Source organism: Hyphomonas sp., assembly GCF_046313975.1.
In the GTDB taxonomy this organism is placed as follows: domain Bacteria; phylum Pseudomonadota; class Alphaproteobacteria; order Caulobacterales; family Hyphomonadaceae; genus Hyphomonas.
The window spans coordinates 1-45,382 of the sequence record NZ_JBKBXB010000026.1 but is presented as its reverse complement, the minus strand read 5'-3'; the positions used below and the strand labels follow the sequence as shown (position 1 = coordinate 45,382).

Sequence of the window (45,382 nt, the reverse complement as noted above, 5' to 3'; positions counted from 1 at the left end):
AGGAAGCTCATCAGTTCGAGGTCCAACGGCAGTGTGACGCTCTCACCGTCACTTTCGAATGTCTCGGTGAGACTGAGCTCTGCGACGCGGGCCTCGATGGCATCGAGAGACCTCCAACTGCGCCCCTCGGGGAACGTGTAGTCGTTGCCGCCGCCGTTTCCGCGGTTCGAGACGTACGCCTCAAACACGCCATCGACGTAGAGGTCTGCCGTGAAGCACGGTGTCTCCCTGCTGAGCCGCTCGTGGCGGGCAATGTTCCTGAACTCGATCTTCATGCTGTGCTCCTGTGCTGGCAAAGCCAGCGTGTCGGGGCGAAGCCAGTGCGGGGCTGACGGGATCTGTTTGATCCCGCCGATCTGACGGAGAATTCCACGGGTACGATGCCGCCCGAATCGGGCCATGGACATCCTTCGCTGCTCGATGCAGAAAAGAACAATACGGGAACGGAGGTCTCAGTTGGCGGCGCGCGGATCCATGAAATCGGTCGAGCTCTTCGTCGGCGCCGGCGGATTGGGCATTGCCTCCGAGCGCGCCGGCTTCAGGCCGGCGCTGGTGCTCGACTGGGACAAGTGGGCCTGCGACACCCTTCGCGAGAACAAGCGGCGCGGACTGAAGGAGTTCGCGGACTGGAAGATCGTCGAGGGCGACGTCCGCGAGTTCGACTTCGGCAAGGTAAGGGGTTCGGTAGACCTCGTGACCGGCGGGCCGCCGTGTCAGCCGTTCTCGCTGGGCGGCCGGCACCGAGCCTTCCTCGACGAGCGGGACATGTTCCCGCAGGCCGTCAGGGCCGTGCGAGAGCTGCGGCCGAAGTCGTTCGTGTTCGAGAACGTGAAGGGGCTGACGCGCACGTCGTTCGCCAGCTACCTGGAGTACGTGCGACTGCAGCTTCGCCACCCCGAGGTGACCGCGCGGCACGACGAACCGTGGCTCGACCACCTTAGCCGGCTGGAGAGGTACGAGACCTCGGGACGGCACGACGGGCTGCACTACAACCTCGTGATGCGTGTCCTGAACGCCGCCAACTACGGCGTCCCGCAGAGGCGCGAACGCGTCTTCATCGTCGGCTTCCGCAGCGACCTCGAGTTCGACTGGCACTTCCCGGCCGAGACCCACTCGCAGGACGCGCTGCTCTGGAGCCAGTGGAGGTCGAACGAGTACTGGGACCAGCACAGGGTCACGCCGAAGAAGAGGCCGGACGGCGGTGCGGGGCGGGAGCGCGCGCTCAGACTAGCGGAGCCTCCCCGGATGGAGCCGTGGGTGACGGTGCGCGACGCCATTTCCGACCTGCCGGACCCCGAGCGCCACCCGCTGCTCGCAGCCGACCATCACGACCACCGGTTCATCCCCGGCGCCCGGACCTACGTCGGTCACACCGGCAGCCCGCTCGACGAGCCGGCGAAGACGCTCAAGGCGGGGGTACACGGAGTACCGGGCGGCGAGAACATGCTGCGACGGCCCGACGGGTCGGTGCGCTACTTCACGGTGCGTGAGAGCGCGCGTCTCCAGACGTTCCCGGACGAGATGGTATTCCACGGCTCCTGGTCGGAGACGATGCGGCAGCTCGGCAACGCGGTGCCTACGCGGATGGCCGAGGCCGTACTGACGAGCGTCAGGGAGCGCCTCAGACGAAGCGCATGACGCGGTCGTGCATCCGTTGAACCTGAGGATCCTTTATCGGCTCAGACAATTCAGCGATCCTCTTCGAGATCAGCTCTGTCGCAACGCTCTCGCGTTCCGTCCCGGACGGTCTTCCACCGCGCCCAGGGTGCAGGGCGTCCCATATGCCGACATCACCGTCGATTCGGTTTTTCCCGACTACATTTGATACAAAACTGGTTCCGTTCCATGCAGGCCTGAAGAGTCGGATCATCACGGATTCAGCCAAGGTGATGTAGGCGTCGTTCAGGACCAGGAACCGGCACCGGAAGTCATCGAGCTCCAGGTTGCTCGCCTGATTGATCGACTTCGCGTGGTTGTGTATCCGATCGTAAAGTTTCTTCCCAGCTCCTCCGGCGGGGCTGAAGCCCTGTTTCGCGTTCTGAGCAACCGCCTTTCCGATGTAGAGCGGAAACTTGTGTCGCCCTTGATCGATGCGGACGAGGTCGGCATAGGCCGGATGCGACCCGGTGTAGTACAGCGCGTAGACGCCCGCGCCTGCAAACACCTCCGGCGGCATGCGCCATACCGGCTGCTCCAGCAGCTCGACGGCGAGGGTGACGCCGATGTTCTCGACCGCCAACGGATCGAACTCTAGGGAAGGGGACTTCTGTGCCATCCTCGATAGATCGCAGAAGTCTTGGTGGGAGTCTCGCCAAAAAATGCGCGGGTGGTCAAAGGCCCAGATGATCCCTGAGCACCCGGTATCTTAGCGCTATAGCAGAAGCGTCGTTGGATGACTGGGCGAGCTCGTCGTACTCGATGAGGGAGAAGTCTATTTCCCTTTCCTCCCTCTCGAAGCGACCCCTGTTTTCGGCCCGACGTTCCTCGAATTCTACAAGCGCCCTGCGAGATGCTTTGTCTGCAACACCGTCCCGCATCAGCATCGAGAACAGCACGTAGTAGACTACCACCATGCCGCTCGACTTGAGGAGCTCGTCCTTGTCCACAAACACGCGATTCAGGTGGTCCATGACCGAGGAAGACATTGCCACTACGTCGTTGAGTAGCGGGCGCTCAGCCTCACCGATGTTCTGAACGAAGTAATCCAACGTGGCACGTTTCGTGTCTACTATTCGGATATCGGCCTTATGCCTGCTCGCAACTTCAAAGCTCCATTCCTGATAAAGCATCTTTGTCGCAAGGTCGAAGTGCCGATAGCGGGACGACGAAACCCTGACCTTGTTTTTGAAGAACGCGTGGCTTGCAAGGGCTCGTATCGTTGTCGGCGACGGCCCCCCGAACGCGTTCCGCTTTTCGGCCGAGTTGAGCGGGACCGCCTCGTTTAAGCGGGAGAACATGTCCTCGATGAAGTCGAGATCTTCGGCGGTGACCACTTGGATCGCCAAGCTGCGTGACTGAAACTTGATAAGTAGTCTCGGGTGGTCCTTTTGCAGTTCGTCGAAAGTCTTGCCTGCGGCCTGTATTTTATCATCCCACATTAGCTGGAAGTCATCGGAGAGGGGAAACCGCCCGTCCACAAACTCTAGGATCGCCTCCACCCGTTGACGGCCATCAATGATCGAGTAGCGATACTGTTCGTGGGCGTGCTTTCCCGAAAGCTGATGGAAGTACATCTTGGGAACGTCGTACCCGTTCAGAAGCGAGTCGATGAACAGCTGCTTCTTCTTAATGTTCCAGATGCCACCCGGGCGTTGGTAATCGGGCGCCCTGTCGATTCGATCTCGCATGTCCACCAGTGCCAGCACGTTGGCGTCTATCATTGTGCTGATCGTGAATTCAGTCATCAGATTGCTCCCCGTGCCTGTTCGGCGACATTTGCCAGCTCGGGAAAGAGCGACAGCTTGTTGATGTTCAGCATGGCCAATTCCGTGCGGATCCGAGCTTTTGCGGCTGCCGGTACGATGTAGCGCCATGCAAAGCTACCGCCCGCAATGGCGTCGAGTGGCTCAAGCTTCTTATGAAAGATTGTAAATACTCCCTGCTGCATTTGAATGCGAGCTGAGTTTCGGACGGCGAGTACAGCGAGCGTCGGCAACACAAGGCCAGATTGTTTAGCCACTTCAGAAGACAGATACAAATCGAGTTCAGAGTCGATTCCTAAGCCGGGAATGTCAGTGACATGGCTCTTTTCCCAATTTTGTATTTGGTTCAGTTCGATGGGCTCAATTGCCCAGAGCGCTCCATCAACATCAACGTTTTCTTCCCAGACTGCGAAGTACAGACCCACCAGCGCGCTTTCCGTCCAGTCCAGCAAGCGTGTCGGAAGGCCATGGTGCTGCATCAAGAACAGCCATTCCCATTCGTCAGTTGGCATCAGCCCGACGTGCGGCAATGCGTTCTGTCGGAAGCGCTTGATAAGGGTTCTTTCAACTTGGATTCCACCGGACCGGGAGAGGGATGGCTGCAACCGCCAAGCGGAATCAGCCTGACCGCGAAACCACACCGGGGTGGGCTCTGTAAGGTCGGCCCTGAGGGCGTCGATCAGATCCGCAATCGATCCAATCTCTCTGTCAGGTCGTTTCAACTGCTTATCCCCGCTCGAAATTTCCCCGGTCCAGTCGATGCCGCGCCGACTCAGTCACCCCCGGCAATGCTAGATTGATCCGCTGCGAACATCAAATTGTTCAAGGTGGCTTCTCGGGTGACACTGGTCAGACCGTCTGGTATTCCGGCCCGGCGGAAGGTCGGAACATGGCCTGACGATGGCCTGGAGCGGTCACGTCGGGTCGAGCGAGGGCCGCAACGCGCTGATTTAATTGGTAAGATCCCGTAGCTCAGCAGGATAGAGCGACAGATTCCTAATCTGTAGGCCGTGCGTTCGAATCGCGCCGGGGTCACCACTTCTCTCTATTGCGGTGACAGCGTTCCGGCGCGGATGTCGTAGATGATGGCGTGGTCGGCGGCTGTCAGGGCGGCGCTTTGGGCTTCATCAATGCGGATGCGCGAGGCGAGGGCAGTGCCGGGGCGGACGGGGTTCATGAAGATTCGTTCGCAGAAACGGGCGCCGGGACGCGCGGCGGCTAGGATGCCGCGCCAGCAGGCATCATAGGCTTCGCCGCTGCAATAGGAGCCGAAGTCTGACAGGGAGAAGGCATCGAACGGGGCGAGGCCGGATGCACCAAGGTCTGCAAGGCCCGCTTCGGCGATCCTTATCCTGTCCAGCCGTATGCGGATGGTTTCGAAATTCTGCGGCTGCAGGTGGAGGGGCAGTGCGCCGCCGGCAGTGTGGCGGCCGCGGAAGATCAGCGTGGCGAAATCAGACTCGCGGAAGAAGAAGCTTTCGGCCGCGCGGCGGAAGAGGCCGGTGAGGCGGGCCTCGCTTGCGGCCGGATCGGGGAGGAAGGCGCCGCCGGGTTCGCCGATGATGCGGGTCCAGAACCAGCGGCGTGAAAGCAGGCGCACGGCGCTGTGCCAGACGGCGTCGTCAAAATGGTCCCGCCAGATGCGGCCCTGGTCTTCGAGCGTGGGAGCGCCGAAAAGCGCATCAATGCGCCGCCCACGGATCATCTGCGTTCCGGCAGCGCCGAGCCGCAGAACGCGCTCCCACCGCCCGGAATGCCAGATTCCTGCGGCGATGGCGCGGCGACGCGTTTGCCAGAAGGCGTGCGAGGCGGGCGGCAGGAGAGCTTCGACCTTGCTGTGGAGATGCAGGCGCTGCGGCGTCTGCGTGATGCCGAGCCAGGCGAGGAGGCCTTCATGGTCCAGCGCGCGGAAGGCCGCGATCTTCAGGCGCAGGAGTTCGTTCTGCGCCGGGTTGATGTCGATGGCGGTGATGCGGGCGGGATTGCCTAGCAAGAGATCGAGCGGACGGGCGCCACTGGCCGTGAGGCAAAGGACATGATCCGCCGGCTGAATTTTCAGCGCGGCAAGCTCGGTGGCGCCATCCTCGTTGGCGGAAGTAAAGTTCAGGGTGGTGGAGAAGTCCGCCATCCGCGTTACACCCTGAGCCGGACAGGAGCGGACGGCACGGCGGGCGAGCGGCCGGAAAGGATGGCATCGATGCCGGGGCGCATCAGGTCCTGTGGAGTGTAGACGATGGGCGCATTGCCGTGGCAGCCGCGATTGGCGCTGATCAGTTCGAGAATGGCGCGGTCTTCCGAGAAGATGCGCAGGAAGAACACGCGCAGCATCGCCAGCTTGAGGAGGGCGGCGGGGCCCTTGCCGGGAACGGAGATGGCCCCGGCGATATAGGTTTCGGTTTCCGAGCGCGGCGTCAGGGAAAACCGGGCGCAGAAGACAGGGCGGGATTGATCCGTGTACAGGACTTCGGCAATGCCCGGCGCAGTGAAGCGGTCCCGGATCGTGTAGCGATGGGCGCCGATCAGGCGGGCGCCCCAACCCCCGGGCGCAGCGCCGGGCGGATAGGTCGCCGCAATCCATCCCGGGCCGGAGGCGGTGTGCGCCTCCACGGGCCGGCGATCAGCAGCACGGCGCAGGTAGCCTTGATGCACAACGCTCGTATGCGTGGTGTCGAGAATGTTCTCGGCGATATCCGCGAGGCGCGCGCGGACGTCGCCGTCGACGAACGCGGTGGTGTGCGGACCGGAGAGCGCGGGCGCCGGCGGAGCGAACGGGCCTGCATCCTCGCCGAGCGGGGTATGGAGGTATCCGTCGGCCGCGGCGCATGGCCAGGCCGCACCGGTGCGGGCCGCCACAAGGCAGGGTGTACCATCCGGGGCGCGCCATGCGGTGAGAGGAATGCCCGCGAGCACCACGGATCTTTTCCGGCGCGCGAGGCGGCTCAGCCGAAGGATAGGATACCAGCCGGGGAGAAATGAGCCGGTCATGCGCAGACCGTCCGCTCCCGGATGACCCGCCGGAGCTTTCCACCTTCGGGAAGCGGCAAAGGTTCGGCAGCGGTTGAAATGTCAGCCGGTACGCCAAACCCGTCGAAAAGGCGGGTGAGCGCCGCATGAGCAGCAGGAAGCGCGCCCGCCTGGCCCGGCGGAAGCAGCAGGCGGAGCGATGCGGCGCCCGTCTGCACAAGGCGGAAATCCGTGATGTCACGGTTCGCGCCAAGGATGGCATTGCGCAGGATATCCGGTGTGACGGTGATGGCCGCGCCATCCGCTCGCCTGAGGCGGAAAGAATCATCCGCCCGTCCTGCAATCTCCGAAACGGCTTGCAAAGGCGAGCCGCAGGGACAGGTTGTATGCGACAAACGAAGGAGGTCATTCATCCGGTAGCGGATCATTAGCTGCGAGCGGCGCGTGAAATCTGTCACCAATGGCTTGGCAAGGCCGCCTTCCGGCTCCCATTCAAACGCCACGCAATCTTCGCAGAGATGCAGCGTGCCATGATCGCACGCGACGCCAAACAGGCCTTCCGTCGCCATGTAGATTTCACGAACAGTGAGGCCGAAGCGCGCCTCGATTTCAGCGCGGTCCAGCGGGTCAAGCACTTCGGCGCCGGAGAAGACTTTCGCCAGCGAGAGCGGAAGATCGGCGCGGGCGAGTGCGACCAGCGCATGCGGCGGTGCGACAAGGACGTTCGGACGGAAGGCCGCCACATCCGCAAGCTGGGTCTCCAGCCCTTCAGTCAGGTCGAAGAACCTGAGCGCGAGCCGGCCGGATTCGTTGGCGGCGTCATAGAGGCGGCTCGAGCGCGGCAGCATGACGGCAACTCGGTAGCGGCGGGCGAGGAGATCCGGCAGCGCCTTGGCGAGGAGGGTGCCGAGCCAGAGATAGCGCTCCGCATCGCTGACGAGGTAGAGGCCGCGATTGCCGCTGGTGCCGGTGCTGGCGCCGACACTGAAACGGTTGATGCGTCCGGTGGCGGCGAGCGCCTGCCACGCGTCATCTGCGCTGATGCCAGCGATGTTGTATCGCTGGAAGCCTGCCATCAGGGCGGCCTTGTCCATCATCGGAAAGTCCGTGAGCGGATGGCCGGACAGGTTCGCAAACGCCTCGGCACGGGGCGCCTCTGAGGTGAGGAAGCGTGTCAGGCGCCGGGATTGCCAGGCGAGCAGCGCCGAGCGCGTGTTGAGGCGTGCAGCCCGGGCTTTCGTGCGCCAGTAGGCAGAGAGGGTGAGCGCGAGGGCGAGCGGCGCGGTCATCCCGCATGCTCCGGATCATGGCAGAGGACGACGCGCCCACCCGCAGCCGCGAAGGCGTTGAGGCGTGCGGCGGTTTCGGCCTCGGCCTGAGCGTTATCGAGAATCCAGCGCGCCGGCGGGCCGGGCGGACGCCCCTCTCGAATGGCGCGCGCGAGCCAGGCGGCATCGCCGGCATAGAAGACAGGCGGGTCCATCTGAGGGAACAGAAAGCCGGTATGCCCCCGCATGTGGCCGGGCAGGGGGATGGCGAGCACGCTGCCATCGCCGAACACATCCCGCGCCGGGCCGAGGCCGAAGGGCGCGTCGGTGGCCGGAAGGGCGCCGAGCGGCGTCAGGCGCTGCCGGAAATCCGGTGGTAGAAGCTCCCGGAACACGCCGTGCCTCGTACGGGCGAAGGCGGATGCGCCGAGAAAATGATCTGCTGCCGTCGCATCGGCGATGATCCGGGCGGCAGGATAGTCGCGCAGGGCGGAGACATGATCCGCATGCAGATGGGTGAGGAGAATGGTGCGCGCATCGGGACAGGCGTCTGGCAGCGCGTCAGGCGTCAGGCGCGGACGCAGGATGGCGGAATAGATGGAGAGCGGAAACGAGCGGCGCCCCGCCGTGACGCGCCGCGAGTATCCGGTGTCGATGAGGCAGGGGCCTTCAACCGGGTGAGAGAAGCGGGCATATCGCACGGCTAGGCGGATCACCCGCCAGAGTCCGCCCTTCAAGACCAGGGCTTCCGGAACCGAGACGCCGGCGCTGTCGGGAAAGGTGAGCCCGGTGATCATGTCCCGTCTCCGAAGGTCCGCGCGAGGCCTTCGCCGAAGGATATCTGCGGCGTCCAGCCGAGATGCGCGCGGGCGGCGGAGAGGTCGAGCGTCTGGGTGAAGGCAAAGAGGCCGGCGCTGTAGGCGGTGATCCGGGGTTCGGGCCGGGCGGGGTGAAGACACGCGGCCAGTTCCAGGGTGCGGGCGGCGGCAAGGAGCGCAACCTCAGGAATGCTCCGCCAGCGGACGGATGCGCCGGCGCGGGCTGCGGCGGCTTCGGCAATCCGGCGAATGGGGAGCGGTTCGCCGCCGGAGATGTTGAAGATGCGGCTCGCAGGGGCGGGCGGCGCGGCAAGTGCGGCAAGGATCGCGGCGGCGACATCGTCCACATGCGTCAGGTCCGTCTCTGCGGCGCCATCACGGACAAGCGGCAGGGGGCCGCTGCGCGCCGCGCGCAGCAGCCGGGGCAGCAGCGCTGTGTCACCGGCGCCGTAAATGCCTCGCGGGCGCAGGATGACGGGGTCGAGATCGGAAGCGGTGAGCGCGAGCTGCTCGGCCTCGCGCTTGGTGGCGGCATAGGCGTTGACGGGCGCGGGCAGCGCCGCGTCTTCGCGCACGCGCGGCTGGTCGCGGAAGCGGAAATAGAGGCTGGGTGTCGAGATGTGCACTAAGCGCCGCGCGCCGATGCTCCGGGCAAGGACGACCGCGCTCTGCGTGCCGGTGACATTTGCAGCACGGAAGTCGCCAGTCCGGCCCCAGGCCGAGGACAGGGCGGCAGAGTGCACCAGCGCATCTGCCTCAAGGCCGTCCGCAGGCGGCGCGCCAAGGGAGAGATCACAAGGCAGAACCCTTGCGCCAAGTTTTTCCAGGGCGGCAAGCTTTTCCCGGTCGCGGCCCATTGCGATCACCGGTTGGCCGAGCGCCAGCAGGCGGCGCGCAAGCACGCCGCCGAGAAATCCCGTGGCGCCGGTGATGGCGATGGCGGCCAAGCGCTCAGGTCTCCAGGATCGCCCCGCCGAGCGAGACGCCGGCAGATGTGCCAATCAGCAGGACGCGCATGCCGGGCGCGATGCGGCCCTCTGCGCGGGCAAGGTTCAGCGCGACGGGCAACGAAGCGGCGACCTGGTTGCCAAGCGTCCGTACACGGTCGAAGACGCGTTCGGTGCTGAACCCCCCGCGGCGGATGATGTGGGAGAGCGCATGCGGGCTCGCCTGATGCGGCACAACGAGATCGATATCGCCGCGCGTCAGGCCGGACTGGCTAAGGAGCCGGTCGAGGAAGCCTGGCAGGGCAGCTGCCGTGACACGGTAGAGCGCCTTACCGTCCATCCGGAACCAGGCATTTCGCGCGAAGGCGGCAGGGTCCGCATGGAAGTCGATGCCCGTGCCGCCCGCGGCCAGCGTGCAGGCCTCATAACCCTCCGCGAAGGTTTCCATGTGGAAGCCGCCGAAGCGCATTCCGTTGCCGAATTGCAGGGGCGCAGCGCTGACGACGAAGGCCGCCGCGCCGTCTCCGAACAGGCCCGCCGTTTCCGGCGCGTCGGCCCAGGGCAGGGCGCGGGAGGCGATCTCGGACGTGACGACAAGCACATGCCGGGCGCGGCCGGCAGCAATCTGCAAGGCCGCGAGATCCAGCGCGACAAGCGCGCTGAGACAGGTGGCGTTGACATCATAGGCGGCGAAGCGGAGCGCGTTGCCGCCCAGTTCGCGCTTGATCAGGGGCGCCGTGCCGGGAATGGGCTGGCGGCCTACGGAGGCGCCGAATAGCAGGAGGCCGATATCGGCGAGGGTTAGTCCGGCATCTTTGAGCGCAGCCCGCGCGGCGGCGGCGGCCATGCGCTCCTGTGTATCCTCGGGCGCCGCGACCGGGCGGCGGGCAACGCCGCAGGCGCGCTCCAGCCAGCCCTCGGGCTTGCCGAGCCGCCGGTCGATCTCCACAGAAGACACCTCGCGAGAGGGCAGGCCCAGTCCCATGCCCGACAGGACCGGGGCAGTGGCCGGCAGGCACGACCTTGTTTGGCGCTCAATGTGAGTGAACATTTACCTATTATACTGCGCTTTGAGAATACTGGCAAGCTGGCCTGCAACGCATAGGCACAGCCAGGCGCTTCGGGGAAACGGGGTCAGTTGAGGGCGATCATCAGCCGGCTGAGGCCGACAAAGCCGAGCGTCGGCCTGTCGCGGGTCGCGGGGGCCGTAAGGCGCAGGGCCGGATAGTGGCGCGCGAGCAGGTTGAGCGTGACCTCGATTTCGAGCCGGGCAAGCGGCGCGCCGGGACAGGCATGCACGCCGCCGCCGAAGGCGACGTGATCGCGCCGTCCGCGCCGTATGCGGAATGCGTGCGGGTCATCAAAGGTTTCGGGATCGCGGTTGGCGCCGATCAGGGAGAGAACCACCGCCGCGCCGTGCTTGACCGGGCAGCCGAGAATTTCGCGGTCCTCCGGAACATAGCGTGCAGCGATGGCAACCGGCGGGCCGAAGCGCAGGAATTCTTCCGGCGCGATGGCAGAGAGAGACGGGTCTGACTTCAGTGCCGCCCATTCCTCCGGATGCTCCAGCAGGGCGAGGAGGCCGTTTCCGAAAACATCGGCTGTGGTGAGGTTGCCGGCGAGCAGGAGGAGGAGCAGGAGCGTCGAGATTTCATTATCGATAAGCTTTCCGCCAGCATCGGCTTCGCCGTGAACAATGCCGGAGAGAAGATCGTCCGTAGGCTGATTTCGGCGGGCCTCGATGGCCCTTGCAAAATAGTCTTCGAGTCCCGCAAAAGCCGCTTTCTGGTGGGCGTCCTGGTCCGGCGTGCGCAGCGGATTGAACACGAAGATCAGGTCTTCCGACCATTGGCGGAACTGCGCCATGTCCTCATCCGGCAGGCCGAGCATACGGGCGATGACATAGATCGGGAAGGGCGCGGCATATTCCGCGATGAAGTCGAATTCCGGCTTTTCGGCGAGCCGGGCGAGCATTTCCGCCGCGAGCGCCTCGATTTCTGCACGCTTCGCCTGGATGGAGCGCGGGGTGAACGCACGCGACATGACGCTGCGCACCCTGCGGTGCTGGGCGCCGTCGAGGTAGAGCAGGTTTCCGTGCGGGCCATCGATCATCACGGAGGCTGGCGCAAAGGCGCGGGCGAGGGAGCCGGGCGGCGTGGAGCGCGGGTCGCGCTGGTAAGTGGCGTCCGAGAGGATGGCGCGGACATCGTCCATCCGCGTGAGGTAGAGCCCTGTGGGCGCGTCGGGAAAATGCGCATGCCGGTGGATGTGGCGCGGGGCCTCCTGACGCAGGCGGTCGAGGACGGGATGCGGATCCCGCAGGAAATCGGGGTTCAGCTCGGTCAGCTCGAAGCCATTCGGCAGCGGCCGGCTTTCGGTTTCAGTTTTCAACCCGGACACAGGCGCTCCCCAGAAACACGCAAGAGTTGTATTTCAGGATTTCTCGCGCGAGGCAACAGGTTCAGGCGGATTGACACGCGCCGCGAACCGAAATACTTTGCATTTCAAAGTGCTTTCAGGAGCTTCAAATGACCCGCGCCGAATCCCTCTCCAGCGACCTCGCCTATCTGCGTGACCTTGCCGAGGCCGGCGAGAATGCCCCGCTGCTGGGCGGACCCTTCCTGGCGATGTGGGGCGGCCTCGTCAGCATTGCCTATACCGGCCATTTCATCATCTCGCAGGGCATGTTCGGGCTCGATCCGTCCGCCTACTGGATGATGTGGGCGGCCTTTGGCGTCATCGGCGGCGGCGGGCAGTATCTTCTGGTGAAAGGGCAGTCCGGAAAGCCGGGCCGGGCCTCGGCCGGCAACCGGGTGCAGGGCGTGCTCTGGACGACCGCAGGCCTGTTCATGTTCGTGTATTTTACCGGCGTGATCGCGCGCCTTGCTTTCACCGGCGAAGGCATCGAGGGGTTCTACTGGTCTGTGCCGATGGTGCTCGGCATTTATGGCATCGGCCAGTTTGTCACCGGCACGATCTCGGGACAGGCGGCGCTCAAATTTGCCGGCATCGCGGCGTTTGCCGGTGTGCTTGCCGCGGTATTCCTGACGGGTACGGAGTATATCTGGCTGGTCGGGGCGGCGTCCGCCTTCGTCGCCGTCTGCATTCCGGGCCTGATGATGATGCGGGCCGAACCGGCGGAAACGATCTGAGCCGGAAAGGCGTGGGCGCGATGAGCGAAGACAATCCTTTCGATCACAACGACATCGATGATGTCATCCATGGCCGCTTGCGGCTGGGTGTGATGGCCTATCTCTCGGCCGTCAGTCCGGCGGTGTTTGGCGAGCTGCGCGACAAGGTCGGCGCGACTGATGGCAATCTCTCGACCCATCTGAAAAAGCTGGAAGAGGCAGGCTATGTCCGGCAGGAGAAACTCTTCGTCGGCAAGAAGCCGCAGACGCGCGTGCATCTGACCGACAAGGGCCGCAAGGCCTGGCTCGCCTGGATCCAGCGGATGGAAGCGATCATGAGAGCGGCGGAGTAGGCCTCCGCCGCCCCCGCGATCAGTAGAGCAGACGTGCTGCGAGGAAGGCGAAGAAGAAGCCGATTGCGTAGAGCGCAACGCTCAGTCCCCAGACGATCCAGCTGACCTTCCGGGCGCGGGCGCAGGCATCCGCCTGTGCCTTGTCTGCCGGGCAGGGCAGGCTGCGGGCATGCCATTGCCAGAGGCCGGAGACGATCAGCAGCGCCCCGGCAATGCCGAACACGGCGGCCTTGTGCTTGCCGAGCCAGACAATCTGCGGCACTGCCTCGATCAGCCCCGCCATCACCGCGCCGGCGCCGAGGCTGACCAGCAGCGCAGGCAAGGCGCAGCAGATCAGAGTGCCGGTCGAGGTGAACAGCGACAGGAAGGCGGGTAATGTGCTGGGCGGGCGGATGTCATCCGTGTCCGTCATTTCGCGACGGTCCGGTCGATGGAGACAAGGGCGTATCCGGATTTGCGGATCAGCTTTTCCAGTGCCGCGTCGTCCATTGATTTGCCCGGCTTGAGATCAACGCGCACCTTGCCATTGGCGAGATCGACATGGACCTTCTGCACCGCCTCTTCCTTGCCGAAAATCTTGCGGACGGATTCGGCGCAGAAATCGCAGACGAGGCCGTTGACATTCAGCATGATGATTTCGCCGGGGGCGGGTTCGGCTGCGTGGGCGGTGTTGATGGATGACATGTGGATCACCGGTGAGAGCGCCAGGAAAGAGGCGAGGGCGAGTGTTTTCAGGGTAGTCATATGAGAAGTCCTTTTGAAAAGTATATCAGAAACGCCAGGTCCAGTTGAGCAGGAATTCTTCCTCCTCAATCGTGTAACCGGCTTCGAAGAGCAGAGGGCCTTTGAAGAAACGCAGCAGCGGTGTCACCTTCACCGGTTCCTCCGCCTCCGGAGTGTTTTCGACCTGCACCATCATCCATGTGTGCAGGGCGCCTTCTTCTCCGAGGTAGGGGGCGATGCCCGCGCGCGCGGCATGGCTGACGGTCTGGTCTCCGGCGAAGTCGCGGCCGCGCACGTCATAGGAGAAGAACACGCGCCGGGTTTCCCAGTCGGCGGAGAGGCCGGCAAATCCTCCGGCCTCTGCGTCCCGGCTGCCAAACGGATCGGCCATGCCGGCGCCCAGCTTGAGGTAGAGGTTGCCTTGACTCTGCGGGGCGTTCCACCGCTTCAGGAGGCGGTTGTATTGCAGCCCCATGAAACGGACATCCATGTCCTGATTATCCTCGATGTAGAGGCCAATCGAATCCGAAGCGGTTGGCGAATAATGGACATGCAGCGAAGAATACATCGCGTTGTTGTCCTGCATGATGGTCCAGCCTCCGGGATAGGAGACGGGCCGGGCGCTGGCAGGCGCCGCGAGCGCTGCCAGGGCGAGCCCTGCAGCAAGGTATCGGGTGGGCATAAGCCACTCCTCAATTAGCGTTGATCCGTAGAATGATGAACGGATCAGGCCTTCGGGGGTGGCGGTTCGGGAATCAGATTGCGCGACGGGGCGCTTATGTCGGCTGGCAATGCAGCCATCAGGGCGAAGCGCGGCGCGGCGGCTTCCGGCGCTTCTGCGGCGGGCACGCCGGCCAGAACGGCCGGGCAGCAGCAGCTGGCATCCCGGTCTGGTGCGTCCGGCATTTCCGGAGCCGCATCGTCCGTGGGCGGAGCCATCATGTCGCAATGGGCATGAGCGTCTGCAGGGGCCGCAGTTTCAGCAACTGCGGCTTCGCGCATGTCACACGGCCCTGCATGCGCAGACAGCCCGCCGACGGCGATGAGCCAGAGGCCAAGGCAGAGGAGAAGGGCGCGTTTCAGCATGCTGGGGTCAAGATGCCCGCCCGCACGGGCCGGGTCAATTCACGTTCTACTGAGCCGTCCAGCCGCCATCGATGGGAAGCTCGGCCCCGTTGATGGAATCTGCGGCCGGGCTGCACAGGAAGGCGGCAAAGCCGGCGATCTGATCTACCGTGACGAACTCCTTGGTTGGCTGGGCGGCGAGAAGCACGTCATTCTTCACCTGTTCCTCGGTCATGCCCCGCGCCTTGGCGGTATCCGCGATCTGGCCTTCCACGAGCGGGGTGAAGACATAGCCCGGGCAGATGAGGTTGCAGCGCACGCCGTGGATGGCGCCTTCCAGCGCGGTCGTCTTGGTCAGGCCCGAGAGGCCGTGCTTGGCGGCGACATAGGCGGACTTGAACGGCGAGGCGACGCGCGCATGGGCCGAGCCCATGTTGAGGATGCGGCCCCATTTCCGCGATTTCATGTAGGGCAGGGCCAGACGTGTCGTATGGAAGGCGGATGACAGGTTCAGGGCGAGGATCAGGTCCCATTTGGCGACCGGGAAGTCCTCGATGGGGGACACGAATTGCGTGCCGGCATTGTTGACGAGGATATCGATGCCGCCAAACGTGCTCGCCGCCTCGGACATCATCTGTTCGATGGCCTCCGGCCGGGTCAGGTCGGCGCCCGAAAAGGCGATCTTTACTTTATGATCCCTTTCGAGACTGGCACGAAGCGTGTCGATTTCCTTCGCGTCACCGAAACCGTTGAGCATCACATTGGCGCCTTCGGCCGCGAGGCGGGTGGCAATGGCCTTCCCGATCCCGCTGGTCGATCCGGTAACGAGGGCGGATTTTCCCTTCAGCATGTGCGTGTCTCCCTGAGGCGCGGTTGCCAGTGGGTAGGGATGGCGGCGCCCTCTGGCAAGGCAGGTCTGACGTTTCGCCGCAAAAGCAGGGAAGTCCAGCCACATGCCTATCGGAGCTGAAATAAGTGCCTTCGACGCCGCGTTTCCGCGCTTCCTGATGTCGACAGGGGCGGCGGGCCTGATGCTGCTGGCGGCCTCGACCGTCTATGTCCTGCTGACGCCCTGGAAGGAGCTGGCCCTCGTCCGGGCCGGCAACACCTCGGCCGGTGTGGCGCTGGCCGGCGCCATCGGCGGGCTTGCCATCCCGATTGCCTCGACGCTGGCCTCGTCGATGACGATTGAAGGCCTGCTGATCTGGGGCGCCATCGCACTCCTGATGCAGCTGATTGCCTACCGGCTGGTGGACCTTTTGTTGCGCGATATCCCCGGACGGCTGGCGAAGGACGAGATGGGGGCGGCGATCCTGCTGGCAGGAACAAAGCTGTCGGCGGCGATGATCCTTGCAGCTGGCCTCTGGGACCCGGTGCTGCAGCGGCTATAAGAGCCTGTCATGCGCTCGTTCGATATCCTGATCTATATTTCCGCGCTGGCCCTGATGGTGCTGGTGCTGTTCGCGCTGGCGCCCGATGCGGATGTGCCGGCACCGGCGCCGCCCTCTGATTTCGCCGAGGAAATGGGGCCGCTGCTGCCAGACCCCTCGCCGCTGGACGAGATGGTTCTGGTCCAGGTCGGCGAGCCTCAGAACGGCGTCGGCACGGCCTTCGCCGTTAACGAGAAGGGCGACTGGCTGACAGCCCGGCATGTGGTGGAAGGCTGCTCGAAGGTGACGCTGGAAGTAGCACCAGGCAATTTCGTGCCGGTGGCGCGCATCAGCGTCGATGACGGGCATGACCTCGCCCTGCTTTCCACGGGACGCAGCCCGTTCCCGGTATCGCTTTCGCTTGATGCGCCGATGCGGGTCGGCACGGAGGGCTATGCCGTCGGCTTCCCGCAAGGCAAGCCGGGCGAGCTGGCGACCCGCCTTGTCTCCCGCTCCCGCCTCGTCACGCGGGGGGCGCGCGAAGGCGAGGCGCCGATCCTCGCCTGGGCGGAAGTGGGACGGACAGATGGCCTGACCGGCACGCTGGGCGGTATTTCCGGTGGCCCGATGTTTGATGCCAATGGCGCCGTGCGCGGCGTGATCGTGGCCGAGAGCCCGCGCCGCGGACGGATCTATACGACCGCGCCGCAATCGATGGATGCCTTCCTCACCAAGCTCGGCGTGGAACGTCAGGCCGGCCCGGCGGACAGGTTCGAGATGTCGGGCTATGGCGCGCCTTCCGATAATGCGCGGCGCAGGCTACAGGTCGTGAAAGTCACCTGCGAGGTAGCCTCATGACCGATTTCGCCGCCCGGCTGACCGAGGGTGTGCGCAGGCACGGGCCGCTCTGTGTCGGGATGGATCCGCATGCCGGCAAGGTGCCGGCCCTGTTCGGCGGCGATACGGCGCGCGGCCTTGAGGCCTGGGGCCGGGCTCTCATCGAGGTGGCGGCCGGCAAGGTTGCGGTGGTGAAGCCCCAATCCGGATTTTTCGAGCGTCACGGCCCGGAGGGCATGGCGGCGCTTGCGGCGATCACGCGTGCGGCGCGCGCGGCGGGGCTGATCGTGCTGATGGATGCCAAGCGGGGCGATATCGGTTCCACGGCTGAAGGCTATGCGGACGCGTTCCTGTCGGCGGGCGCGCCGTTCGAATCCGATGCAGTCACCCTCAACCCCTATATGGGACTTGATACGCTGGAGCCTTTTGCGGTGCGCGCCGCGGCCCTCGGCAAGGGCATTGTCGTGCTCGTGCGCACGTCCAATCCCGGGGCGGCGGATTTCCAGATGCTCGATGTGGGCGGCAAGCCGCTCTACATCCGCATTGCCGAGAGCCTGCGGCCCTTATCCGAGCGGCTGATGAGCGATTGCGGCTGGTCGAACCTGATGATGGTCGTTGGCGCCACCGCGCCGGAAGAGGCGCGGCAGGTGCGGGCAGCGGCGCCGAAGGCCCTGTTCCTGGTGCCGGGCTATGGCGCGCAGAATGGCCGGCCGGAAGATGCGATGACGGGCCTTGTGCGCAAGGGCGCCAACGTGGAAGGCGGCGTGATCAGCGCGTCCCGGTCGATCAATTTCCCGGCGTCTGCGGCAGGCGCAGCAACGATTGATGCCTGGCAGGCTGCCATTGCGGCTGCAATCGACTCGGCGCGATCCGAACTCGCGGACGCGGTTGCGGCCTGAAGCGCTCCCGCCGCGTCACGCCTCGACTTTGCAGGCGGACCCGTTAGTCTGCACCGACCAAGGACCTTGCCGCCTCGACGGCCGGGCCAGGATCGGGAGGCACATTGTGAACATCAGGAACTGGCGCAGCTGGGCAGCCCCGGCGATTCTTGCAGGCTCGGCCCTGCTGCTGAGCGGGTGCGGCGAGCGCGACGTGCGCACCGCCAAGCCGGAAGGGTTCGCGGCGGTGGATACCGCGCGGATCTCCACCGCCAGCGCGGGCGAAGAATGGCTCACCTATGGCGGCACCTATGACGAGCAGCGCCACTCGAAACTCGACAGCATCAACACCTCGAATGTCAGCCAGCTGGGCGTTGCCTGGACCTATGACCTCGCCACCAATCGCGGCGTGGAATCGACGCCGATCGTGGTCGATGGGGTGATGTATGTCACCTCCGCCTGGTCGGTGGTCTATGCGCTCGACGCGAAGACCGGCGCGGAGAAGTGGGTCTATGATCCGGGCGTTGACAGGGCGGTGGGCGTCAAGGCCTGCTGCGATGTCGTCAACCGCGGGGTCGCCGTCTATGACGGCAAGGTCTTCGTCGGTGTCATCGACGGACGGCTCGAGGCGCTGAATGCCGAGACGGGGCAGGTGGTCTGGAGCAAGGTCACGGTCGACCAGTCGCGGCCCTACACGATCACCGGCGCGCCGCGTGTCGTCGATGGCAAGGTGCTGATCGGCAATGGCGGCGCCGAACTGGGCGTACGCGGATACCTCTCGGCTTACGATACCAGCTCGGGCGATCTCGTCTGGCGCTTCTACACGGTGCCGAACCCCACCAAGCAGCCGGACGGGGCAGCGTCTGACGACGCCTTCGTGCAGGTCGGCAATGTCACCTGGGGCGATACCGGTGCCTGGACGACCGATGGCGGCGGCGGCACGGTATGGGATTCGATCGTCTATGACGAAGTGAACAAGCAGATCATCTTCGGCGTCGGCAACGGGTCGCCCTGGAACCGCACGTTCCGGGATCCGGCGGGCGGCGACAACCTGTTCCTCTCCTCCATCGTCGCGGTGGATGCAGCAACCGGCGCCTACAAGTGGCATTACCAGACGACGCCCGGCGATAACTGGGACTATACCGCCACGCAGACCATCATCCTCGCCGACCTGCCGCTCGGCGAAGGCGGCGCGCCGCGCCGCGTGGCGATGCAGGCTCCTAAGAACGGCTTCTTCTATGTCGTCGATGCGGCGACCGGGCAGCTGATCTCCGGTGATGCCTTCGTGCCGATGAACTGGGCGACGGGCATTGATGCCAATGGCCGCCCGATCGAGAACCCGGCGGCGCGGTATTCGAAGGCCCCCTTCGAACAGACGCCCGGCCCGCTCGGTGCACACAACTGGCAACCGATGGCCTTCAGCCCGGATACCGGCCTCGCCTATATCCCGGCGCAGGAAATTCCGCAGGCCTATGCCGAAGATCCACGCTTCGCCTCCCGCCCGGTCGGCTGGAATACGGGTATCGACTTCTCCGCCGGCGTGCCCCCGATTGCGCCGCCGGAAGTCGCGAAGATGCTGCGCTCGACTTTGAAGGGCCGGTTGATCGCGTGGGACCCGGTTGCGCGCGCGCCGAAATGGACGGTCGAGCATGACAATGCCTGGAATGGCGGCGTGCTTTCCACGGCGGGCGGTCTCGTCTTCCAGGGCAAGCTCAACGGAGACTTCGCGGCGTATAATGCGGCGACCGGCGAGAAGCTCTGGAGCCATCCGCTGAAATCCGGCGGCGCATCCGGTCCCGGCACCTACATGATCGACGGCGAGCAATACGTCACAATCACGACCGGCTGGGGCTCTGCCTTTGCGCTGGCGGCCGGCTTCGGCTTCGACGAGAAAGTCTCGCCTTCGGTCGGCAAGGTGGTCACCTTCAAGCTCGGCGCCACCGGCGAGATCGCAGACACGGGCCTGACACCGGTCGAGAAGACCCCGAAGGCGGCAGCGTTCGGCAGCCTCGCGGTGATCTCGGAAGGTGGCGTGCATTATGCCCGCAACTGCGCGGTCTGCCACGGACCGCTCGCGATCTCGTCCGGCGTGCTGCCGGACCTGCGCTGGTCGGCGATCACCGGCAACGCGGAGGCCTGGAAGGGTGTCGTGCTGGACGGTAACCTCGCCGCCAATGGCATGGTGTCCTTCGCCGATTACCTGACGCCGGACGAAGCCGAAGCGATCCGTTCCTATGTGCTCGCTCAAGCCCATGCTGGGGCAAAGGCCGAAGGCGGGAACTGATTTCCGGCTTGAATGCTGCAAGGGACCGGAGCGTTCGGGCTTCGGTCCTTTCATTTCCGGGTGAGCGGTGCAATCGCGCTGGCATCCGGACGGCGCGGGTTGTATCGTTGCCTCATGCACATCCTTCTCGGCCTCCTCGGTATTCTGATCGCCATCGGCGTCTGGGTCTGGCGCCTGCAGATGGCGAAGCGCGGGCTGGATGTGGCGGTGGATGTCGCCAAGACGGTTGCGAACGCGCCGCGCCGCTTCGCCTTCAAGTACAAGATGGGGAAGGGCGGGCTCGACCTTATCGATGATCCGCGCGAAGCCGCCTCGATCATGCTCGTGCTCGTTGCGCTCGGCCGCGACGGCCAGCTGTCCGACCGGCAGATGCAGGTGATCGAGCACGAGATTGCCGAACATTTCCGCGTCACGGCCCGCGATGCGGAAGAACTTGCGGCACATGCCTCCTGGGTCACCCGGACCTGTCCGCCGCCGGAAGAGGCGATGCGGGTGCTGAGCCGCAAGATCGTCAATGCGCCGCAGCTGGGCCCCAAGGAGATCGTCGATCTCGACGCCATGCTGGTCGCGGTTTCGGAAGCCGAAGAGCTGCCGACCCGGGCGCAGCTTGTGCTCCTGCAGGTCTACCGCGATCTCGCCGGCCTCAAGACCTGAGCTTGCGCGCACCCGGGCGCTGGTCTAGGCGAAGGCCCCATGACCTATGCTTCGCGCGTCTGGAACGACACCTGGATGAACTTCTCCGTGCTGCGGCACGGCGCCTTTGACGGCTTCCTGGTCACGTCGAAGAATTCCGGCACCCATTGGGTGAAGTACATGTTCGCCGTCGCGCTGGCGGACACTTACGGTATTCCGCGGCCGGAGTATTTTTCCGAGAATGCCGTGCGGCCCTATATCGGCTGGCCGAAGGATGATCCGGTCTATCCGCAGCTGCCGCGGCTCGCCTTCAGCCATACGATTCCGCACGCGCTTGCCGACTGGGGCTGGGCGCGAAGCCTGGCGGGACTTCCGCCCTATGCGCTGTGCGTGCGTCATCCGATGGCGATCCTCGCCTCCCACCATGCCAAATGGGAATACGATATCCAGGTCGACTGGCTGGAATACCTGCGCGGCGATCCGGAGGGCAAACGCTACCGCTGCGATCTCTACTGGCTGGCGCGGTTCTGGAACCGCTGGGGCGAAGTGGAGCGGCGCTTTCCGCAGTCGATCCTGCGGGTGCAGTATGAGCAGACGCGGGCCGACCCGCGCGGCACGCTGGAAGCGATCGCGCGCCACTGGGGCATCACGCTGAAACCGGAGGCGATCGAGGCGGCGCTCATTGAGGGCACCAAGGAGGCGATGGCCAGGAAGGTCGATCCCGAAGCCGAGCCTAACGTGCTTCAGAACCGGCAGGCTTCGCTGGAGGAGCTGTTCTCCGGAGAGGCGATGGAGATTTATTCGCAGCGGGTAAATGAGCTTTTCCGCTACGATCTCGGCTACGACTTCTTCATGCCGCCTAAGCCTTAAGATACCCGCTGGAGCGACCGTCCGGTCCGTACTTGATCCACCAGGGCTCTGCCTTTGCCTCTTCCTCGAGTTTCAGGAACAACGGGTCTTCCAGCACGGCAGCAGCATAGTCGGCGGCTGCGCCGGTGAGCGGCAGGCCGTAGGTGCGGAAGCGGGTGACGACCGGTGTGTAGAAGGCGTCGGCCGCAGACCAGGCGCCGAACAGGAAGGGGCCGCCCTTGCCGTATTTTGCGCGCAGGCCGGACCACATCGATTGCAGGCGCGTGATATCGGCTTCGAGGGCGGGGGTCATGTCCGGCGCGGGGTGGCGGGCGCGGATGTCCATCGAGCAGGCGTTGCGGATCGCGGCGAAACCGGCATGCATCTCGCTGGAGACGGCGCGGGCAATCGCGCGGGCCTCGGCGTCCTGCGGCCAGACGGCGCCGGGCTCTGCCCATTCGGCGATGAACTCGGCGATGGCGAGGCTTTCCCAGATTTCGAGACCGTCCCAGATCAGCAGGGGCACCTTGGCGGTGGGGCTGAGGGATTTGAGCTTCGCGGTGGTCTCCGGGAAGTCGAGCGGGACGATGATCTCTTCCACCGGCAGGCCGACCTTGCGGGCGACCAGGAGCGGGCGGATCGACCAGCTGGAATAGTTGAGATTGCCGGATACGAACTGTCTCATTGGGGCTTGCCTTCGCCGATGGCCCAGCGGGTTTCGTTGATGGTCACGCGGCCGAAGACGCCGGCTTTGGAATAGGGGTCCTCGGCGTTGAGAGCCTTGGCGGCCTCAAGGCTGGCGGCTTCGAGAAGGAAGACCGAGCCAACCATCGCGCCGGTCTCGCTGAGGAGGGGGCCGGCCATGCGCAGGGCCGGGCCGATGCCGGCGGCCCATTCCAGGTGCGCCGGGCGGGCGGCAGCGCGGCGCGCGGCGCCGTCGGTTTCGTTGTCGAGGCAGTGAAGGCAATAGAGTGGCATCGGCGTATCCCGTCAAATCATGACTGCCTATGGCACGGCCGCGGGGGCCCGGAAAAGGGCGGTGACGCTAGGTAAATAGCCGGGACCCAAGTGTACAATGAATACTATATTGATTATTCAGCCGTCTGGTGTATTCTGGGTGGATGAACTCGAATCCGACTGATGACACCCGCCTGATGATCCTCCACGCGGCCGTGGAGCGCATCCTTCACTATGGCTATTCGAAAACGACGATGGCGGAGATTGCCCGCGACTGCAACATGTCGGCGGGCAACATCTACCGCTTCTTCGCCTCCAAGCTCGATATTGCCGAGGCGATGGCGCACAAGTTCAACGAAGAGGCCTATACGACCTTTGCTGGCATCGTCGCCCGCAAGGATACGGCGGCCAACCGGCTGCGCGCCTATTTTCACTATCATCTTGCCCGGACTTATTCGGCGATCGAGGACGAGGCGAAGATCCTGGAAGTGGCAGAAGTGCTCAGCAAGGAGCGCCCGCTTTACATGAACGACCAGCTGGCCCGCGAACGGGTCTATATGGTCCAGATCTTCAGGGACGGGGTCGCGTCCGGCGAGTTCCGGCCGCTCGATAAGCCGGAAGAGATCGCCGAGATGTGGCAGTCGGCGCTGATGAAGTTCCGTTTCCCGCAACTGTTCTCGAAGCTGACCCTTCCGAAGCTGCAGCGGGAGCTGGACGGGGTCATGGACCTTCTGCTCGCCGGCCTGTCGCCGGGTGCGGTCCAGCCTGAGCCCTGGGAGGGCATTCCGCCCCCTTTGGATGAGGTCTGCCCGGTCACGGGCGAGCCGCTGCATCCTGTCAGCGCAGCTATAAAGGCTGATTAGTGAATAAAATCGATTTTGTTCATTGATTAGCGCTCAGTGGGGTGCTATATAGGGGTCATGGAGGGCAGCGGTTGCCTTCCAGCCAGTCAAAGAGACCCCGCCATGACCACCTCTTCGCGCACCGAAGCCCGCCAGTCGCTCTACGCCTTCCTTGCCGCCATTCCGGCAGCCGCCCTGGTCGCCTGGGCAACCTTCGGCCTCACCACTTTCGTCGCCTGAACATGACGCGCCCTGCCGCAGCGCGGCAGTCGCTCCATTCCCGCCCGATGCGCGCCGCCCCTGCCGCGCTGCGGGATACAACCGGGACCTGAGGTTTTCCCTTTCCCCTCAGGTCCCGGATTTTTTACCCGGAACAATCAGATCTCAGGCTTTCGCGCCCTTGTGACCGCCGCCATAGACCGGCGCGGCGAGGGCAGCGGCCTCATCCAGCGGCCAGCGCGGGCGGGAGCCTGAGGCGAGGCCATCCTCTTCCCCGACCATCCCGGCTGCGAGCCGCTCGGCACCTGCGAGCGCGATCATCGCGGCATTGTCCGTACAGTGACGAAGCGGCGGCGCGATGAGGCGGGCGCCGTGGGTGGCCGCTGCGGTTTCGAGCGCGGCGCGGATCGCCTTGTTGGCGGCAACGCCGCCGGCGACTACGATACGCTTCTCTTCCGCACCCGGATCAAACGCGGCGAGGGCGCGCGCGGATTTCTCAGACAGCACATCGCAGATGGCGGCCTGGAAGCTGGCGCAGATGTCGGCTTTTGCGGCGTCTGACTGCGCGCCTTCGGCGGCGCGGGCGACGGCGGATTTGAGGCCGGCGAAACTCATTTCGAGGCCGGGGCGATTGAGCAGTGGGCGCGGAAAGTCATGCGCCTTCGGATTGCCTTGAAGCGCGAGGCGCTCGACCGCCGGGCCGCCGGGAAAGCCGAGGCCCATGAGTTTTGCCACCTTGTCAAAGGCTTCGCCGACGGCATCGTCGATGGTGGAGCCGAGGCGTTTGTAGTCGCCGAGGCCGCGGACTTCCAGGAACTGGCAATGCCCGCCGGAGACGAGCAGCAGAAGGTACGGGAACGGACAATCCGCGGCGAGGCGCGGGGAGAGGGCGTGGCCTTCGAGGTGGTTCACCGGGATGAAGGGGATGCCGGCCGCCTGCGCCACCGCCTTGCCGGTCATCAGGCCGACGAGGACGCCGCCGATCAGGCCGGGGCCGGCGGTGGCGGCAACGCCGTCGAGACCGGCATAGGAAATCCCGGCATCTGCCATCGCTTTCGCCACCGTCAGGTCGGCGAGTTCGGCATGCGCGCGCGCGGCAATCTCCGGCACGACGCCGCGATAGGGGGCGTGCTCTTCGAGCTGTGTGCGGATGATGTCCGACAGGAGGCTTGCCTGGCCATCCTCAAGGCGCAGCACGGCGGCGGCGGTCTCGTCGCAGGAGGTTTCGATGCCGAGGATTGTGAGGGGGCGGGTCATGGGGGGCATGTAGCGGCTGGGGGGGAGAGTGGGAAGGGGTGGTGACATTTTACCCAGCGCCTTTGGCCCGGGAGGCGGGTGCCTTCCGGGTGCGGAGGTTTGGTTCCGGGCGGGTCAGGACGTGTTCAGGCGCTTGGCGCGCTGGCGGGTGACGGCGAGGTTGAGGCGCTGGAGCGTGTCGCGGTTCTCGTCGGTGATAATGTCCGAGGCGAGGCCGGGGATGTCTTCGAGGGAGAGGACGGGCGCCGCAGGTGCGAGCCGGGCGGCGAGGCGCTGCAGGCGGCGCGCGGCGCAGACGGGATCGGCGAAGGCAGCCTGAAGCGCGGCGAAACGGCGCTGGAGATTTGCTTCGTGGGCGGAGGGATCGGCGGGCGAGCGCGGCGTCTGGGTTTCGCTTTGGGGTTTTGTGGGGGCGTCGATGTTTCGGGCACGCGGCAGCGGTTCGGTGAGGCGGAAGACGGGCGGGCGCGAGGGGGTGCGGGTGGGGCTTCCCCCTCCGCCCCTTTGGGTCACCTCTCCCGCGCTGCGGGGGAGGAGGGCGCGAGGCGAAATGGGCAGCGGGGCGATGCTGCCGGCGATCAGGTGGATGAGACGGCGCAGGGCCGCCTCGGCGGGCAGCAGGAAGGCACGGGCGAGGTAGGTGAGGATATTCCGTGGACGGACGAATCCGGGATCGAGCATGACCGCCAGCGCCTCGATGAGTCCGCCAATCATGGCCTGGGTCTCGGCGACGAGATTTGTCTGCGGGGGCGCGGTCTGGTCCATGCGCAAAGCATGACACAGGTTTGGAGGTGTTGCGTAAGTTCCTGTGGAATTCTTATTGAGGCTTGATTCGGAGGGGAATTTTTCTCAGCGGGTGTTGCATAAGTCCGCGAGTGGGGCTCCCCCCTCCGCCCCTTCGGGGCACCTCCCCCGCAAGCGGGGGAGGAGGGTGCAGCGTCAGTCCCCATCCATTCGCAGCGCCGCCACAAACGCTTCCTGCGGGATTTCGACTTTGCCGAACTGGCGCATGCGGGCCTTGCCGGCTTTCTGCTTGTCGAGGAGTTTGCGTTTGCGGGTGGCGTCGCCGCCATAGCATTTGGCGGTGACGTCTTTCCTCATGGCAGAGATGGTTTCGCGCGCGACGACGCGGCCACCGATGGCGGCCTGGATCGGGATCTTGAACATCTGGCGCGGGATGAGGTCTTTCAGGCGCTCGCACATCTGGCGGCCGCGGCCTTCGGCGCGGTCGCGGTGGACGAGCATGGCGAGGGCGTCGACAGGTTCCTCGTTGACGAGGATCTGCAGCTTGACGAGGTTTTCGGCGCGGTGGCCGATGAGGGTATAGTCGAAGCTGGCATAGCCGCGCGAGATGGATTTCAGGCGGTCGTAGAAGTCGAACACGACCTCGTTGAGCGGCAGTTCGTATTTCACGCAGGCGCGCCCGCCGACATAGGAGAGTTCGGTCTGCACGCCGCGGCGGTCCTGGCAGAGTTTCAGGATGGAGCCGAGATATTCGTCCGGCGTGTAGATGGTGGCGGAAATCCACGGCTCGCGAATTTCGCGGATCTTCACGACATCCGGCATGTCGGCGGGGTTGTGCAGCTCGATCTCGGAGCCGTCGGTCATCGTCATCTGGTAGACAACGCTGGGGGCGGTGGCGATGAGGTCGAGGTCGAACTCGCGGCTCAGGCGTTCCTGGATGATCTCGAGGTGCAGGAGGCCAAGGAAGCCGCAGCGGAAGCCCATGCCGAGCGCGGCGGAGGTTTCCATTTCCCAGGTGAAGGAGGCGTCGTTGAGGCGCAGCTTCGCCATCGCGGCGCGCAGGTCGTCGAAGTCGCCCGCGTCCATCGGGAAGAGGCCGCAGAAGACGACGGGCTGGACTTCCTTGTAGCCGGGCAGGGCCTTGTCCGTGGGGCGTTTGTCTTCGGTGATCGTGTCACCGATGGCGGTGTCGCCGACTTCCTTGATGGAGGCGACGAAATAGCCGACTTCGCCGGGGCCGAGGGCGTCTACTTCGGTGAGCTTCGGATTGAAGGTGCCGATCTTGTCGATCTCGTAGACGCCGCCGGTGCGCATCATGCGGATCGATTGTTTCTTCTTCAGCACACCGTCATGCACGCGCACGATGACGACGACGCCGAGATAGGGGTCGTAATAGGCATCGACCAGCGCGGCTTTCAGCGGGGCGGCGGCGTCGCCGGTCTTCGGCGGGGGCAGCTGCTTGACGATGGCTTCGAGCACATCCGGGATGCCGAGGCCGGTCTTGGCGGAAATCTGCACGGCGTTTGCCGTGTCGAGGCCGATGATTTCCTCGATCTGTTCCTTCACCCGCTCAACATCAGCGGCCGGCAGGTCCACCTTGTTCAGGACGGGGACGATCTCGTGGTTCTGGTCGATGGCCTGGTAGACGTTGGCGAGGGTCTGGGCTTCGACGCCCTGGGAGGCATCGACGACGAGGAGGGAGCCTTCGCAGGCGGCGAGGCAGCGGCTCACCTCATAGGCGAAGTCGACATGGCCGGGCGTGTCCATCAGGTTCAGCGTGTAGGTCTCGCCGTCCTTCGCGGTGTAGCTGAGGCGCACGGTCTGGGCCTTGATGGTGATGCCGCGCTCCTTCTCGATATCCATCGAGTCGAGCACCTGTTCGCTCATTTCACGGTCCGAGAGCCCGCCGCAGGCCTGGATCAGGCGGTCGGCGAGGGTCGATTTCCCATGGTCGATATGGGCGATGATCGAGAAGTTACGGATTTTGTCGCGCGGGGTCATGGGCGGCATATAGCGGGGCAGGTGCGGCGCGGGAAGTAGCTGGAGGCTGGCGCGGGCGCGTGGCCGGGCGTATGACGGGCGGATTGGAGCGAGGAGACCCCCATGAAACGCGTGATTGCGGCCTCTGCCGCGCTGGCGCTCGGCGCCTGCGGCTATTTCAGCAAGGACAAGGCGGCTGATCCGGTGAGCCCGGAAGCGGCTGAGGAGGAGACCGCCGTGGACCCGAACGAATGGCAGCCGCCCGAGATGCCGACGGCTGAAGAAGCCGCCAAGGCGGCCGCGGACGCGCAGGCGGCTGCAGAGGCCGGGGTGGTCTATGCGGGCGCCGACAAGAAGGGCCAGACCGTCAGCCTGAAGGTTGGCGAGACGCTCCGGATCGAACTCGTCTCCATTCCCACGGCAGGCTATGTCTGGACGGTGGTGGAGGCCCCGGCCTTCATGGAGGCGGTCGGCGAGACGACGCGCGGCACTGACCCCGCCCACCAGAACCTGCCGGGCTTTACCGGCGGCGACCATTATCTCGGCTTCGACTATGTCGCGAAGGCGGCCGGCACGGGCACGTTCAAGCTGACCGAAGGCCGCCCGTGGGAAACCGAGGAGCCGCCGATGGACACTTATGAGCTGACGGTCACGGTGGCGGAGTAAGCGAAGCCTTGGCCGACACCCAGCCCCTGCCTGCGAAGACCGGTATCACCGATGAGGGCTACCTCACCGATTGCTGGTATCTCGCCGCGGCGTCTGAGCGCCTGAAGCCTGGCAGGCAGGAGCGGTTGATGATCCTTGGCGAGCCGGTGGTGGTCGGCCGCACACCGGCGGGGGAGGCGTTTGCGCTGCGCGATATCTGTCCGCACCGGCTGGTGCCGCTGTCGGCGGGCAAGCAGCTGGAAACGAATGGCGAGTGGACGCTGCAATGCCCGTATCATGGCTGGCGTTTCGGCACGGATGGCGGGTGCCGCCTGATGCCGAGCCTGACGGATGACAGCGCCTATGATCCCACACGGATCAAGGTGCGCCGCTATCCGGTGCATGAGGCGAACGGGGCGGTGTATGTCTACATCGCGCATGATCCGCGCAGCATGGCAGCGCCCGCAGTGCCGCCGCCGGAATTTGGTCCGCTCCCGGACAGGCCGGGTTTCGTGATCGAGGACATTTTCAACGCCCATGTCGATGACGCGGTGGTCGGCCTGATGGACCCGGCGCATGTGCCCTTCGTGCATGACCAGTGGTGGTGGCGCCCGCCGTCTGTGGGCTTGAAGCGGAAAGAGAAGCCGTTCATTCCGACGGATCGCGGCTGGGCGATTGACCGGCATGCGCCGTCTTCCAACTCGAAACTCTATCGCTGGGTGTTCGGCGGCGATGTGATGACCGAGATCCATTTCCAGCTGCCGGGCTACCGCTGGGAAATCATCTCCAACAATTCCGCGCGCCTGCTGACGCTGACCTGCCTGACGCCCGAGGCGCCGAAGCAGACGCGCATCACGCAGTTCACCTGGTGGACGGGCGCGCCGCTGTTGCATCTCGCTGTGCCAGTGGCGAAACGCATGGGCCGCAAATTCCTCGCGCAGGACGGCGAGATGGTGGACCTGCAAAATCAGGGCATGGCGCACCAGAAAGCGATGCTCTGGATCGACGACATCGACGTGCAGGCGAAATGGTACCAGACGCTGAAACGCGAATGGACGGCGAGCCGGAGCGAGGGCAGGGCCTTCGAGAATCCGATCCAGCCGCGCACACTGAAATGGATGAGCTGAGGCCGGAGGCCGGCTTCAACATTACGATCTGCACAGGTTTCCTGCGTTGCGCGCACTGAGGCGCAGACGCCCTGCATTTGCCCCAAAATTGCCTTTGAAAATTGTCACTCAGAAGACTGGCCGGGCGGGACAAATGATCCAGATGAGGTGTGCGCGTTGTGCGCATCCCCCCAGAAAAGTAAGTCACCAAGAGGACAGATCAAATGAAGTTTTCGCTGTTTGCAGCTGCCGCCGCGAGCGCCTTTGCGCTCGCCGCCTGCACGCCCGCTTCCGAACCGGCCCCGGTTCAGCCTGCTGCCGTTGAAGAGCCGGTTGCCGAACCGGTCGTGGAAGAGCCCGCCGTGCTCGGCACCATTGTCGACATCGCCGCCGGCAATCCGGACTTCTCCACCCTCGTCGCCGCCGTTCAGGCAGCAGGCCTTGCCGAAACGCTTTCCGGCGAAGGTCCGTTCACGGTATTCGCGCCGACCAATGCCGCTTTCGCAGCGCTGCCGGCCGGCACGGTCGAGACCCTGCTGCTGCCTGAGAACAAGGACAAGCTGACGAAGATCCTGACCTACCATGTGGTCGCCGGCAAAGTGATGGCGGCTGACCTGCCGGCCGCAGACGCGGGTATTGCGACGCCGACGGTCGCCGGTCTTGACCTCTCGGTCCGTATCGAAGCCGACGGCGCTGCCAAGGCGAACGAAGCGACGATCACGGCTGCCGACATCGAAGCCTCGAACGGCGTGATCCACGTCATCGACACGGTTCTCCTGCCGAAGGAATAAGGGGAGCATAGGGCGGCCAAAGGGGAGCCCTGGCGGGGCCGCGGGAACCTTCGGGCTCCTGCGGCCTTTTTTGTGTCACACCTTGCGGGCGATGATCACCGGGCGGACATCCTTGCCTTTCATGGCATGGCGCTCGCGGCTTTCGATCTGGAAGCCGGTAGCCTCGATTTCCGAGACGAGCGTGGCTTCGGTAACCGTGGCGACATAGGGCGCCTGGCCGAGGGCACGCATCAGCGGAACGGCGAGGCGGATCACCGGGTTCATTTCGGCAAGGCTGACCGATTTGGAAAGGAACAGGCCGCCGGGCTTCAGCAGACGGTGGATGCCGGCGAGGGCGGCGGGCCGGTTTGGTACGAGATGCAGGATGTTGAAGCCGAGTGCGGCGTCAAACCGGCTTTCGCCCCAGCGCGGGTCCTCCGCCGTGCCCACCTCGAAAGACACGTTGGAGACGCTTTCGGCGGCGGCCTTTTCGCGGGCGATGGTGATCATCTCCTCGGAGATATCGGTGGCGAGGATGTGGCCGGCATGGGGGGCGAGTTTCAGCGCCGCCGTGCCGGTGCCGCAGCCGAATTCAAACATTGCGCTACCCGCCGGGACCAGCATGCGGACGCGCTCGAGCGTGCGTTCGAAGCCGGCGGGGTCGCCGATGGCGCTGGCGGCGTATTTGCGCGCGGTCTTGTTCCAGAAGCGGGTGCTGGGATCATGTGCGGTCATGGGGTCCTCCTGGGGCTGCCTTAGCAGCCCGGTGTGACGGCGTCTTGGGGCGGCGGGCGAACAAAAAGTGAAAATGGCAAGCTGTCTTTAACCCCTGCCGCTGCTAGGGTGGGCGACATGAGCGCAACGATTCGCATCCTCGGCATCGACCCCGGTCTCCGCCATACGGGCTGGGGCGTGATCGAGCAGAGTGGCATGCGGCTTTCCCATGTCGCGCATGGCGTGATCTCGGCGGCGACTGAGAATTCGATGGCCGAACGGCTTGCTGAAATCTTCGAATGCGTTGGCGAGCTGGCGCGCCATTACCAGCCGGATGCGGCGGGCGTCGAGGAAACGCTGGTGAACGCAAACCCGCGCGCGGCGCTGAAGCTGGGGCAGGCGCGCGGCGCGGCGATGGCGGCGCTTGCGATGGCGGGCATCCTTGTTTCGGAATTCGCGCCGCGCCAGATCAAGCTGACGGTGGTCGGCACCGGCACGGCGGACAAGGACCAGGTGATGTTCATGGTGCAGCGGCTGCTGCCGAGGGCAGGGGAGATGAAGCTGGATGCCGCCGACGCGCTCGCCTGCGCCATCTGCACCGCGCATCATCTGCCTGCGGAGCTTCGGAAAAGGGGGGCGGCATGATTATCGGGCGTCTCACCGGAGAAGTGGCGGCCATCGGGCTCGACCATCTGCTGATCGACGTGAACGGGGTCGGCTATGTTGCGCTCGCGGGCACGCGGCTGCTGGCGAAACTGCAGGCGGGCGACCGCGTGACGGTGCAGGTCGAGACGCGCGTCACTGAAGCCTCGATCACGATGTTCGCCTTTGCCACGGATGAGGAGCGCGCCTGGTTCGTGCGGTTGCAGGATGTGCCGGGCGTGGCGGGCAAGTCGGCGCTGGCTATTCTGGACGGACTCTCGCCGGCGGAGATCATGGATGCTATCGCGCTCGGCGATTCCGGGGCGTTCACGCGCGCCAAGGGCATCGGCAAGAAGCTCGGTGAACGGATCATCACGGAACTCGCCGGCAAGGCGCCGCCGATGGGGCGGTTCGGAAAATTTGAAGTGGCGGCGGTGGCGGGGCTTGCGTCTGCGCCTGTCGCGGGCGGCACCGGCCCGCGCGCCGAAGCGATAAGCGCACTCGTCAATCTCGGCTATGGCCAGTCGGAAGCCGCGAAGGCAGTGGCGACCGCAGCGAAGAACGGCGCGGATGAGGTTGGCCTGCTTGTGAAGGGCGCGCTGAAGGAGTTGGCGCGATGAGCCGTCGCGACTCCCTCGCTGATCCGAACGCGCAAGGGCCAGATGCGCTGGACCGGGCGCTCCGTCCACAGACGTTTGAGGATTATGTCGGCCAGCGCAAGGCGAAGGCGAACCTGAAGGTTTATGTCGAGGCTGCGCGCGGGCGGAAGGAAGCGCTGGACCATGTGCTGCTGTTCGGGCCGCCGGGGCTGGGCAAGACGACGCTGGCGCAAATTCTCGCGCGCGAGATGGGTGTCGGCTTCCGCGCGACATCCGGCCCGGTCATCGCGCGGCCGGGCGACCTTGCCGCGATCCTGACGAATCTCGAGCCCAATGATGTGCTGTTCATCGACGAGATCCACCGATTGCCGGCGATTGTGGAAGAAATCCTCTATCCGGCGATGGAGGATTATGCGCTCGACATCGTGATCGGGGAGGGGCCTGCGGCGCGTTCTGTGCGGCTGGATCTGTCGCCCTTCACGCTGGTGGGCGCCACCACGCGCGCGGGCCTGCTGGCGACGCCGCTGCGTGACCGGTTCGGCATTCCGGTGCGCCTCGATTTCTATGAGCCGGAGGACCTTGCGCGTATCGTGATGGCGGCAGCGCGCAAGCTCGGTGCTCCGATCACGGAGGAAGGCGCGGTCGAGATTGCGGGCCGGGCGCGGGGCACGCCGCGCATCGCGCTGCGCCTCCTGCGCCGGGTGCGCGACTTTGCCGAGGCGGAAGGCGAGACGATCGACAAGCCCGCGGCGGACCGCGCGCTGAAGCGGCTCGAGATTGATACGGATGGCCTCGATGCGCTCGACCGGCGCTACCTGCATGCGCTGGTGCGCACTTATGCCGGGGGCCCGGTCGGCGCTGATACGCTGGCGGCGGCGCTCAGTGAGGCGCGCGATGCGGTGGAAGATGTTATCGAGCCTTACCTGATGCAGAAAGGCTATGTCGCCCGCACACCGCGCGGCCGGGTGGCGGCGCCGCTGGCGTATGAGCGCCTCGGGTTGAAGGCGCCCAACGGTCAGCAAAACGCTCTGTTCACGGACGAAGACTAGTCTTTCGTCCGCATCGTCCACAGCGCGCCGATCAGCCCGCCTTTCACGCGTGGCAGCATGACGAGCACGGCGCCAATCGCGAACACGCCCAGCCCGGCAAGCCTGATCCAGAGCGGCCAGGTCTCGTGACGCGCGGCGATAAAGGTGAGCGCGGCCAGCAAAGGCCCCAGCATCAGCACGGTCAGCCAGGGCGGGCCGTCTTCGGCGGCAATTGCGCCGGTCAAAGCGCCGCAGGCGTCGCAGTGCGGTGGCTGTTTCAGGTATCCCGAAAACAGGCGCCCATGTCCGCAAGCCGGGCATTTCAGGCGCATGCCGCGAAGCACCGATATGAGGGAAGGGGGCAGGGCCATGTCCCGATCCTGCCACGGCGCGCGCGCTTCCGCGATCCGGGATGACGCCGCAGGCGGTGTCTGTTAAGCGGGGTACATGGCGAAGAGCTGGGACGAAATCGAACAGACAGAAGGCTTTGCCGGCGCCCGCGCGCTTTCGGCGCGCGAGGTGGAGCCGGTGCTGGCGCGTGTCGTGCCGGCATCGGCGGACCCGAAAGCGCAGATGAAGAACCTGTCGGCCTTCATGATCGTGCCGTTCTTCCTGTTCGGCGCCACCTTCATGCTGATCGATGCCTATCTGCCGGACAGCGGTGCCTGGATATTCCTTCAGTTCTTCCTGTTTCCGGTGCTGTTCATCTTCTACATGGGCGCGGGACTGTTCCTCGCGCGCAACAAGATTGCCGCGGTGTTTGCCGAGGCGCAGGTGCGCCTGGGCCTGAAGGCAGAGGCGGTCCGCGCGATGGCCCGGCCGCTGGGGCTGAGCTTCGTGCCGGCGCCGGGCGGGGCGCCGAAGGGGCTCGAATGGATCGCGAAGCAGAGCTGGGCTCCGGCTGTGCTGCGCGAGGCGGAGAAGACGCTGAACGAGGCGGGCGGTATGAATGACGCGGTGGCGGTCGTCCGCGATTCCGGGCTGCTGATTGCCGCGAATGTTCATGTGGTCGGCACGCCAGAACAGAAGAAGCTCTATGCCGAACAGGCTGCGGGCATGATGCAGCTGGAAGACGGCTTCCAGGGCACGCGCCGGGGCATCCGGTTCGAGATGTTCGAATGGGTGGAGAAGGTCGACGAGGCGCCGGATGTGTATCATCTGGTCGTCGTGCTCGAAGCTCCGCTGCGCCTGCACGGCGTGACGCAGCTGCGTTCGCGGAAGACCGGCTGGCCGGCCCATCCGGGCGAGCCGGCGCTGCAGGATGTCGATCTTGGACCGAAGGCGTTCGATGCGCTCTACCGGCTGCGGGCCTCCGACCAGGTTGAGGCGCGGGCCCTGTTCAATCCGGCCGTCATCGAGCGGGTGATCGAGCTCGCGCATGGCGGCAAGTTCCGCGCAGTGGCGCGCGGCGGGCATCTGGTGTTTGACTTCGAGAGCGCCGCCAACCGGTTCCAGATCGTTGACCTGCTGAGCGGGGTGTGGAGCGACGAGACGATCCGCGCGACCTATACTGACATCGCCGAAGCACTGGCGCTGGTGGATACGCTCGCGCATGCCTTCATGGTCGCGAGAAAGTCTGATACGGGCGGGGCATGAGCCTGCCGTCTCTTGATCCGCCGAATTTCGACGCCGAGCGCCAGCACTGGATCGCGGTGCGCGTCTATTACGAAGACACCGACTTCACCGGCATGGTCTACCATGCCAATTACCTGCGCTTCTTCGAGCGGGGCCGGTCGGACCATCTGCGCGATGCCGGGGTCTCGCACCAGTCGCTGCTGGCGCGGGAAGACCCTGCAGCGTTCACGCTGACCAATGTCAACGTCACCTATCGCAAGCCCGGCAAGGTGGACGACCTCCTGCACATCCGGACCCGCTATCTCGGGATGGACGGGCCGCGCATCCGCTTCGCGCAGGCCTGCCTTAGGGACGGGGAGGTGATTGCCGAGGCCGATATCACCGCCGTGATGATCCATGCCGATGGCCGCCTGCGCCGCCCGATCCGGGAAATCGTGGATCAGCTTGAGCCCTATCGCTGGCAGGGTTGACTGCAGACGGTGCTGCAGGTTTGCGCAGCGCGCGGGTTAACAATTTGCCATGAAGTCTTAACCCTTACCCCATAACCCCTATGTGACTGCGCAAAGCGCGGCATGCGCCGTGTTTCTGCCGGATTTGGGCTGGAAAGAAGGGCCTTGACGCGGGGCTTGCCTGCGCGGACACGGCCCTGATCCTGTTATTGTCACGCCTCCGGGGCCCATTGCCCGGATTAAATTCTGGAGACCTGCCTTTCATGGAAAACGACGCCCTCGGCACGATCGACCGCAGCGCCGAATTCTCCCTCATATCGCTGCTTGGCGAGGCGGACATCGTCGTCAAGATCGTGCTGCTCATCCTGCTGATCTCCTCGGTCTGGTCCTGGGTGGTGATCGGTGAGAAGTGGTTCTCGCTGGGCGCGCTCAAGAAAGCCTCGCGCGATTTTGAGGAGGCCTTCTGGAGCGGCCGCGCCGGGGAGTTCGACCTGCGCCCGGGGCAGGGGGGCAAGGACCCCGCGAGCCGCGTCTTCGTCTCGGCCTCCCGCGAATGGCAGGATGCCGGCAAGAGTGTGCCCACCCCGTCCGAGGCCGCCGCGCTAGTGAGCCGGGCCGAGCGGTCCATGCGGGCCGCAGTCGACCGGGAAGTCAGCCGGGCCTCGAACGGCCTCTCGATCCTCGCAAGCATCGGCTCGGCCTCGCCCTTTATCGGCCTGTTCGGCACGGTCTGGGGCATTATGAACGCCTTCCTCAATATTGCCGAAGCGCAGGACACGAGCCTCGGCACGGTCGCCGGACCGATTGCCGAAGCGCTTTTCGCCACCGGCCTCGGCCTCGTTGCAGCCATCCCGGCGGTGATCTTCTACAACAAGTTCACCTCCGACGTGACCAAGCTGGCCGACCAGCTCGACACCTTCTCCCAGGATGTCCTCGTGCGCCTGTCGCGCCGGGCTTCCGATGCAACGCGGGACTAGGGCGCCATGGGTCTCATCCTCGGTTCCGGCGGAAAAGGCGGGCGGCGCGGCCGGCGCGCCCTGAATGCCGAGATCAACGTGACCCCGTTTGTGGATGTCATGCTGGTGCTGCTGATCGTGTTCATGGTCACGGCGCCGCTGCTGATCCGGGGCGAGCAGGTGAACCTGCCGAAGACAACCTCTGCGCCGCTGCGCGCGGAAGCGAATGACGCGCCGCTGACGCTCTGGATCCGCGAGGACGGCAGGGTCTATGTCCAGCAGACGGAAATCGATACGGCCAACCTCGCCGCGCAGCTCTCGGCCATCGTCGGCGAGGGCTATGACAAGCAGGTCTACCTGTATGCCGACCAGAGCGTGCCTTATGGGCGGGTAATGGAAGTCACCGCCGAGGTGCGCCGCGCGGGCTATACGCGCATGTCCTTCATCACCGAGCAGAAACGCTGAGGCAGAAGGAGACGCACACCGGATGATCCGCGGCTTCGCAGTCTCGACCCTGGTCCATGCCAGCGTGCTGGCACTGGCTGTCATGTCGTGGCCGTCGGAACAGTCGGAATGCGACCGTTCAATCGAGAAGCTGCGGCGCGACAATCCCGGCATCCGCTCGATCGAGATCATCATGGCGCTGCCGCACTGTGCGACCTCGACGGAACTGCCGATCGATTTCGAAGATGTCGGGCTCGTCTCGAATGTCAGTGCCATGAGCAAGGCGCCGGAGCCGAAGCCGGAAGAGCCTGCCGCTGAACTTCCCGAAGCTGAGCCGGAGCCTCCGCCGGAGGAAGCCCAGCCCGAGGAGCCGGAAGAGGAAGTGCCGCTCCCTGATCCGGAACCGAAAAAGGAAGAGCCAAAAAAACCTGAACCGAAAAAGGAGCCGCCTCCGAAGAAGGAGGAGCCCCTGATCAAGAAAGAGCCGCCGAAGCCGGAAAAGAAGAAGGACGATCTCGATTTCCTGAACGACATCGACAAGGTTCTGAAGGACCGGCGCCAGACTGATACGCGCCAGGCCTCCACCCAGGAGGCGGATCGTCCGGTGCTCAACAATGCCGACCGCGACCGGCAGGGGGCAGGGGACCGTTCGGCCAGCACTGCCTCGCTGCAGGCCTATGTCCGGCGCGAGATGCGCAGTTTCTGGACGGATGTGTCCGACCTGCCGGCGGAAGACCAGATCGAAGTGACGGTCCGCCTGAAACTCAACCGCGACGGCTCGCTGTCCTCGGATGTGGAGTTGGTCAATCCGTCCCGGCGCCCGGTTGGCCGCAAGGGGATTGCCGTGGACCGCGCGCTCGGCGCGGCCCGGAAGTTTTTCGCAGAACGCCGCCTCAGGCTGCCGGATGAGCAGTATGAGCAATGGCGGGAAATCGATGTCGTCTTTGGCAAAGAGATGATGAACAGTTAAAGCGGTGGCCGCGTCTGCGGCGCCTGCGGGAAAGTCAGAAGGAGTTTGAACGCATGACACATAAGGCCATGAGCTACCTGCTCCGCTTCGTTGCGGCGGCGCTGATCGCGCTGGGCCTCGTGCTGCCCGCCTCGGCGCAGCTTCGGGTGCGGATCGACGAAGGCAATTTCAAGCCGACCCCGATCGCGATCCCGGACTTCCAGGTGACGGGCGCCGATAACGGTCTCGCCAAGCAGATTGCCGATGTCGTGCGGGCTGACCTTGCCTCCACCGGCCTGTTCGACCTGCAGAATCCCGGCTCCTTCATTCAGCGGGATCTCACGATCAATGCCGAGCCGCGCTTTGCGGATTGGAAGATCATCCGCACGGACGGGCTGGTTGTCGGCGCGTTCGAGACGCTGCCGGATGGCAAGATCGCGGTCTCCTTCCGCCTCTGGGACATCTATGGCGGCGAACTGATGCGCATCAATGGTGAGCCGGGCCGCCGGCTGACGACGACTCCGGAGAACTGGCGCCGCATCGCGCACAAGCTGGCCGACTCGATCTATTCCCGCCTGACCGGCGAGGATCCGTATTTCGACTCGCGCATCGTCTACATCGCCGAGACCGGCCCGAAGACTGCGCGTGTCAAGCGGCTCGCCATCATGGATAGCGACGGCGCCAACCAGCAGTACCTGACGGCTGGCCGCTCAACCGTCGTCACGCCGCGCTTCAGCCCCTCGGCGCAGGAAATCACCTACATGTCGCTCGAGGACCAGCGGCTGCGGGTGTACCTCTTCAATATCGAGACGGGGCGCCAGGAATTGCTGGGCAACTTCCCCGGCATGGCGTTTGCGCCGCGCTTCTCGATGGATGGCCAGAACGTGCTGCTCAGCCAGGCGCAGCGCGGCAATACCGACATCCACATCATGAACCTGCGCACACGGGTGACGACCAAGCTGACGGACCATCCGGGCATCGATACGTCCCCGTCGATGTCGCCGGACGGCAAGTCGATCGTGTTCAATTCCGACCGGGGCGGCACGCCGCAGCTCTACATCATGAACGCGGATGGTTCGGAGCGGTCCTGCCCCTCGGGAGGGCGGGACAAGGCCTGCCGCATCACCTTCGGCAAGGGGCGCTATTCTACGCCGGTCTGGTCGCCGCGCGGGGACCTGATTGCCTTCACCAAGCAGGAAGGCGGCAAATTCTCGGTCGGCGTCATCGGCATCGATGGCAAGGGCGAGCGCCGTCTGACCGAGGAGACCTACCTCGTCGAAGGGCCGGACTGGTCGCCGAACGGCCGGGTGATCGTGTATTTCCGGGAAAACCGCCCGGGCGCGGGCCCGGAACTGTGGTCTGTGGACCTGACCGGCCGCAACGAGCGCCGGGTGATGACCCAGACCGATGCGTCCGACCCGGCCTGGTCGCCCCTGCTGCCCTGAGGCCACACTGTCGCAGGTACTGCACATTACAAGGAATTAAGCAGGCTGCCGGCGCGCAGCCTGCTAGCTCCTTGATCGATGCCATGATTTTGCCTGAATTGGTGCGAGAAGCGATTGTCGTCCGAATTCGGCCGGATTATGGAAATAGCGTTGGAACGTTCAGGGGTCGGAAATCTTCTTCTCCTAACACGCCAGCGCACCGTCCCATCCTTAGGAGCCAACGACCAATGCAAACCTTCCTTAAAGTCACTGCAGCCGCCGCGCTTCTCGCAACGGGCGCTTGCGCCTCGAAACCGAAGCCAGTTGAAGACACCAAGCCTGTTGTCGAAGAGACCAAGCCGGTTGAAGAGAAGACCGAAGTCGTCAAAACCGACCCGGTTGTCGCCTCGTCGATCGCCCCGGGTTCGCTTGAAGACTTCCGCGTCAATGTCGGCGAACGCGTTTTCTTCGACCTCGACCAGTACCGTCTCGACACCGAAGACCAGACCATCCTGCAGCGTCAGGCCGCCTGGCTGAAATCCTACCCGAACGTTCGTGTCCTCATCGCCGGCAATGCCGACGAGCGTGGCACCCGCGAATACAACCTCGCCCTCGGCGAGCGCCGCGCCAATGCGGTGAAGGAATACCTCGTCAGCCAGGGCGTCAGCGCCTCGCGCATCGACACGGTGTCCTATGGCAAGGAGCGTCCGCTCGCTGCCGGTTCGGACGAGCAGTCCTGGGCCCTCAACCGCAACGGCTGGACCCAGATCGTTTCGGGCGCCACCAGCTAATTCAGCTGACTGCGAAAAGCAGATGATTCGGGCAGCCGGGCGCCATAATTTGGCCCCGGCTGTTCCTTTTTAATGCGGCGCTTCTGCCTCACCGCCTGCTGACGGAGACTTCCCGCCATGATGAAAGCTGTTCTTTCGACCGTTGCGATTGCCGCACTCCTCGCGGTGCCGATGTCGGCGCAGACTGCGGGGCAGGTGCCGGCGCGGGGGGCGCCGATCAGCAAGGGCGTGACCACGGGGGACCTCGCCTCGCAGGTCGATCAGGCCCGACAGCAGAGTTCCGACCTCCTGATCAAGGTCAACCGCCTCGAAGACCAGGTGAATGTTCTCAACGGCCGGATCGAGAGCCTCGAGTTCGAGCTTGGCCGGGTCCGCCAGTCGAATGAAGATCTGCTCACGGACAATGACACGCTGGGCCGCGATTCGCTCGCCATGCGCCAGCAGCTGGACCAGCAGGCCCGCGCCATTGCTGCCATGCAGGCGCTGCTGGGAATAGAGGCTGAGCCGGTGGCCGATAATCTCGGATACCAGCCGCAATCCTTCGCCACGGCGCCGTCTTCCTCCGCCGGCCGGGGCATAGACAGTTCCGGCCCGTCACAGCTCGGCCCTGCCAGCGGCCTGCCGGAAGGCTCGCTCGGCACCTTGCCGGCCAGCCAGCTGCCGGGGGAGGCCGGGCCGTTGTTTGCCGAAGCCAAGGCCCGTTTCCTGCGCCTTGACTATGCTGGCGCCGAAGAGGCCTACCGGGCCTTCATCGACAAGTTCGGCAAGGACCCGCAAGCGGCCGAAGCCTATTTCTGGCTGGGCGAAGCCCTGCACCAGCAGAATGCCTGGGCCGAGAGTGGCCAGGCCTACACCACGATGATCCGTTCGTACCCGGACGATGTGCGCGCACCGGATGCGTTCGTGCGACTTGCCCGGTCGATGCGCCTGCTGGGCGAGCCGGCCAAGGCCTGCCAGGCTCTCGATACACTTCCGAGCCGGTATCCGAACGCAACCAAGGTTGTGCGCGACCTCGCCGCCGTCGAGCGGACCCGGTCCGGGTGCAAGAACTAGCGCCAGAGGCCGCGCTGACGGCCGCGCTCGGCGCAGTTCCCGGCGACATCCTTTCCGGCCCGGTGGGGCTGGCCGTCTCCGGCGGCAGCGACTCGCTGGCGCTGATGCATCATGCGGCGGGCTGGGCTTCGGCCCGGGGCATGAAGCTCCTTGTGCTGACGGTTGATCACGGCCTGCGGGAAGGCTCGGCCACGGAGGCGGACGATGTGGCCGCTGCCGCCCGGCGCCTCAACCTCGATCACCAGACCCTGCGCTGGGCTGAGCCGGTCCCGCGCCAGTCGGCCGCGCGGCGCGCCCGGCATGCCTTGCTGGCCAGCGCGCTGAAGGCGGCAGGCGGCCACCTGCTGCTGACCGGGCATACTGCGGACGATCAGGCCGAAACGTTTCTCATCCGCGCGCGGCAGGGCTCCGGCTGGTATGGCCTTGCCTGCATGCGGGACCTCTCGCTGTCGCCGGTCTGGCCGGAGGGCGCAGGTGTGTGGATTGCCCGCCCGCTGATCCGCAGCCGCCGCAGCACGCTGCGCAGGTATCTGGAAGGGCAGGGCGCGGGCTGGACTGAGGATCCCTCCAACCTCAACCCGGACTTCGAACGGGTCCGGGTCCGGGCCCTGCTGGCTGGCCATCCGGGGCTGACCGGCCGGGTCCTCGCCCTGCAGGCCCGCTTCGCCCTCCTGCGGGTAGTCGAGGATGCGGCGCTGGCGGACTGGACCGGAAACGCGGTCACATCCCAGGAAGGGGGTGGAATTACAGCCCGGTTTGCGGGTCTGCCGCCGGACCGCGCGGCCCGCGCGCTGGGCGTGCTGATCCAGTGTGTGTCCGGACGCGGCACACCGCCCCGATCCGAAGCGCTGGTGGCCCTGTCGGCCCGGCTGGAGACACCCGGCTTCCGGGGGGCGACCCTGGGCGGGGTGCGGCTACGACCCGGAAAGGCTGAAACCCTGCTGCGGCCCGAGGCGGCCCGGGCCGGTCAGGCGCCTTCGGACGGCGAAATCCGGGCCCGGATGGCGGCATTCCGGCGTCTCTACATCAATTCTTCGCAAGATATTGCCGCAGGCAGCGGAAAGGAGTCGTTTTTAAGGGATTTGGCTCCTATCTTGCCAGCAACTGACTTTTCCCTTGTGCGAGACCTGACATGAACGTTCGTAACCTGGCCGTCTGGGGCGCCCTTGCCCTCCTGGTGATTGGTATGGCGGTGATGATGGGGGGCAACCCTGAGGTGGCCCGTGCCGACAAGGCCCGCCTGTCCGACATCTACGCGCTCGCCCAGCAGGGCAAGATCACCGAGGCGACGCTGGGCGACACCAAGCTGATGGTCACCACGACCGACGGCAAGAAACTGATCAGCGAAGTGCGCCAGCTCGACATGACGACCGAGCAGGTGCTGCGCGACAATAACGTGCCCTTCAAGGTCGAGGCCGATGTCGGCCGCAACAATGTGGCCTCGGTGCTGCTCTCGCTGCTGCCGATCGTGCTGATTGTCGCGTTCGTGTTTTTCATGATGCGCCAGATGCAGGGCGGCGGCACGCGCGGCGCGATGAGCTTCGGCAAATCCCGCGCGCGCCTCCTGACCGAAAAGCATGGCCGCGTGACGTTTGATGACGTCGCCGGCGTCGATGAAGCCAAGGAAGAGCTGCAGGAGATTGTCGAGTTCCTTCAGGACCCGTCCAAGTTCCAGCGCCTTGGCGGCAAGATCCCGAAAGGCGCGCTGCTCGTCGGCCCGCCCGGCACCGGCAAGACGCTGCTCGCCCGCGCGGTTGCGGGGGAGGCGGGCGTGCCATTCTTCACCATTTCCGGCTCTGACTTCGTCGAGATGTTCGTCGGCGTCGGCGCGAGCCGCGTGCGCGACATGTTCGAACAGGCCAAGCGTTCGGCGCCGTGCATCATCTTCATCGACGAGATCGACGCGGTCGGCCGCTCGCGCGGCGCGGGCCTCGGCGGCGGCAATGATGAGCGCGAGCAGACGCTGAACCAGCTGCTGGTCGAGATGGACGGCTTCGAAGCGAATGAAGGCATCATCATCATGGCGGCCACCAACCGCCCGGACGTGCTGGACCCCGCGCTGCTGCGCCCCGGCCGCTTTGACCGTCAGGTGACCGTCGGCAATCCGGACATTATCGGCCGCGAGAAAATCCTGCGCGTGCACATGCGCAATGTGCCGCTGGCGAAGGATGTCGAGACGAAAACCATTGCGCGCGGTACGCCCGGCTTTTCCGGTGCGGACCTCGCAAACCTCGTCAACGAGGCGGCCCTGCTAGCGGCCCGCCGCGGCAAGCGCGTGGTCGCGATGCAGGAATTCGAGGACGCCAAGGACAAGGTTCTGATGGGGCCTGAGCGCCGCTCGATGGTGATGTCCGAGAAGGAAAAGGAACTCACCGCCTGGCACGAAGCCGGCCATGCCATCGTGGCGATGAAAGTGCCCGCCGCTGACCCCGTGCACAAGGCGACGATCATTCCGCGTGGCCGCGCCCTCGGCATGGTGATGCAGCTGCCGGAAGACGACAAGCTGTCGATGTCGAAAGTGGAGATGACCTCGCGCCTTGCCATCATCATGGGCGGGCGCGTGGCGGAAGAGCTGAAATTCGGCGATGACAATGTCACCGCCGGCGCGGCTTCCGACATCCAGCAGGCCACCCGCCTTGCGCGTGCGATGGTCACCCGCTGGGGCTATTCCGACATTATCGGCCCGGTCGATTACGGCTCGGACCAGGGCGATGTGTTCCTCGGCCAGCAGCTGATGCAGACATCGCACATCTCGGAAGAGACCTCGCGCAAGATCGAGGAAGAAGTCCGTAAGCTGATCGAAAAGGGCAAGGAAGATGCCCGCAAGATCATGACCGAACACCGCGCCGACTGGGAAGCGGTCGCGCTCGGCCTGCTCGAGTATGAGACGCTGTCGGGCGAGGAGATCGCCGAGATTCTCAAGGGCAACCCGCCGTCGCGTCCGGATATTTCCGATGATGATGCCGGCCCGGCCTCGGCTGTGCCTGTCATCGGCAAGCGCAAGAAGCCGCGCGATGGCGGCCTCGACCCCGCGCCGAACCCGGCCTGAGCGAGCCCGTTTCCGCTTTCCTTTGAAGCCCGGCCTGATAGGCTGGGCTTCATGTTTTTCAGACTGGCAGCCGCCCCCGCTTTCGCCCTTGTTCTTGCCGCCTGCGCGTCTGCGCCGGAAGCGCCTCAGCCTTCCGCGTTCGAGGCGGCGATCACGCCGCTTTGCGGGAAGGCGTTCGAAGGCCGTATCGTCACCACGGATGCGCAGGATGATGACTGGCGCGCCCAGCGCATTGTCATGCATGTGCGTGGCTGCGCGCCCGGCGCGTTGCAGATTCCGTTACATGTCGGCGACGACCATTCGCGCACCTGGCTGCTGATGCAGGTCGGCGAGGCCTGGGAGCTGCGCCACGACCACCGCCATGAGGATGGAGAGCCGGACGCGCTTACCCAGTATGGCGGCTTTGCCTCCACGCCGGCGGATGCGCTGCGCCAGGAATTCCCGGCGGACCAGCCGACGAAAGACCTGTTCGACCGCGAGAATATCCCGGTCTCGAAGACGAATGTCTGGGCGGTCGAGGTTGATCCGTCCACGAACCTTTTCGCCTATGAGCTCAGCCGGCCGCAGCGTTTCCTGCGGGTGGAGTTCGACACGTCCAAGCCCGTGGAAACGCCGCCCACGCCCTGGGGCTGGGAGTAACGCCCTGCGCCTGCGGCTGGAGCATCGCGCAGAGCGGGTGTTCACGCCGGTCAGCCGCTTTGTCCACCGCCCGCTGGACGGCGCCTTCCACACGGCCACGCGGTTTGATCCGCCCTTTCCCCCGCCTGCGCCGGGGAAGGGGCACCCTTACTGGATCCTCGAGGAACGCGGCCACGAGCTATATTTCGCCAGCCCCGAGGAAATGGCGCATGTGGCGGATGTGCTGGGGGCTCGCGTGATGAAGCGGCCGCGGGAGTTGGGGCGCGAGCAGTCGGCGGTGAACTCGCACTGGCTCAGCCGCATGGACAAGGCCTGGCTCAGCTGGAAGGTGCGGCAGGAGATTGTCCGCAAGCTGAGGGGTGAACTGGAGAGGTTGGGGTCTTGAATCGGGGTATTTTCCGGAGATCCGTGGGCGGAGGTGTTGCGCAAGGACTGGAGGCGGATTTCGTAACCGCTTGACGCGGATCAGGTTTTATTTGGCCGAAGCCGCGTTTCCTGTAGGCGCAAATCCTCTCGTGCGCGCGCCAGACGGCCTCATCCTGTTGCAGGCTTTGTATTGCCCGTGCCGATTTCCTCTCATTGATTCTCATTTTTTATCACTTCGTATCGTTTGTTTCTCGCCTTCTCTCGGGACGAGCGGATTTCGGCCTTTGGCCTCGATCCGGCCTACGGGTGTGGGGGGAGCTGAGTATAACCCCGGCCGGAGGGCCCGCGCGCAAGTTTCCGGGGGAAAATGTCAGTGCACACCCCATGTGCCGTCATCCCGGAAACCGCAAAGCGGTTATCCAGGATCCAGAAAGCCAGGCAGAACAAGGACGTCTGGGTCCCGGTCTTCGCTTTCAGCGAAACCGGGATGACGACAAGCTGTTTTCGCGCGCGGGGCGGGCGAGGGCGGTTTTCGTTGCGCTCGGCGGAACGTGTGCAACGAGGCTCCCCCTCCGTCAGTCCGCTGCGCGGACTGCCACCTCCCCCGCTTTGCAGGGGAGGATGAAGCCGCACCCGGACGCC

At 65.1% G+C, this 45,382-nt stretch carries 50 protein-coding genes, 1 tRNA gene and 1 pseudogene; 29 read left to right on the top strand and 23 right to left on the bottom strand.

The features are described 5' to 3' along the window. Positions 1-275: pseudogene (locus tag ACK4TE_RS10540) on the bottom strand (hypothetical protein); the annotation flags it as partial. Between the two features lie 199 nt (positions 276-474). Between ACK4TE_RS10540 and ACK4TE_RS10535 the strand changes: the two are divergent. Next, positions 475-1,638, top strand: coding sequence for a DNA cytosine methyltransferase (locus ACK4TE_RS10535; protein ID WP_409911469.1), 1,164 nt, complete (start codon positions 475-477; stop codon positions 1,636-1,638). On the opposite strand, the gene ACK4TE_RS10530 is transcribed toward ACK4TE_RS10535, so the two are convergent. The 3 genes from ACK4TE_RS10530 to ACK4TE_RS10520 are packed head-to-tail and all read right to left on the bottom strand — an operon-like array spanning position 1,622 to position 4,144. Beyond that, on the bottom strand, positions 1,622-2,275 hold the full coding sequence (locus ACK4TE_RS10530) for an Eco29kI family restriction endonuclease (RefSeq protein ID WP_409911468.1): 654 nt from the start codon (positions 2,273-2,275) through the stop codon (positions 1,622-1,624). The genes ACK4TE_RS10535 and ACK4TE_RS10530 overlap by 17 nt on opposite strands. Positions 2,276-2,330: 55 nt before the next feature. Continuing rightward, positions 2,331-3,404, bottom strand: a complete 1,074-nt coding sequence (locus ACK4TE_RS10525) for a DUF262 domain-containing protein (protein ID WP_409911467.1) — start codon at positions 3,402-3,404, stop codon at positions 2,331-2,333. Next, the gene (locus ACK4TE_RS10520; protein ID WP_409911466.1) at positions 3,404-4,144 is read right to left on the bottom strand and encodes an FRG domain-containing protein; all 741 of its coding nucleotides are present in this window, start codon (positions 4,142-4,144) and stop codon (positions 3,404-3,406) included. Before ACK4TE_RS10520 ends, ACK4TE_RS10525 begins: the two co-directional genes overlap by 1 nt. A 239-nt stretch (positions 4,145-4,383) precedes the next feature. On the opposite strand from ACK4TE_RS10520, the gene ACK4TE_RS10515 reads away from it, so the two are divergent. Continuing rightward, positions 4,384-4,460 (top strand) — tRNA-Arg (locus ACK4TE_RS10515). A gap of 7 nt (positions 4,461-4,467) precedes the next feature. Here the strand turns inward: ACK4TE_RS10515 and ACK4TE_RS10510 are convergent. The 7 genes from ACK4TE_RS10510 to ACK4TE_RS10480 form a co-directional block, all read right to left on the bottom strand. Continuing rightward, positions 4,468-5,550, bottom strand: coding sequence for a DUF3419 family protein (locus ACK4TE_RS10510; protein ID WP_409911465.1), 1,083 nt, complete (start codon positions 5,548-5,550; stop codon positions 4,468-4,470). A 5-nt stretch (positions 5,551-5,555) separates the two neighbouring features. After that, positions 5,556-6,335, bottom strand: a complete 780-nt coding sequence (locus tag ACK4TE_RS10505; RefSeq protein WP_409911464.1) for a hypothetical protein — start codon at positions 6,333-6,335, stop codon at positions 5,556-5,558. Between the two features lie 68 nt (positions 6,336-6,403). After that, positions 6,404-7,675, bottom strand: a complete 1,272-nt coding sequence (locus ACK4TE_RS10500; protein ID WP_409911463.1) for a F390 synthetase-related protein — start codon at positions 7,673-7,675, stop codon at positions 6,404-6,406. Beyond that, positions 7,672-8,451: an MBL fold metallo-hydrolase gene (locus ACK4TE_RS10495; RefSeq protein ID WP_409911462.1), complete on the bottom strand. Its 780-nt coding sequence runs from the start codon at positions 8,449-8,451 to the stop codon at positions 7,672-7,674. The genes ACK4TE_RS10500 and ACK4TE_RS10495 overlap by 4 nt, the downstream gene beginning before the upstream one ends. Further along, complete coding sequence (locus ACK4TE_RS10490; RefSeq protein ID WP_409911461.1) at positions 8,448-9,419, bottom strand: NAD-dependent epimerase/dehydratase family protein; 972 nt, start codon at positions 9,417-9,419, stop codon at positions 8,448-8,450. Before ACK4TE_RS10490 ends, ACK4TE_RS10495 begins: the two co-directional genes overlap by 4 nt. Before the next feature lie 4 nt (positions 9,420-9,423). Continuing rightward, positions 9,424-10,404, bottom strand: a complete 981-nt coding sequence (locus ACK4TE_RS10485; RefSeq protein ID WP_409911460.1) for a 3-oxoacyl-[acyl-carrier-protein] synthase III C-terminal domain-containing protein — start codon at positions 10,402-10,404, stop codon at positions 9,424-9,426. Between the two features lie 149 nt (positions 10,405-10,553). Further along, positions 10,554-11,810 carry a cytochrome P450 gene (locus tag ACK4TE_RS10480; RefSeq protein ID WP_409911459.1) on the bottom strand — a complete coding sequence of 419 codons (1,257 nt, stop codon included), beginning with the start codon at positions 11,808-11,810 and terminating at the stop codon, positions 10,554-10,556. Positions 11,811-11,947: 137 nt separating this feature from the next. On the opposite strand from ACK4TE_RS10480, the gene ACK4TE_RS10475 reads away from it, so the two are divergent. Next, positions 11,948-12,571, top strand: coding sequence for a hypothetical protein (locus ACK4TE_RS10475; protein ID WP_409911458.1), 624 nt, complete (start codon positions 11,948-11,950; stop codon positions 12,569-12,571). A gap of 20 nt (positions 12,572-12,591) precedes the next feature. Then, positions 12,592-12,903, top strand: coding sequence for a winged helix-turn-helix domain-containing protein (locus ACK4TE_RS10470; protein ID WP_409911457.1), 312 nt, complete (start codon positions 12,592-12,594; stop codon positions 12,901-12,903). Positions 12,904-12,922: 19 nt separating this feature from the next. Here ACK4TE_RS10470 and ACK4TE_RS10465 read toward each other — a convergent pair whose 3' ends face one another. From ACK4TE_RS10465 to ACK4TE_RS10445, 5 genes are read right to left on the bottom strand one after another with little or no spacing between them, the layout of a single operon-like run. Continuing rightward, positions 12,923-13,315, bottom strand: a complete 393-nt coding sequence (locus ACK4TE_RS10465) for a hypothetical protein (RefSeq protein WP_409911456.1) — start codon at positions 13,313-13,315, stop codon at positions 12,923-12,925. Continuing rightward, positions 13,312-13,647: a heavy-metal-associated domain-containing protein gene (locus tag ACK4TE_RS10460; RefSeq protein WP_409911455.1), complete on the bottom strand. Its 336-nt coding sequence runs from the start codon at positions 13,645-13,647 to the stop codon at positions 13,312-13,314. Before ACK4TE_RS10460 ends, ACK4TE_RS10465 begins: the two co-directional genes overlap by 4 nt. Positions 13,648-13,672: 25 nt before the next feature. Then, entirely contained in the window at positions 13,673-14,308 is a 636-nt protein-coding gene (locus ACK4TE_RS10455) for a hypothetical protein (RefSeq protein ID WP_409911454.1), read from the bottom strand. A gap of 44 nt (positions 14,309-14,352) precedes the next feature. Then, positions 14,353-14,712, bottom strand: coding sequence for a hypothetical protein (locus ACK4TE_RS10450; protein WP_409911453.1), 360 nt, complete (start codon positions 14,710-14,712; stop codon positions 14,353-14,355). A 46-nt stretch (positions 14,713-14,758) separates the two neighbouring features. After that, the gene (locus tag ACK4TE_RS10445; RefSeq protein ID WP_409911452.1) at positions 14,759-15,541 is read right to left on the bottom strand and encodes a 3-hydroxybutyrate dehydrogenase; all 783 of its coding nucleotides are present in this window, start codon (positions 15,539-15,541) and stop codon (positions 14,759-14,761) included. 103 nt (positions 15,542-15,644) lie between these two features. Here ACK4TE_RS10445 and ACK4TE_RS10440 point away from each other — a divergent pair, with 103 nt between their 5' ends. From ACK4TE_RS10440 to ACK4TE_RS10415, 6 genes are all read left to right on the top strand, one after another. Continuing rightward, positions 15,645-16,082 carry a DUF350 domain-containing protein gene (locus ACK4TE_RS10440; RefSeq protein ID WP_409911451.1) on the top strand — a complete coding sequence of 146 codons (438 nt, stop codon included), beginning with the start codon at positions 15,645-15,647 and terminating at the stop codon, positions 16,080-16,082. 9 nt (positions 16,083-16,091) lie between these two features. Then, positions 16,092-16,919 carry a serine protease gene (locus tag ACK4TE_RS10435; protein WP_409911450.1) on the top strand — a complete coding sequence of 276 codons (828 nt, stop codon included), beginning with the start codon at positions 16,092-16,094 and terminating at the stop codon, positions 16,917-16,919. Continuing rightward, positions 16,916-17,797 (top strand): orotidine-5'-phosphate decarboxylase, encoded by an 882-nt coding sequence (gene pyrF, locus ACK4TE_RS10430; RefSeq protein ID WP_409911449.1) that lies wholly within the window; start codon positions 16,916-16,918, stop codon positions 17,795-17,797. Before ACK4TE_RS10435 ends, pyrF begins: the two co-directional genes overlap by 4 nt. A gap of 106 nt (positions 17,798-17,903) precedes the next feature. Continuing rightward, positions 17,904-20,060 carry a PQQ-dependent dehydrogenase, methanol/ethanol family gene (locus ACK4TE_RS10425; RefSeq protein ID WP_409911448.1) on the top strand — a complete coding sequence of 719 codons (2,157 nt, stop codon included), beginning with the start codon at positions 17,904-17,906 and terminating at the stop codon, positions 20,058-20,060. A gap of 114 nt (positions 20,061-20,174) precedes the next feature. Beyond that, positions 20,175-20,714 (top strand): hypothetical protein, encoded by a 540-nt coding sequence (locus tag ACK4TE_RS10420; RefSeq protein WP_409911447.1) that lies wholly within the window; start codon positions 20,175-20,177, stop codon positions 20,712-20,714. A 39-nt stretch (positions 20,715-20,753) separates the two neighbouring features. Continuing rightward, positions 20,754-21,563: a sulfotransferase domain-containing protein gene (locus tag ACK4TE_RS10415; RefSeq protein ID WP_409911446.1), complete on the top strand. Its 810-nt coding sequence runs from the start codon at positions 20,754-20,756 to the stop codon at positions 21,561-21,563. Here ACK4TE_RS10415 and ACK4TE_RS10410 read toward each other — a convergent pair. Beyond that, positions 21,553-22,227: a glutathione S-transferase gene (locus tag ACK4TE_RS10410; protein ID WP_409911445.1), complete on the bottom strand. Its 675-nt coding sequence runs from the start codon at positions 22,225-22,227 to the stop codon at positions 21,553-21,555. The genes ACK4TE_RS10415 and ACK4TE_RS10410 overlap by 11 nt on opposite strands. Beyond that, entirely contained in the window at positions 22,224-22,520 is a 297-nt protein-coding gene (locus tag ACK4TE_RS10405) for a YciI family protein (RefSeq protein WP_409911444.1), read from the bottom strand. The genes ACK4TE_RS10410 and ACK4TE_RS10405 overlap by 4 nt, the downstream gene beginning before the upstream one ends. A gap of 176 nt (positions 22,521-22,696) precedes the next feature. Between ACK4TE_RS10405 and ACK4TE_RS10400 the strand changes: the two genes are divergently transcribed. Continuing rightward, the gene (locus ACK4TE_RS10400) at positions 22,697-23,362 is read left to right on the top strand and encodes a TetR/AcrR family transcriptional regulator (RefSeq protein WP_409911443.1); all 666 of its coding nucleotides are present in this window, start codon (positions 22,697-22,699) and stop codon (positions 23,360-23,362) included. A gap of 363 nt (positions 23,363-23,725) precedes the next feature. Here the strand turns inward: ACK4TE_RS10400 and tsaD are convergent, their stop codons facing one another. The 3 genes from tsaD to lepA all read right to left on the bottom strand — a co-directional run bounded on the left by tsaD (position 23,726) and on the right by lepA (position 27,562). Beyond that, positions 23,726-24,817 carry a tRNA (adenosine(37)-N6)-threonylcarbamoyltransferase complex transferase subunit TsaD gene (gene tsaD, locus ACK4TE_RS10395; RefSeq protein WP_409911442.1) on the bottom strand — a complete coding sequence of 364 codons (1,092 nt, stop codon included), beginning with the start codon at positions 24,815-24,817 and terminating at the stop codon, positions 23,726-23,728. Positions 24,818-24,931: 114 nt separating this feature from the next. Next, the gene (locus ACK4TE_RS10390; protein WP_409911441.1) at positions 24,932-25,582 is read right to left on the bottom strand and encodes a hypothetical protein; all 651 of its coding nucleotides are present in this window, start codon (positions 25,580-25,582) and stop codon (positions 24,932-24,934) included. A gap of 174 nt (positions 25,583-25,756) precedes the next feature. Further along, complete coding sequence (gene lepA / locus ACK4TE_RS10385) at positions 25,757-27,562, bottom strand: translation elongation factor 4 (RefSeq protein ID WP_409911440.1); 1,806 nt, start codon at positions 27,560-27,562, stop codon at positions 25,757-25,759. A 102-nt stretch (positions 27,563-27,664) separates the two neighbouring features. Here lepA and ACK4TE_RS10380 point away from each other — a divergent pair, with 102 nt between their 5' ends. The 3 genes from ACK4TE_RS10380 to ACK4TE_RS10370 all read left to right on the top strand — a co-directional run bounded on the left by ACK4TE_RS10380 (position 27,665) and on the right by ACK4TE_RS10370 (position 30,083). Further along, the gene (locus ACK4TE_RS10380) at positions 27,665-28,207 is read left to right on the top strand and encodes a protease inhibitor I42 family protein (RefSeq protein ID WP_409911439.1); all 543 of its coding nucleotides are present in this window, start codon (positions 27,665-27,667) and stop codon (positions 28,205-28,207) included. Positions 28,208-28,215: 8 nt separating this feature from the next. Continuing rightward, entirely contained in the window at positions 28,216-29,313 is a 1,098-nt protein-coding gene (locus ACK4TE_RS10375; RefSeq protein WP_409911438.1) for a Rieske 2Fe-2S domain-containing protein, read from the top strand. Between the two features lie 203 nt (positions 29,314-29,516). Further along, positions 29,517-30,083 carry a fasciclin domain-containing protein gene (locus ACK4TE_RS10370; protein ID WP_409911437.1) on the top strand — a complete coding sequence of 189 codons (567 nt, stop codon included), beginning with the start codon at positions 29,517-29,519 and terminating at the stop codon, positions 30,081-30,083. Positions 30,084-30,158: 75 nt separating this feature from the next. Here the strand turns inward: ACK4TE_RS10370 and ACK4TE_RS10365 are convergent, their stop codons facing one another. Then, a complete protein-coding gene (locus ACK4TE_RS10365) occupies positions 30,159-30,797 on the bottom strand; it encodes a class I SAM-dependent methyltransferase (protein ID WP_409911436.1) in 639 nt (212 codons plus the stop codon). 117 nt (positions 30,798-30,914) lie between these two features. On the opposite strand from ACK4TE_RS10365, the gene ruvC reads away from it, so the two are divergent. The 3 genes from ruvC to ruvB are packed head-to-tail and all read left to right on the top strand — an operon-like array spanning position 30,915 to position 33,066. Continuing rightward, a complete protein-coding gene (gene ruvC, locus ACK4TE_RS10360; protein ID WP_409911435.1) occupies positions 30,915-31,421 on the top strand; it encodes a crossover junction endodeoxyribonuclease RuvC in 507 nt (168 codons plus the stop codon). Then, positions 31,418-32,038: a Holliday junction branch migration protein RuvA gene (ruvA, locus tag ACK4TE_RS10355; protein WP_409911434.1), complete on the top strand. Its 621-nt coding sequence runs from the start codon at positions 31,418-31,420 to the stop codon at positions 32,036-32,038. The genes ruvC and ruvA overlap by 4 nt, the downstream gene beginning before the upstream one ends. Further along, positions 32,035-33,066, top strand: a complete 1,032-nt coding sequence (ruvB, locus tag ACK4TE_RS10350; protein ID WP_409911433.1) for a Holliday junction branch migration DNA helicase RuvB — start codon at positions 32,035-32,037, stop codon at positions 33,064-33,066. Before ruvA ends, ruvB begins: the two co-directional genes overlap by 4 nt. Here the strand turns inward: ruvB and ACK4TE_RS10345 are convergent. Beyond that, positions 33,063-33,416 carry a DUF983 domain-containing protein gene (locus tag ACK4TE_RS10345; RefSeq protein WP_409911432.1) on the bottom strand — a complete coding sequence of 118 codons (354 nt, stop codon included), beginning with the start codon at positions 33,414-33,416 and terminating at the stop codon, positions 33,063-33,065. The two genes, ruvB and ACK4TE_RS10345, sit on opposite strands and share 4 nt — an antisense overlap. Before the next feature lie 76 nt (positions 33,417-33,492). On the opposite strand from ACK4TE_RS10345, the gene ACK4TE_RS10340 reads away from it, so the two are divergent. From ACK4TE_RS10340 to ACK4TE_RS10285, 12 genes are all read left to right on the top strand, one after another. After that, positions 33,493-34,641, top strand: coding sequence for a DUF3137 domain-containing protein (locus ACK4TE_RS10340; protein WP_409911431.1), 1,149 nt, complete (start codon positions 33,493-33,495; stop codon positions 34,639-34,641). Further along, positions 34,638-35,090, top strand: a complete 453-nt coding sequence (locus ACK4TE_RS10335; RefSeq protein ID WP_409911430.1) for a YbgC/FadM family acyl-CoA thioesterase — start codon at positions 34,638-34,640, stop codon at positions 35,088-35,090. Before ACK4TE_RS10340 ends, ACK4TE_RS10335 begins: the two co-directional genes overlap by 4 nt. Before the next feature lie 242 nt (positions 35,091-35,332). Then, positions 35,333-36,046: a MotA/TolQ/ExbB proton channel family protein gene (locus ACK4TE_RS10330; protein WP_409911429.1), complete on the top strand. Its 714-nt coding sequence runs from the start codon at positions 35,333-35,335 to the stop codon at positions 36,044-36,046. Positions 36,047-36,052: 6 nt separating this feature from the next. Next, positions 36,053-36,490, top strand: coding sequence for an ExbD/TolR family protein (locus tag ACK4TE_RS10325; protein WP_409911428.1), 438 nt, complete (start codon positions 36,053-36,055; stop codon positions 36,488-36,490). 22 nt (positions 36,491-36,512) lie between these two features. Further along, on the top strand, positions 36,513-37,439 hold the full coding sequence (locus tag ACK4TE_RS10320) for a hypothetical protein (RefSeq protein ID WP_409911427.1): 927 nt from the start codon (positions 36,513-36,515) through the stop codon (positions 37,437-37,439). 53 nt (positions 37,440-37,492) lie between these two features. Beyond that, on the top strand, positions 37,493-38,863 hold the full coding sequence (tolB, locus tag ACK4TE_RS10315) for a Tol-Pal system beta propeller repeat protein TolB (protein ID WP_409911426.1): 1,371 nt from the start codon (positions 37,493-37,495) through the stop codon (positions 38,861-38,863). Between the two features lie 227 nt (positions 38,864-39,090). Then, complete coding sequence (pal, locus tag ACK4TE_RS10310; RefSeq protein WP_409911425.1) at positions 39,091-39,633, top strand: peptidoglycan-associated lipoprotein Pal; 543 nt, start codon at positions 39,091-39,093, stop codon at positions 39,631-39,633. A 117-nt stretch (positions 39,634-39,750) separates the two neighbouring features. Next, positions 39,751-40,686: a tetratricopeptide repeat protein gene (locus ACK4TE_RS10305; protein WP_409911424.1), complete on the top strand. Its 936-nt coding sequence runs from the start codon at positions 39,751-39,753 to the stop codon at positions 40,684-40,686. Beyond that, positions 40,674-41,822 (top strand): tRNA lysidine(34) synthetase TilS, encoded by a 1,149-nt coding sequence (gene tilS, locus ACK4TE_RS10300; RefSeq protein WP_409911423.1) that lies wholly within the window; start codon positions 40,674-40,676, stop codon positions 41,820-41,822. Before ACK4TE_RS10305 ends, tilS begins: the two co-directional genes overlap by 13 nt. Further along, on the top strand, positions 41,819-43,735 hold the full coding sequence (gene ftsH, locus ACK4TE_RS10295; RefSeq protein ID WP_409911422.1) for an ATP-dependent zinc metalloprotease FtsH: 1,917 nt from the start codon (positions 41,819-41,821) through the stop codon (positions 43,733-43,735). The genes tilS and ftsH overlap by 4 nt, the downstream gene beginning before the upstream one ends. 51 nt (positions 43,736-43,786) lie before the next feature. Beyond that, positions 43,787-44,374, top strand: a complete 588-nt coding sequence (locus ACK4TE_RS10290) for a hypothetical protein (protein ID WP_409911421.1) — start codon at positions 43,787-43,789, stop codon at positions 44,372-44,374. A 37-nt stretch (positions 44,375-44,411) separates the two neighbouring features. Beyond that, positions 44,412-44,759 (top strand): hypothetical protein, encoded by a 348-nt coding sequence (locus tag ACK4TE_RS10285; protein ID WP_409911420.1) that lies wholly within the window; start codon positions 44,412-44,414, stop codon positions 44,757-44,759. Positions 44,760-45,382 lie beyond the last annotated feature (623 nt).

Bases quoted from the DNA above. Each gene is read 5' to 3' on its own strand.
- ACK4TE_RS10525 (WP_409911467.1), bottom strand. From the start codon at position 3,404: ATGACTGAATTCACGATCAGCACAATGATAGACGCCAACGTGCTGGCA.
- ACK4TE_RS10365 (WP_409911436.1), bottom strand. From the start codon at position 30,797: ATGACCGCACATGATCCCAGCACCCGCTTCTGGAACAAGACCGCGCGC.
- tolB (WP_409911426.1), top strand. From the start codon at position 37,493: ATGACACATAAGGCCATGAGCTACCTGCTCCGCTTCGTTGCGGCGGCG.
- ACK4TE_RS10510 (WP_409911465.1), bottom strand. From the start codon at position 5,550: ATGGCGGACTTCTCCACCACCCTGAACTTTACTTCCGCCAACGAGGAT.
- ACK4TE_RS10495 (WP_409911462.1), bottom strand. From the start codon at position 8,451: ATGATCACCGGGCTCACCTTTCCCGACAGCGCCGGCGTCTCGGTTCCG.
- ACK4TE_RS10535 (WP_409911469.1), top strand. From the start codon at position 475: ATGAAATCGGTCGAGCTCTTCGTCGGCGCCGGCGGATTGGGCATTGCC.
- ACK4TE_RS10305 (WP_409911424.1), top strand. From the start codon at position 39,751: ATGATGAAAGCTGTTCTTTCGACCGTTGCGATTGCCGCACTCCTCGCG.
- ACK4TE_RS10435 (WP_409911450.1), top strand. From the start codon at position 16,092: ATGCGCTCGTTCGATATCCTGATCTATATTTCCGCGCTGGCCCTGATG.
- ACK4TE_RS10420 (WP_409911447.1), top strand. From the start codon at position 20,175: ATGCACATCCTTCTCGGCCTCCTCGGTATTCTGATCGCCATCGGCGTC.
- ACK4TE_RS10470 (WP_409911457.1), top strand. From the start codon at position 12,592: ATGAGCGAAGACAATCCTTTCGATCACAACGACATCGATGATGTCATC.
- ACK4TE_RS10410 (WP_409911445.1), bottom strand. From the start codon at position 22,227: ATGAGACAGTTCGTATCCGGCAATCTCAACTATTCCAGCTGGTCGATC.
- ACK4TE_RS10320 (WP_409911427.1), top strand. From the start codon at position 36,513: ATGATCCGCGGCTTCGCAGTCTCGACCCTGGTCCATGCCAGCGTGCTG.
- pal (WP_409911425.1), top strand. From the start codon at position 39,091: ATGCAAACCTTCCTTAAAGTCACTGCAGCCGCCGCGCTTCTCGCAACG.
- ACK4TE_RS10475 (WP_409911458.1), top strand. From the start codon at position 11,948: ATGACCCGCGCCGAATCCCTCTCCAGCGACCTCGCCTATCTGCGTGAC.
- ACK4TE_RS10485 (WP_409911460.1), bottom strand. From the start codon at position 10,404: ATGGGACTGGGCCTGCCCTCTCGCGAGGTGTCTTCTGTGGAGATCGAC.
- ACK4TE_RS10460 (WP_409911455.1), bottom strand. From the start codon at position 13,647: ATGACTACCCTGAAAACACTCGCCCTCGCCTCTTTCCTGGCGCTCTCA.
- ACK4TE_RS10340 (WP_409911431.1), top strand. From the start codon at position 33,493: ATGGCGAAGAGCTGGGACGAAATCGAACAGACAGAAGGCTTTGCCGGC.
- ACK4TE_RS10330 (WP_409911429.1), top strand. From the start codon at position 35,333: ATGGAAAACGACGCCCTCGGCACGATCGACCGCAGCGCCGAATTCTCC.
- ACK4TE_RS10325 (WP_409911428.1), top strand. From the start codon at position 36,053: ATGGGTCTCATCCTCGGTTCCGGCGGAAAAGGCGGGCGGCGCGGCCGG.
- ACK4TE_RS10345 (WP_409911432.1), bottom strand. From the start codon at position 33,416: ATGGCCCTGCCCCCTTCCCTCATATCGGTGCTTCGCGGCATGCGCCTG.
- ACK4TE_RS10440 (WP_409911451.1), top strand. From the start codon at position 15,645: ATGCCTATCGGAGCTGAAATAAGTGCCTTCGACGCCGCGTTTCCGCGC.
- ACK4TE_RS10450 (WP_409911453.1), bottom strand. From the start codon at position 14,712: ATGCTGAAACGCGCCCTTCTCCTCTGCCTTGGCCTCTGGCTCATCGCC.
- ACK4TE_RS10530 (WP_409911468.1), bottom strand. From the start codon at position 2,275: ATGGCACAGAAGTCCCCTTCCCTAGAGTTCGATCCGTTGGCGGTCGAG.
- ACK4TE_RS10455 (WP_409911454.1), bottom strand. From the start codon at position 14,308: ATGCCCACCCGATACCTTGCTGCAGGGCTCGCCCTGGCAGCGCTCGCG.
- ACK4TE_RS10415 (WP_409911446.1), top strand. From the start codon at position 20,754: ATGACCTATGCTTCGCGCGTCTGGAACGACACCTGGATGAACTTCTCC.
- ACK4TE_RS10390 (WP_409911441.1), bottom strand. From the start codon at position 25,582: ATGGACCAGACCGCGCCCCCGCAGACAAATCTCGTCGCCGAGACCCAG.
- ACK4TE_RS10335 (WP_409911430.1), top strand. From the start codon at position 34,638: ATGAGCCTGCCGTCTCTTGATCCGCCGAATTTCGACGCCGAGCGCCAG.
- ACK4TE_RS10400 (WP_409911443.1), top strand. From the start codon at position 22,697: ATGATCCTCCACGCGGCCGTGGAGCGCATCCTTCACTATGGCTATTCG.
- tsaD (WP_409911442.1), bottom strand. From the start codon at position 24,817: ATGACCCGCCCCCTCACAATCCTCGGCATCGAAACCTCCTGCGACGAG.
- ACK4TE_RS10290 (WP_409911421.1), top strand. From the start codon at position 43,787: ATGTTTTTCAGACTGGCAGCCGCCCCCGCTTTCGCCCTTGTTCTTGCC.
- ACK4TE_RS10380 (WP_409911439.1), top strand. From the start codon at position 27,665: ATGAAACGCGTGATTGCGGCCTCTGCCGCGCTGGCGCTCGGCGCCTGC.
- ACK4TE_RS10445 (WP_409911452.1), bottom strand. From the start codon at position 15,541: ATGCTGAAGGGAAAATCCGCCCTCGTTACCGGATCGACCAGCGGGATC.
- ruvA (WP_409911434.1), top strand. From the start codon at position 31,418: ATGATTATCGGGCGTCTCACCGGAGAAGTGGCGGCCATCGGGCTCGAC.
- ACK4TE_RS10370 (WP_409911437.1), top strand. From the start codon at position 29,517: ATGAAGTTTTCGCTGTTTGCAGCTGCCGCCGCGAGCGCCTTTGCGCTC.
- ACK4TE_RS10405 (WP_409911444.1), bottom strand. From the start codon at position 22,520: ATGCCACTCTATTGCCTTCACTGCCTCGACAACGAAACCGACGGCGCC.
- ruvC (WP_409911435.1), top strand. From the start codon at position 30,915: ATGAGCGCAACGATTCGCATCCTCGGCATCGACCCCGGTCTCCGCCAT.
- ruvB (WP_409911433.1), top strand. From the start codon at position 32,035: ATGAGCCGTCGCGACTCCCTCGCTGATCCGAACGCGCAAGGGCCAGAT.
- lepA (WP_409911440.1), bottom strand. From the start codon at position 27,562: ATGACCCCGCGCGACAAAATCCGTAACTTCTCGATCATCGCCCATATC.
- ftsH (WP_409911422.1), top strand. From the start codon at position 41,819: ATGAACGTTCGTAACCTGGCCGTCTGGGGCGCCCTTGCCCTCCTGGTG.
- pyrF (WP_409911449.1), top strand. From the start codon at position 16,916: ATGACCGATTTCGCCGCCCGGCTGACCGAGGGTGTGCGCAGGCACGGG.
- ACK4TE_RS10500 (WP_409911463.1), bottom strand. From the start codon at position 7,675: ATGACCGCGCCGCTCGCCCTCGCGCTCACCCTCTCTGCCTACTGGCGC.
- ACK4TE_RS10465 (WP_409911456.1), bottom strand. From the start codon at position 13,315: ATGACGGACACGGATGACATCCGCCCGCCCAGCACATTACCCGCCTTC.